Here is a 54,925-nt window from a genome sequence, read left to right on the forward strand (position 1 = left end):
CGGATCCTGGAGATCGGCAGCCCCGCCGATGTGCTCGACTCCCCGCGCCACGCGCGCACCAGGACGTTCCTGTCACGGGTCCTGTAGTCCCCTCCCGCGATCCCTGGCCAACGCCGGTCAGCGTGGCCCGCGTGTCACCCGCCCCGCCCTCATCTCCGCTCGTCCCCCTTAGGAGTGCCGCCATGTCCCGATTCGCCCGCGCCCTCAAGCCCCTGCCCCTGCTCGCGGTGGGCACCGTCCTGCTCGCCTCCGCCTGCGGCACCGGCGATGCCGCCAGTGACAAGGCCTCGAAGAACGGACTGCCCGCCGCCGTGGCCCAGTCCGGCACACTGCGGGTGGGCATGTCCCCGGACTTCCCGCCGATGGAGTACATCGACGAGAAGACCAAGAACGTCGTCGGCGTCGACGTGGAGCTCGTGAACGCACTTGCCAAGCAGCTCGGCGTGAAGGTTCAGATCGTCCAGCAGTCCTTCGACCAGCTGCTCAACTCCGTGCAGACCGGCCGGGTCGACCTTGTCATGTCGGGGCTGTCCGACACCGTCGAACGTCAGAAGACCGTCGACTTCATCGACTACTTCGGCTCCCAGGGCCGCTTCTACACCCTCCAGAGCAACACGGCCAAGTACACCCAGCCCTCCGACGCCTGCGGCAAGACACTGGCGGTCAGCAAGAAGACGGACTACTACCAGCAGGCACAGGACTTCGACAAGAAGAACTGTTCCGGCGCGGGCAAGGCCGCGATCGAGCTGCTGCCGACCGACTCGGGCTCCGCGGCCCGTCTCCAGCTGGAACAGGGACGAGCCGACCTCGCGATCCAGGGCGCCGAGAACCTGGCGTACTTCGAGAAGCAGGACCCCAGCAAGTACGAGCCGGTCCTGTCACCCCTGAAGTCGACGCCTTTCGGAATCGTCATGAAGAAGGGCGACTCCAACATGTCCGGCGCCGTCCTCAAGGCCATGAACGCCCTGGTGAAGAACGGCACTTACAAGCGGATCCTCACCACGAACGGCATGAAGTACGCCATCATCACCCCGGCCCTGAACGGGAGCAAGGGCTGACCGGACGACGCGGGGTTCCGTCACACGGGACCCCGCCGCGCCGCAGCCTCCCCGACCGTTCCCTCTTCCCCCCAGGACCACGTGTGACCACAACCGGCCCCGACGCCGCGGAGGGCTTCTGGCCCGCCAGCCACCAGAGCGCGGTCGCGCTCGCCTTCGACCTCGACGGGCCCACGGGCGACGCGATGCTCAACGGCTCCCTCTGGCGCAAGCCCAGCTACTTCGCACTGGGCGCCTACGGGCCGTACCGGGCGCTGCCCCGGATTCTGGACCTGCTCGACGAGGCCGGCGTCCCGGCGACGTTCTTCACCCCGGCATGGGTCGTCGAGACCTGGCCCGAGGCATGCCGCGCGGTGGTGGAACGCGGCCACGAGATGGCCCACCACGGCTATCAGCACGAGCGCTACTGGGACCTGGAGCCCGACCAGCAGGCCGAGGTGATCTCCCGCAGCCAGCAGATCTTCCGCGAGGTGCTCGGCGCCCCCGCGGTCGGCTTCCGTACGCCCTCCGGCGACTGGCATCCCGAAACGCCCCGGCTGCTGGTGGAGGCGGGGTTCGCCTACTCCAGCTCCATGCGCGGCGACGACCGCCCCTACCTGCACGAGATCGACGGTAGGGCCACTTCGCTGGTGGAGATCCCGGCCCGCTGGGACCTGGACGACTACGCCTCCCTCGCCTACACCCGCAACCCGGACTATCCGGCCGGTCAGGATCGCATCGCCAGCTACGAGTTGACGCTCGACAACTGGATGCGCGAGTTCGACGGCCACCACGCCGAGGGGCTGTGCATGACCACCCTGTTCCATCCGAAGGTCTCCGGGAAGCCCGGCCGTCTGCTGCTGCTCGAACGTCTCCTCGGGCACATGCGCTCCAGCGGCGACGTCTGGTTCGCCACCTGTGGCGAGGTGGCCGAGTGGTGGTCGCGCCCGGCCGTGTCCACCGCTCTGCAGGGGGCCGGTCGCGATGTCTGAACCGATGTCCCCGGCAGTCCGCTGGCCCGGCGGCGCCCGCTGCGCGGTCGTGGTCAGCGTCGACTTCGACGCCGAACTGCCCCTGCTCGCCTCGTCCCCGGACATCGCCCGGCGGGCCAAGACGCTCTCGGTGGGGCGTTACGGCGCCACGCGCGGCGTCGACCGGCTGCTGCGGACCTTCGGCGACCTGGGCGTACGCACCACCTGGTTCGTGCCCGGCCGCCAGGCCGAGAACCGGCCCGGCCTGGTCCGGCAGATCGCGCGAGCCGGTCATGAGATCGCCAACCACGGCCACGCTCACGAGAACTTCGACCTGCTCGACCTGGCGGGCCAGCGCGCGGTCATCGAGCGCGGCAGCGACGCCCTCGCCGAGGTTGTCGGGCACCGCCCCAGAGGATTCCGCATCCCCGAAGGCGAATGGGCCCCCGGGCTGCCCGACGCGCTCGTACAGATGGGCTTCACCTGGTCCTCCTCCCTGCGAGGGGACGACCTTCCCCATCTCCACCCGGCCGGAGCCGGAGCCTCGCGGCGGCTGGTCGAGATCCCGGTCCACCACGAGCTGGAGGACCACCCCTACTTCTTCTTCAACCTGGACCCGGCCTTCCCCGCCGGACAGTCGCGGATCGCCTCCTACCGCGAGGTACTGGGCAACTGGACCACCGAGTTCGCCGCCTACCGCCGCTTCGGCCTCTGCTACGTCCTGCGGCTGCAACCCGAAGTCACCGGCACCCCCGGACGGATCGCCCTGGTCCGCGAGCTGCTCACGCACATCCGCGGCCATGACGACGTATGGATCGCCACGGCGGGCGAGGTCGCCGACTGGTGGTCGGCCACCCACAAGGGCAACGAACCCGACCACCCCGCCGACGTGTTCGCACGCCTCACGCAAGGAACTTCATGACGGTCACGGCAGAAGCCAAGGACCCGCTCCGCGCGAGCGACGCTCTCGCCGCGCTGGCGCGCTTCACCACCACCACCCGGTTCGACGACCTGCCCGCAGCCGTCGTCGACAAGGCCAGGCATCACCTCCTGGACACGCTCGGGGCCGCCCTGGCCGGTGCGGACAGCACCGAGACCACTGCTCTGCTGCGCATGCTCACCGCCACCGAGTCCGGCGCCGACGCCTGCGTGTGGGGCACCGGGATCACGCTGTCCCCGCGTGGCGCGGCCCTGGTCAACGGTGTGTCCGCGCACGCCCTCGAACTGGACGACGCGGGCGGCTGCGACCACTCGGGCGCCGTCGTCGTGCCCGCCGCACTCGCGGCCCTCGCCGCCACACCCGCTCCGGTGTCCGGAGCGGACCTTCTCACCGCGGTCGTCGTCGGCTACGACGTGGCCCGCAGAGTGCTGGAAGCGTGCGGCGGCTACTGGCCGCACAACGAGGCGGGCTGGCACTCCACCGGGACCTGCGGACCGTTCGGCGCCGCCGCTGCCGCTTCCGCCGCCCTCGGTCTCGGGGTGGAGCAGACGGCGCACGCGCTCGCCCTGGCCGGCAGCTTCAGCGGCGGCATCTGGGCGTTCGTGCACGACGGCGCCATGAGCAAACGGCTGCACGCGGGACGGGCGGCCGAGGCCGGGGTCACCGCAGCCCTGCTCGCGGCGCACGGCGTCACCGGGCCCGCTCAGGTGTTCGGCGACGTCTGGGGCGGCTTCCTGCACACGCTTGCGCCCACCAGCGCCGACCCCGCCGCGCTCACTGCCGGCCTGGGCCGGGAATGGCGGATCTCCCGCTGCTCGCTGAAGCCTTACGCCTCCTGCCGCTCCACCCACTCCTCGATCGACGCCGTGGGCGAGATCCTCGACACCCACCGCCTCAGCGCCGACGACGTGGCCGGTATCCACGTGCGGCTCGATCCCGCCATCAACGGGATGTGCGGCGGCACCGACGTCGCGACGTTGCCCGCGGCGCAACTGAGCCTGCCGTACGCGATCGCGGCACGCATCGCACTCGGAGGCGCGGGCCTCGACGCCTACGACGCGGAGAACCGGCGCTCCCCACGCGTGAGTTCCGTTCTGGAACGGATCGTGCTGGAGGTCGATCCGTCGATGGGCCGCGACACGGAGCCCGTCGTCACCCTCACCACCCGGGCCGGGACGGTGCACCAGAAGCAGGTGACCGACCCCCGCGGCTCCGCGACCAATCCCCTCGACGGCCACGCCGTCACCGCCAAGTTCCACGAGCTCGCCTCCCGCACCCTGCCCTCGGCACGGACCGAGGCGGTGGCCGACGCCGTCGGCCGCCTCGAAAGGCTCGACGACACCCGCACACTGGTGGCCCTCCTCAGTCACCCGCGACCTCGAGAAGACCGGATATGACCTCGCACAGCCCCGACCGGACGCCCGCGGGCGCGCTGCCGCGCGTCGTACTTCTCGACTCGTTCGGCGATCTCAAGGACGTGGCCGAGGAACTGCACGGCCTGCCGGTGGAAGTGAGCCGGGCCGAGCGTGTGCCCAGCGGCCCCGGCATCGTCGCCCTGCTGCCGGGCCCGAAGACCGCTCTGACCGCACAGCAGGTGGCAGCCCTGCCCGACCTGCGGATCGTCGCGGTCACCGCGACCGGCTACGACCACATTCCCCTCGATGCGGTCACGGCCGCCGGAGCCTGGGTGACCACCAGCGCGGGCTACTGCACGGACGAGGTCGCCGAGCACACCGTGGCCTTCGTCCTCGGTCAACTGCGCCAGGTGACCGCGCTGGACCGCTCAGTACGGCGGGGGCACTGGGACGTGCTGAGGGCCCGGCCGCGCACCGCCGCCGGAAGCGTGCTCGGGCTCGTCGGGTTCGGGAGGATCGGACAGGCGGTGGCGGAACGTGCCGCGGCCTTGGGGATGCGGGTCGCGGCATACGATCCGACGGCATCCCCCGCCGCATTCGACAGGCAGGCCGTGACGCGCCACAACGATCTCGCGGAAGTGCTCGCCACCGCGGACGTGGTCAGCCTGCACCTGCCGCTGACGCCCGCCACCGAAGGGATCATCGATGCTCAGTCGTTGGCCGCGATGAAGCCCGGTGCGTACCTGGTCAACGTCTCACGCGGCGGTCTCGTCGACCACAAGGCCCTCGCCGCCGCGCTCGCGAGCGGGCGACTGGCGGGTGCGGCACTCGACGTACTCCCGACGGAGCCGCCGCCCGCCGACGACCCTCTGCTGGCTCACAACAACGTGATCATCAACCCCCACGCCGCGTGGTACTCGCCCCAGGCACGCACCCGCCCCTTTCGCATGGCCGCAGCCTACGTGGCCGACGTACTCGAAGGCCGCGAGCCGACGGGCGCCGTTGCCCGGCCACTCACGAACACGGCCTCCCCTCCCACCGCGAAGCTCACTCCTTCGGCGTCTCTCCCCACGTAGTCAAGGATTCCCAGTGACCGACACCATCACCGAAGAGGAACTGCTCCTCCGCCGCGAACTCGCCGCGGTCTACCGGCTCGTCGCGCACTTCCGAATGACCGACCTCATCTTCACGCACATCTCGCTGCGCCTGCCCGGGCCCGACCACCACTTCCTGATCAACCCCTACGGCCTGCTCTTCGAGGAGATCACCGCCTCGAACCTGGTCAAGATCGACCTCGACGGCAACGCCGTGGACCCGACGCCTCATCGCGTCAACCCCGCGGGGTTCGTCATCCACAGTGCCGTCCACAAAGCCCGGCCCGACGCCCAGTGCGTGCTGCACACCCACACCCGCTCAGGCTGCGCCGTCGCCGCACAGTCCGAGGGCCTGCTGCCGCTCAACCAGATCTCCATGGAGTTCTACAACCGCGTCGCGTACCACGACTACGAGGGGGTGGCGCTCAATCTCGACGAGCAGAAACGCCTCGTCGACGACCTCGGCACCCACCCCGTGATGATCCTGCGCAACCACGGCCTGCTCACCGTCGGCAGCAGCGCGGCGCAGGCGTTCCTGCGAATGTACTACCTCGACAAGGCCTGCCAGATCCAGGTCGAGGCCCAGGCGGGCGGCAGCGCCGTCGTCCTGCCCGATCCGGCGGTGTGCGACTACACGGCACGCCAGCTCAACGGAGAGACAGGAGGGTCGGACTACCAGGACGACGATGCCTACGATCTGGCCTGGGCCGCCCTTCTTCGCCTTTTGGAGCGCATGGCTCCCGACTACCGGGACTGAAGAACGGGCGGCGGCGCTGTCCCGCAGTGCCTTCGCTGAGCGGTTCCGGGCGGCGGCAGGTATGTCGCCGTTGAACCGGGAAGCGGCCCGTGCGGCGGACACGGCACGGCGGGCCGGTTGAGCACCGCACGTCACCCAGACAGGTGACCAACGGACCGATGCTCTCCTGATCAGATGGCACCGCCGTTGAGATAGATCACCTGACCGTTGGCCCAACGGCCGCTACCGGTGAGGAAGAGCACCGCTTCGGCGATGTCGTCCGGTGTGCCCAGGCGTTGGAGCGGTGACGCGGCCGCGATGGACTTCCGCAGTTCTCCGTCTGCGGGTGCCGATAAATCATCCGCGCAGGTGGGAGCCTGTTCACGGATCTTCGCCCTCCTTGAGATTCGCCTCAAGTGCCTTCACCCGCAAAGGGCCGGGGCGTGTGGCTGCCGGGAATTATGTCACCCGGGCTGACCTGCTGGTTCGGATCTGCCAGAGCTCAGCAGGCCGCGAGCCGTTCTGAAGCAGCATGCCGATCGTGGTGATACGGCTGATCTACCTGCTCGCCTGCCAGACCCTCCGATGGCTTGCCCTGCTCGCCCGCTCGGAGTCGTGTGGGGCTCGGTTGTTCATCGCTGCTGGTCAAACACGGCCCTGTGGGTGCGAAAGTCGTCGCCCAGGGCCCCACGAAACCGCATTTCGGGATGTATCGCCCGATTACGTCCGCGGCAATCCATCCGGCTTGGTCTGCCGCGTCGCGCTACGAGCCGGGACCTTCCCAGCCGCGCCGCGGTACCCGTGACCGGGCGCCGGCCGAGCGGGACCGGTAGACGATGTACGGCCGGAACAGATAGCCGACGGGCGCGGTGAAGGCGTGCACGAGGCGGGTGAACGGCCAGATGGCGAAGAGCGACATGCCCAGGAGCGTGTGCAGCCGGTAGGACGGCGGAGCGGCGGCCATGGCGCCGATGTCCGGCCGCAGCGTGAAGACGGAACGGAACCAGGGCGAGACGGTCTCCCGGTAGTTGTGCTCCTCGCCGACCACACCCGCGCCCAGCAGGGTGGTGGCGAGTCCTGCGACGATGGCCGCGACAAGGACGATGTACATCGCCTTGTCGTTCCGCGTCGTCGCCATGAACACCGGACCGCTCGTGCGTCGACGGTGGACCAGGATCGCCACGCCGACGAGCGTGGCGAAGCCGGCGACACCGCCGAGCACGAGCGCCTGCACGTGGTACATCCTCTCGGACAGGCCCGCCGCCGAGGTCCAGCTCTGCGGAATGACCAGCCCGATCACATGGCCGATGACCACCACGAGGATGCCGAAGTGGAAGAGCGGACTGCCGATGCGCAGCAGCCGCGACTCGTACAGCTCGGAGGAGCGCGTGGTCCAGCCGAACTGGTCGTACCGATACCGCCACACGGTGCCGCCGACGAGGACCACGAGGGAGACGTACGGCAGGACGCCCCACAGGAGGACGTCGAGACCCCTCATCGGCGTGCACCTCCCGACGGCGCCGGATCGTACGGTTCCAGGCCGACGCTCTCCTGAGGTGGTCCGGTCCGGGCCAGGCGCTGAGCGGCGGCCCGCTCCTGCGGGGAGGGTCCGGGCAGAGTTGCGCACACGGCCTCGATCACGGCGGCGTAGGGCGAGCGCACGTCCTGCAGCGCCAGCCGGAGGAGCTCGATCCCGGCCCGGTGCTCCTGCAGGAGCGCGAGCCCGTCCGACAGGTCGCCGGTCGCCGCGTACTCAAGAACGACCGGCAGGTAGTCGGGCAGCTCTTCGCTGCCGAGTTCGAGGCCGCCCTCCCGGTAGCGGTCCTTGAGCATGGCCAGGGCGTGGCCGCGGCGGCGGGTCTCGCCGTCGGTCCACCAGGTCAGGTAGAGGCAGCACCGGCGGCGCCGGTCGAAGGTGGCCACGTAGGTCTCGGCGAGGTCGCGCGGCGGTGTGGCTGCGAGGTGGTCGAGGAAGCGGGCGAGCGCCGTGTGTGCCGCGCCGGGAGGCAGGGCGGCCACGGCCTCGGTGACCAGCGGGATCCGGCCCAGCGTGGTTTTGTCGGGATACTGCAGCAGGATTGACGCTGCCTGGCAGATCACTGCGGAGTGGCGCTCGGCGATCATGGCTCCCCACCTTCGTTGCCGGGCTGCTGGCGCCCCGGCGGAAACAGGCCCTCTGGGCGGCCCTTGCCGTCCCAGTTGAGCAGGTTGATCCGCGCGCCTGGTCGCTGTGGGTCGGCGATGCCGCCGGTGGTCTGCCGTTCCTTGAGTGCGTGGAAGGTTTCGATGGACACGGGTACCGGTCGGCCCGACGCTTCGCCGAATGGCCCGCTGTCGTACATCCCGGGGCCGCCTTCGTAGTCGAGGCTGCAGCCGGGTTCTTCGAGCTGCCGGCCTTCTGCCTCGTAGGCGGTGGGGATGACGTAGCGGTCGTGATACTTGGCGATGGCGAGCAGCCGGTACAGCGCGGTGACCTGCTGTCCGGTCATCCCGGCTGCCGCGGCGATCCGTTCGTCGGGCGGGTCACCGAGGTTGATGGCCCGCATGTAGGACCGCATGGCCGACAGGCGCTGCAGTACCCGGCGCACGGGTGCGGTGTCGCCGGCGGTGAACAGTTCGGCGAGGTACTCGATCGGAATCCGCAGGGTATCGATGGCGCCGAAGAGGTTGTCGACGTCCTCGCCGTCGTGGCCCGTGGTAGTCAGTGCGTCAACGACCGGGGACAGCGGCGGGATGTACCAGACCATGGGCATCGTGCGGAATTCCGGGTGAAGAGGGAGCGCCACCCGGTAGTTCTTGGCCAGGGCGTAGACTGGAGAGCGCCGGGCCGCCTCCAGCCAGTCGTCGGGGATGCCGTCCCGGTGCGCTGCCGCGATCACCTGCGGGTCGGAGGGGTCGAGCATGAGACCCAGTTGGGCCTCGTACAGGTCCTTCTCCTCGGCGACCGCTGCGGCCGCCCCGACACGGTCGGCATCGTAGAGAAGCAGGCCGATGTAGCGCAGCCGTCCCACGCAGGTCTCGGAGCACACGGTGGGCAGCCCCACTTCGACGCGTGGGTAGCAGAAGGTGCATTTCTCGGCTTTGCCGGTGCGGTGGTTGAAGTAGACCTTCTTGTAAGGGCAGCCGGTCACGCACATCCGCCAGCCTCGGCAGCGGTCCTGGTCGACGAGCACGATGCCGTCCTCGGACCGCTTGTACAGCGCGCCCGAGGGGCAGGATGCGACGCACGAGGGGTTCAGGCAGTGCTCGCAGATGCGCGGCAGGTAGAACATGTACGCCTGCTCGTAGGCGAAGCGCACCTTTTCCTCCGCCTCGTGGCGGATGCGCTCGACGACGGGGTCGTGGTCCGCGGTCTCGGCCCCTCCGCCGAGGCTGTCGTCCCAGTTCGCGCTCCACTCGATGCGCATCGGCTCGCCGGAGATCAGCGACTTCGGCCGCGCCACGGGGAAGTCGGCCCCCAGGGGCGCGGTGGTGAGGTTCTCGTAGTCGTAGGTCCAGGGCTCGTAGTAGTCACGGATGTTGGGGAGCAGGGGGTTGGCGAAGATGGTGAGCAGCTTGCGCAACCGCCCGCCCGCCTTGAGCCGCAGGCGGCCGCCGCGGGTGCGGACCCAGCCGCCCCGCCACCTTTCCTGGTCCTCATAGCGTCGCGGGTAGCCCTGGCCGGGCCGGGTCTCGACGTTGTTGAACCAGACATACTCGACGCCGCTGCGATTGGTCCACGCCTGTTTGCAGGTGACCGAACAGGTATGGCAGCCGATGCACTTGTCCAGGTTCATCACCATGGCCAGCTGGGCCATGCAGCGCCCGATCGGCTCACGCGCGGGCATCAGTACGTCACCTCCTGGGAGCGGCGGCGGATCACCGTGACCTCATCGCGCTGGTTGCCAGTCGGGCCGAGATAGTTGAAGGCAAACGACAACTGCGCGTAGCCGCCGATGAGGTGGGTGGGCTTGATGAGGACGCGGGTCAGAGAGTTGTGGATCCCGCCGCGCCGTCCACTGGTCTCGGCGACGGGGACGTTGACGACCCTTTCCTGGGCGTGGTGGACGTACACGGTGCCGGTGGGCATGCGGTGCGAGACGATCGCGCGCAGCACCATCACGCCGTTGCGGTTGACTGCCTCGACCCAGTCGTTGTCGCGCACGCCGATCGCCGCGGCGTCGGCCGGGCTCATCCACACCGTCGGGCCGCCGCGGGAGAGCGAGAGCATGAAGAGGTTGTCCTGGTACTCCGAATGGATCGACCACTTCGAGTGCGGTGTCACGTAGCGGACCGTGACCTGCCGTGCGCCGTCCGGGCCGATCTCGGGCTCTCCGAAGAGCCGGTGCATATCCAGCGGCGGGCGGTAGATCGGCAACGTCTCGCCGAATTCGTGCATCCAGTCGTGATCGAGGAGGAAATGCATCCGGCCGGTGAGGGTGTGCCAGGGCTTGAGTTCCTCGACATTGGTGGTGAAGGCGGCATAGCGCCGCCCGCCGGTCTCGCTGCCCGACCACTCCGGGCTGGTCATGACCGGGACGGGCCGGGCCTGGGTGTCGGCGAAGGTGATCCGCCGCTCCTCGCTGCCCGCGGCGAGGTGGGCGAGCGGTCGCCCGGTGCGCTGTTCGATGGTGCTGAACCCCTGGACCGCGAGTCGTCCGTTGGTGGTGGCGGAAAGGGCGAGGATGGCGTCGGCCATCTTGGTGTCGGTGTCCAGGGCGGGCCGGCCGTCGCCCGCTCCGCCGAGCATCACCCCGTTGACCCGGGCAAGGTGCTCCACCTCCTCGTCGGTACGGAACGTCAGCCCTTTGGCTGTCAGCCCCAGTTGTTCCGCAAGCGGACCCAACGTGGCGAGTTTGTCGGCGACCGCTCCGTAGTCCCGCGTCACCTCGGTGAGCACCGGCATCGTCCGGCCGGGGGCAGGGGCGACGTCGCCGCCTCGCCAGTCGCGGACGGTGCCCATGGCCCCAGCGGTCTCGCCCGGGGTGTCGTGTTGCAGTGCGCCGGCCACGACGTCGCGCCGCACCCCGAGGTGTTCCCCTGCGAGCTCGCTGAACCGGCGCGCGATGGCGGTGAACGCGGCGAAGTCGGAGCGCGTCTCCCAGGGCGGGTCGATCGCGGGGTTGAACGCGTGGACGAAGGGGTGCATGTCCGTCGAGGAGAGGTCGTGTTTTTCGTACCACGTCGCGGCAGGCAGCACGACATCGGCGAGCAGCGTGGAGCTGGTCATCCGGAAGTCCATCGCCAGCAGCAGGTCGAGCTTTCCTTCCGGCGCTTCGTTGCGCCACGTCACATCCCGGGGACGACGGCCTGGCGGTGTCTCCTCCGCGCGCAGGCTGGAGTGCGTCCCGAGCAGGTGCTTGAGAAAGTACTCGTTGCCCTTGCCGGACGAGCCGAGCAGGTTGGTCCGCCACAGGGTCAGGCACCGGGGCCAGTTCTCCTTGGCGTCCGGGTCCTCGCAGGCCCAGCCCAGTTCGCCCGCCGCCAGTTTGCGGGCGACGTACTCCGTGGGAACCTCCCCCGCCGCGGCGGCCTCGTCCGCCACGTCGAGAGGGTTGCGGTCGAACTGCGGGTAGGAAGGCATCCAGCCCAGCCGCGCGGACAGCACAAGGGCATCGGCGGTGTGCATGCCCGCGAGGTCGCCGCGGGCCAGCGGTGAGGTGAGCGCGTCGGCGCGGTATCCGTCGTAGCGCCACTGGTCGGTGTGGGTGTACCAGTACGCCGTGCCGATCATCTGCCGGGGCGGACGCTGCCAGTCGGTGGCCATCGCCAGCGTGGACCAGCCGGTGAAGGGCCGGCACTTTTCCTGGCCGACGTAGTGGGCCCAGCCACCGCCGTTGCGGCCCATGGCTCCGGTGAGCATGAGCAGCGCGAGGATCGCCCGGTAGGTCGCGTCCCCGTGGAACCACTGACAGATCCCGGCCCCCATGATGATCATCGTGCGGCCTCCGGACCGCTCGGAGCTGCGCGCCATCTCCCGGGCCACCCGGATCACCGTCGCGGCCGGGACGGAGGTGTGCTCCTCCTGCCATGCGGGCGTATAGGGCTGCTCGGCGTCGTCGTAGCCGACGGGCCACTGGCCGGGCAAACCGTCACGCGGGACGCCGTACTGCGCGAGCATCAGATCGAAGACCGTCGTCACCAGCCGACCGCCGATGCGACGCGCCGGGACGCCGCGGCTCAGTACGGAACCGGTCTCCTCCGTCGTATCGAAACGTGGCAGCAGAACCTCGACGGACTGCGAAGCCTCCCCGAACAGCGTCAGCTGCGGACTGATGTCACCGAGGTCGAGATTCCAGCGGCCGACACCGGAGTCGGTCCACCGCTCGCCCAATGTCCCCATCGGGACGACCGGCTCACCGGTGCGGCCGTCGACAAGCACCGTCTTCCACTCCGCTCCCTCGGACACCTCGCCAAGGTCGGACGCGCGCAGGAACTTCCCCGGTACCAAGCTCCCCGCCCGTTCCTCCAGCGTCACCAGGAACGGCAGATCGGTGTAGCGCCGCACATAGTCCACGAAGAACGGCACCCGGCGCCCGACGAAGCACTCGGTGAGGATCACATGCCCCATCGCCATCGCCAGAGCGCCGTCCGTCCCCGGCTGGGCGTGCAGCCACTGATCGGCGAACTTGGTGTTGTCGGCGTAGTCCGGCGACACCACGACCACCTTCTGGCCGCGGTAGCGGGCCTCGGCCATCCAGTGCGCATCAGGCGTACGGGTGACCGGGACATTCGAGCCCCACATGATCAGGTACGCGGCGTTCCACCAGTCGCCGGACTCCGGCACGTCGGTCTGGTCCCCGAACACCTGCGGGGAGGCGACCGGCAGATCGGCGTACCAGTCGTAGAACGACGTCATGCACCCGCCGATCAGCTCGATGAACCTCGACCCGATCGCATGCGAGACCATCGACATCGCCGGGATCGGCGAGAAGCCCGCGATCCGGTCCGGGCCCCACCGTTTGATCGTGTGCACATGCGCGGCGGCCACCATCTCGACCGCCTCGCCCCACGACACCCGAACATGGCCGCCCTTGCCGCGAGCCCGCTGATACCGACGGCGCCGCTCCGGGTCACCCACCACATCGGCCCACGCCAGCACCGGGTCGCCCAGCCGTGCCTTGGCCTCCCGGTACATCTCGGCCAGCACCCCGCGCGCATACGGGAAACGCACCCGCGTCGGCGAGTAGGTGTACCAGGAGAACGCCGCCCCTCGCGGGCAGCCACGCGGTTCGTACTCCGGTGAATCCGGGCCGACCGACGGATAGTCCGTCTGCTGACTCTCCCACGTGATGATCCCGTCCTTGACGTAGACCTTCCACGAGCACGATCCAGTGCAGTTCACACCGTGCGTCGACCGTACGACCTTGTCGTGGCTCCACCGGTCCCGGTAGAAGACGTCGCCCTCCCGTCCGCCCTTCAGAAAAACCGCCCGTCGGTCGGGTGAGACCTCGCGCCGTGTGAAGAAGCGGCCGGCACGCAGCAGGGCGTCTGAAGCCGTGCCGTCGTACGAGTGCCCGCTACCACCGACGGACATTCGAGGGGTATTGCTGTCTGCCACGATCGTCACCTCGCCTGGGTGCGTGCCATGGGACACCTGGCCGTCCAAGTTACCCATTCATTCCGTTTTCGTACGATTCCGGCTCGACAGCGACTTCACGGGCCGCCTCAATGTGCTGGACAGCTTCACCCTCAGCTGCGGGCGCGTCGCACGGATGGTCGGGTGGTCACGCACCAGCATCGGGAGCGATGCCTAAGCACGGGGCAATCCGTTGCGGGAAGGAGAAGTTCCCTTGAGCCGCGCGTCAGCACCACAGCCAGGTGAGAAGGCGGCATCCTCGGGGTCCACGCGGATGCTCGCCCTGGCCACGGTGGGGTTCATGCTGTGCTTCTGGGCGTGGGCGCTGCTGGCGCCACTCGGCCCGACTCTCCGGGACGACCTGGACCTGACCTCTTTTCAGCAGTCCCTCGTCGTCGCGGTACCCGTGATCGTCGGGTCGCTCGGCCGGATCCCCGTGGGCGCTCTTACCGACCGGGTCGGCGCCCGTCGGATGTTCCCGCTCGTCGCGGGCCTCACCGTGCTGCCTGTTCTCTACCTCGGCCATCTGGCCGGCTCGCTGGCCGAAGTGCTCATCGGCGGGTTCTTTCTCGGTCTGGGCGGCACGGCGTTCGCGGTCGGGGTGCCCTTCGTCAATGCCTGGTACCCGCCGGAGCGGCGCGGACTGGCGCTGGGGATCTTCGGCGTCGGCACCGGCGGCACCGCCCTGTCCTCCTTCACCACCGTGCAGCTGGCCGACGCCGTCGGGCGCGCCTTCCCCTTCGACCTGGTCGCCGGCCTCCTGGCTGTATACGCCCTCGCGGCCCGCCTTCTCCTTCGTGACAAGCCCCACCGTGCCGTGGCGGCCGGCTCAATGCTCACGCGCACCACAGCGACCCTGCGGATGGCCGCTACCAGGCAGCTGGCTTTCCTCTACGCCGTAGCCTTTGGCGGGTTCGTCGCCTTCAGCGTCTATCTGCCCACGTACCTCACCACCGCATACGGCCTCGGCCGGTCCGACGCGGCCCTGCGCACCGCGGGATTCGTCGTCCTCGCGGTCGCCATGCGCCCGGTCGGCGGATGGCTCTCCGACCGGCTGCACCCCGTTCCCGTACTCATCGCCGCGTACGCGGCCGTGGGCGCACTCGCCCTCCTGGCTTCCTTCGAGCTGCCGCTGATCCCGGTCGGAACGCTCGCCTTCCTCGGTATGGCGGCCGCTCTTGGCGCGGGGTCGGGAGCCGTGTTCGCGCTCATCGCCCGCCTCGTGCCTCCGGAGAGCGTCGGCTCGGTCACCGGTGTCGTCGGGGCAGCCGGGGGGCTGGGCGGCTTCTTCCCTCCCCTGGTCATGGGCGCCATCTATGGAGCCACGGACGACTACACATGGGGATACGTGCTGCTGGCGGCCACAGCCGGGGGCACTGCGGCGTTCACCACCACTGCCGTGCGCCGCCAAGCCCGGTGAAGCACGGCGATTGGCGTATTCAGGCGTGGTGTCGGCAAGCCGTTCGACATGGCCGTCCCGAGCCGGAGCGGTTCATGATCGGGCCCCGACCGGGGCCTTGGCCCCGCTGGTGTGTGCTGCCGAGGAGGCCAGCGGTGGGGTAGGCATGCCCGCGTCTGCACGCAGGCCGGCCAGCCAGCCACTCCCGCATCGCCTCCCGGACTGTGTACGGGGGCGTCCAGCGGGGGCCGATGACTCCGGCGCCCGCTGGCCGACATCGCTCGCCCCACCGCTGCGCCGGTGCCGCGGCTCAGACTGGGGCGACCTGGATGTGCCGCGGTTCGGCCGCGTGGGCCTTGGAGAGGGTAACGGTCAGCACCCCGTCGGCCAGCGTCGCGCCCCCGTCCCCACTCCGACACGCCTCTCCCCGTCGCCGCCCGAAACGCGTAGACAGTGCGGGGGCTCCCCAAGGGGCGGACAGTGGAGAAGGGACCTGTGCCGCGAGCCCCGCGGAGGGAGACATGCTGCATCAAATGGTCGGAGACCTCATGACCACGGCCGTTGTGAGTGTGCGGCGGAACACAGGCTTCAAGGACATCGTCCAGCACCTCGCGGAACACAGCATCACCGCGGTACCGGTCGTCGATGACCAATGCCGACCGATCGGCGTAGTGTCCGAGGCGGACCTGCTGCGCAAACAGGAAAGCCAGGCGGATCCAGGCGGACATCTGCCCACCGCGCAGCTGCTGCCCGTGGAACGCGCCAAGGCCCACGCGCTGACCGCCGAGGGGCTGATGACCAGCCCGGCCGTCACGGCGCGCCCGCAGTGGTCGGTCGTGGAGGCAGCCCGCGCCATGGCCCTCCACCACGTCAAACGGCTGCCCGTCGTAGACGACGTCGGTCGGCTGGTGGGCATCGTCAGCCGTGGTGACTTGCTCCACGTCTTCCTGCGGCGGGACCCGGCGATCCGCGAGGAGATCACGACAGATGTCCTGACCCGTACCCTCGGCCTGGCCCCGGGCGCGGTCACCGTCCAGGTCACCGACGGACGGGTGACGCTCAGCGGCACCGTGCCGCAGGACAGCCTCATCCCCATCGCGCTGCGCCTGTCCGAGAGCGTCGACGGCGTCGTCGATGTCACGAGCCACCTCCGCACCGAGCCCGACGACCCAGCCGGTACACCACGGCAGTGACAGGCATCCATGCCGCGGACACTGACGCGATCACTGTCGGCGCTCGGCCTGGGCACCCTGTTGGTGGCCGGGATGGTCACCGTCAGCGCGCGGGCGTCTGGGACGCATACCACCTGAACTCGATCGACGAGGGGCCCGACGGCCAGGTGCTGATCTCGTCCCGCAACATGTGGGCGATCTATGACGTCTCCAGGAGCAACGGGAAGATCCGCTGGGGAACGAATTACCATGAGCCGCCGCTGTATTCGGCGTCCCAGGGGAACACCCAGGCGCTCCCCAACGGGAACGAATTCATCGGCTGGGGCCAGAATTCGTACTACTCGGAATACGCGGACGCCGGGAACTCCGAGAACCACGGCTCGAAGAACCTCCTCTACGACGCGAAGATGCCCGGCTCCGACATCTCCTACCGCGCGTACCGGAACACCTGGACCGGGACGCCGTGCTATCCGCCGAGCGCGGCGGCACGGACCGAGGGCGGGCATACCGTCGTCTACGCGTCCTGGAACGGCTCAACGCCGACGAGGGCATGGCAGGTGCTCGCCGGACCGGACGCCGATTCGCTGTCGGTGGTCGTCGAGCACGCCATGCGGTCCGGGTTCGAGACGACAACCCCGACCACAAACCGAGGGCCCTACTTCCAGGTGCGGGCGCTGGACGCGGCCGGGAAGGTCCTGCGCGTCTCCAAGGTCGTGAAGCTCGGCAGCGTCGATACCGGTGTCGCCCGTCGAGACCACTCGTGCTGCCGGGGGACTGCCTCGGGTCCCCGAACGAAGGAATCAGCCACGCGTCGAAGAGACCTCGCAGGCAGCTCGATACAGCCCGGCAGCCTCTGCGCTGGTCACGCCGCAAGGCGGACAATTCAGCGTTCCCGGTAACCGGAGATAACGCGGCTCCGGTGGGTTCTGGTGACCTTGGACCGGCTGGGCGAGTGCCTGTGGAGCGGAGGGCAGCCGTCATGGCGAAGGAAGCCATGGCGACATGGCCACCGCGATGGAGCGGCTGCCTCTCGCAGAACCCAGAGCAGCAGTGAACAGGACTGATGCACCGCATGTAGTCAAGGAGTCGATCGTTTACGTCATTGCCGACGCCGGCTTGCCCACGCTGGAGGCCGACGACGACACCTTCCGTGACGCTCTTGAGATGGACTCGCTGGACTTCCTCAGCTTCATCGAGCCCCTTGGCGAACGCACGGTATCCGCAGCGACGACGAGGACGCGCCGCAGCTCACCACGCTGTCCGGCTGTGCCGACCTGTTACTGCGCACCTGACATGGGATCCCCGGCCCGGCCGCCCGCGTACGGAAGAGCACTCCGGGCTGCGGACACGCCACCGGGCGCGGAGCCGCCACACGCCCGCGCCCAGCCCCCACGTATCGCCGCGGCGGGGGTCGATGGGCTCGATGCGTGGCGGTGGTCAGTCCTTGGCGGCCGTGTCGTCGATGGTGTAGTCGATCAGCGGCCTGACGGTGACCACCCCGTCCACGCCCTTTGACAACCGTTCGGCGATTTGGGCGGTGCTGCGGTTCTCGACCTCACCACGGAGGGTGACGACGCCATCGTGAACCTGGACCTGCACCTCCTCTCCGCTCAGCCGCAGTATCGCTGTGAGTACTTCGTTGCGTATCTCCTCGCGTATCTCCTCGTCGGGGCGCAGGAAAACGCGCAGCAGGTCCGGGCGGCTGACGATGCCGATGATGTGGTCCGTCTCGTCCACGACCACCAGTCGCTTGACGTGGTGGCGGTCCATCTCACGGGCCGCCCGGGCGACCGGCCAGTCGGCGTGAGCTGTGGCCACCGGGGTGGTCATCAGCCCGGCGGCGTTCTCCGCGCGCGCCTTGGCCTTCTCGTGCGGCCACCCGGGGGGTGCTGCCCGCTCCCCGTACTTTTCGGGCTGTTCGGCTTGCTTGCGGAGCAGATCGGCTTCGGACACCAGCCCCATCGGCCCACCATGCTCGTCGGCCACGGGCACGGCACTGATGCCGTGGCTGGACAGGACGGATGTGATCTCCTTGAACGGGGTGTCCGGTCGGACGGTAACGACATCTCGTGTCATCACCTCACTGACGGTGCTGTGCTGGGCGGTCATCGTCGCGCCTCCTTCCTGCCTACGCGTCTCGCGGTGGACGCCGGCTCACCTCCGCCTCCCCGCTGCTTCTTTACTTGTGCGGTCGCGCCGGGGCCGATGGCGCGAGGGAAGCGGAGAGAAACCGTGCATCGCCTGATTCGGGCCCGCAGAATCGGGTGGTCCTCCTCTCTCGTATGCGCCTTTGTATGCGCCGATGCGTTTGCGCGCGGGCCGCCAGGTCCGCCAGTTCCTGCGTCAGCTGCCAAAACAGGTCGTCGAAGGAGATCATGCCGATAAGGCGCCCTTCGGCCACCACGGGAAGGTGACGCGCGCACCAACGCTGGCATCGGCCATGTGCCGCGCCGCATCCTCGACAGACTCCGTCGCAAGTACGCCGACCCGCGGCGTGTTCATTACATGCTGGATCTGCAACCTTGATCCCTGCTCTCGGCAGCATCTGCCTCCGCGCCCGGGCAGCGGCCCGGTCAGGCGGTCGGCTGGACGAGCAAAGCGAGGATGTCGTGCGGGAGTTGTTCCAGTGCCGCCTCCAGGTGCCCGGGCGAGCCGTGCTCGTGTGCGACGGTGGTGACCGCGGCGACCATCCGAGGGACGTCCTCGGCGGTGACCTTGCCTTCCTGGACGAAGGGGTTCACATAGCCTTCGCGGTCGTACTTGACCGGTACCACGCTGGGGTCCCAGCCGTCGTAGCAGGCGCCTCGCAGCAGCTCGGGGAGCTGCGCGGCGAGGTGGGCGGCCACGTCGACGGTGAGCCTGTCGCGCAACGTGTGCGGCCAGGTGCGCAGGATCCGGTGGGCGACGTGGCGGTCCTCGGTTTCCAGAGCTTCCGACACCGCCTTGAGCCAGATGTTGGCACTGTCGATGGCGTGCTCGAAGTCCGGTGGGTGTGTGGTGGGCATGGATTTTCCCTTCCAGTCTGTCCTGGCGTTCCTGCGCTTCGCCGGATGCGGCGCCTCCGCGCGGGCGGTACGCGCCCACTGAGAAGGTCGCCTTGTTCAGAGGCGGCGGCTGGCGGCACCGGCCCGGCGGCGTCTCACATGCACACCAAAGGATGGACGCGATGGCCTCTTGCCCAGGTTCCATGCTAGAGCGGGCGGAACCGGTTGGCAGCCGCACCACCCGCAACATCACGGGCGCCATGCACTGAGGACCACGGGGCTGGTCGGGGAGGTGCGCCGCTGGGGGAACGACCAGTTCCTCGGTCAGGCGCTGGTGAAGTTTGGCGTCCCGGCGTCCCTCGATCCTCAGGCGGGCCGCTTTGGTATGAAGGTAGGTGGAGTAGTTGCCGTCGTACGCGTGGACGTGCCCTCGGCCGACCTCCACGATCCTCTGCGCGAAATGGTCGAGGAAGTACCGGCCGTGGGTGACCACCGCGACCGCGCCGCGGAAGGCGATGAGGTGCTGCTCCAGCCACGCCACCGACTCGGCGTCGAGGTGATTGGTGGGCTCGTCCAGCAACAGCAGATCGGGCTGGGAGAACAGCAGCCTGCACAGCGCCACCCTGCGGCGCTCGCCGCCCGACAGGGCTCACCGGGTCGACGAAGTCGCCACGGCTGTACAGACGAGCCGACCGCGGCGGCGTCGAGTATCCGAGGTCGTCGCCGCGTGCTACGCGGGGCGTCCCACCGTGCCCGGTGCTGCCCGTGCACATGGAGGCTATGCGCGATAAGTGTGGAAAGTGACATTCCCTGGCGTGAGGAGGGTTGCCATGAAGCGATCGGCACGACAGCAGGCTCCTGAGATCCAGGTGGAGACCCAGGGGCAGATGCCGCCCGGCGTCATCGCATACGCGCAGGAGAAGGTACGGGCGCTCACCGGCCGGACACGGGAACCGGTCCTCTTCGCCCGTGTCAAGTTGACCCACATGGCGAACCCCGCCATGGAACGACCGGCGCTCGCCCAGGCCAACCTGGACGTCAACGGGCGCCCTGCACGGGCACACGTCGCCGCCACAACCGTCCTCGAGGCCGTCGACCTGCTGCAGGACCGGCTCGCTGCACGGCTGGAGCGGCTGGAGGATCACTGGGAGGCCCGTCGAGGCCGCAGACCAGCGCCGGGCCCGCACGAGTGGCGGCACGGCAGCGAGCCCGCCCACCGCCCCGACTACTTCCCCCGCCCGGCTGAGGAACGCCAGGTCGTACGGCACAAGTCCTTCTCCCTGGCCCGCGAGTCACCCGACGAGGCGGCCTTCGAAATGGAGATGATGGACTACGGCTTCCACCTGTTCACCGACATCGGCACCGGCGAGGACAGCGTGCTGTACCGGTCCGGCCCGACCGGCTACCGCCTCGCCCAGGTGCACCCCCACCCCCACCTCGTCGGCCCTGTGGCTGTGCCGCTCACCGTCAGCGACCTCCCCGCGCCCCGGATGAACCTGGCCGAGGCGGAGCAGCGGCTGGCCATCACCGGATTGGCGTTCGTGTTCTTCGCCGACGACACCACCGGGCGGGGAAACGTCCTGTACCACCGCTACGACGGCCACTACGGCCTGATCTCCCCCTCCGAGTAACGGCCCGTCTCGCCACCTCGCACCATCGCGCCGGAAGAGAGGAAGTCGGCCGCCATGGCCGACGCTACTGATCAGCGCAGGGCCGACGGGTCGGTCGTAGAACAACTTGGGAGTCGGCGATGACGCATACAGAAGGACCTACCCCGATCGTGGTCGGCCTCGACCCCGATCCTGGCAAACGCATGGCGCTCGCCTGGTGAAGGATGCGGTGGCCTTCATCGAGTCGCGGCACCCCCGGGTGCAGATGTCCGGGCTGCTGGCGGAGGGGCATCCACCTTGGCGTGCTGCGCCTGCCCAAGACCCAATGCCGTGACTCTGTTGGTGATGGGTGGGAGTGGTGTCGTTGCGGCCGAGGAGTTACCAGCGGATTCCGCGAGGACCGTGCGCACGGCGTGGGCGGCGTGCCATGCCCGAGGGGACACCGGCGATGCTGCTGTGCGACCGCCTCGATGTGCTGCTGTTCGAGGATGAGGAGTTCGCGGACCTGCTTCCGTCCGATGGCCGTCCGGGGTTCTCGCCGGGGCAGCTGGCGCTGGTACCATCCTCACCTGCGGAAACGCAGCCCCGTCCGGGTTACGGGCACTGCCCGGACGGCCGAACTCCTGTCCGTTCGCCCGGCTGTCGGCTACATCCCGGCATGTGCCGTCCACCGCCGCAAGCGCAGGCCCCGGCAGAACGCACCCGACGTCAACCCATGGGACGGCGGCCGGCGTCTCGACGTTGTTCACCACGGTCGGGGCGTCCCACAGCCCCCGCGCTGGGTCGGATGCGGCCGACGTGGCCGGGCACAACCTCGGCCGCCCTCCAGACCGGCGATCAGGGCGGTCTCCTCACCGGCGACATACGATCCGGCGCCCCAAACCACCTGGACGCCCAAGGTGGTGTCGGTGCCGTGCACCCGAGAGCCGAGGTGTCCAGCGGCATAAGCGCTCGAGACCGCTTCCCTCATCCGCATCAGCGCGCGGATATTCCGAGCACACCAACACCACCCCCCTGGCGGCTCCGCTCGCGAAGCAGGCCAGCGCCAGCCCTTCCACCACCCGGTCCGGGTCGGCTTCCATCAGCAGCCGGTCGGCGAAGGAGCCGGGGTCACCCTCGTCCCCGTTGGCCACGACCACGGTGTCCGGACCGCGTCCTGCCGCGGCCCATTTGGCGGCCACGTGGAACCCCGCGCCGCCACGTCCGCGCAGCCCGGAGGCGGCCACCTCCCGATGGACGTCGTCGGGCCGACGCGTGGCGACCACGCGCGGCCACACCTGCCACGGGTTCTCGCCCGACACCACACCGCCCAGCAGCACCGGATCACAGGTGTCGTCCGCCACGGGGATCTCCGGCGCCGCTCGTGCTGGCACCCGGCCGGTCAGGTCCGGACCCGTGCGGGGCGTGTCACCATCCAGGGCGGCGGGCCTCGCGTAGCAGTACCCGAGGCAGTGAACGGCCTGCAGCGAGATCTCCCGTCCGGCGCGGGGCTCCCCGCAGTGACACCAAGACCAGCTTCCACCTCGGCGACGTGGTGCCCGGCGCCGGCCGCGAAGCAGGCGCCGCCGCGCATACCCGGACATGGCGGCGGCCGTGCGGCACGACGAAGTCCGTGGAGTACGAGGCCGGGCCGAGCGCCGCGGCGGACGGCAGCCCCGCCCGGACGCCCTCCTCGGGCGCCCACGCCTCTGGGCGGTCCACCGTCACGGCGCGAGCGCGGGCCAGGGCTTCCAGCAGACAGTTCTCCGGCCGCCCTCGCCGGGCGGCCAAGGCCTGGAAGGCATCGAAGCGGTCGGCGGGGCGAGGGGCCGTCATGCCTTCATCGTGGAGTCGGTCCCGCCCGGCCGCATCCGCTGCTCCGCTCCCCCGGCCCTGGTCGGCCACCCGCACCACCACGTGGCGTGCGGCGCCGGACGCTGTGTCCGAAGGGCCGAGCCGCTCGTCCCGAGTGGGCCGCACGCGGTGTCACGGTGACCATAGAAGTACCTGGACCGGAACGGTCACGGGAAACGAGTCAGTCACAGGAGAGGCGGTGGGAAGGATGTCGCTCTCGCTGGTCGTGGGTGTCGACGGTTCAGAGTCGAGTCTGCAGGCGGTGGACTGGGCCGTGGACGAAGCGGCACGTCATCGTCTGCCCGTGCGTCTCGTCCATGCCTCTCGTTGGGAGCGGTACGAGGGGGGCTTCCCCATCTTCGCCACCGGCCGCACCTCCGGTGAGATCCTGGCCGAACGCATCGTGGCGTCCGCCACGGAACGTGCGACACTGCGCAACCCGGACGTCAAGGCATGTGGTGAAGCACTGGCCGAAGACACCGTGACGGCGCTGCTGGCGGCGGGCCGCGAGGCGTTCGCCGTGGTCACGGGCTCCCGCGGCAGAGGCGAGCTCGCCGGTTCGCTCCTGGGGTCGGTCAGCCTGGCGGTGGCGGCGCGTGCCGTGTGTCCGGTGGTGGTGGTCCGTGGCGGGGAGCGGAACCGCGAGGGTGCCTTCGGGCGCGTCGTCCTCGCGGTCGGCGACCCCGCGGAGGGCTCGGCGGCGGCGCGGTTCGCCTTCCATGAGGCACGGGCGCGGAACGCCGAAGTGCAGGCCGTACGGACCTGGCTGTGCCCGGCGGAGCGGCACGCGGGCCGGACGCTGTGCGCGCATGAGGCCACCACCCTGCTCTACGAGGAGCAGGCGACGCGCATCCTCAACGAGGTGCTGGACCCGATCGAGCGCGAAGACGACGCGATCACATGCCACCGCGCTGTGGTCGAGGGGCGCGCCTACCAGGTTCTGCTGGACATGTCGGAGCGTGCCGATCTGCTGGTGGTCGGAGCCCTCCGCCGCCCTGACCACACCGGTCTGCAGCTCGGCCGGGTCAGCCACGCCGTACTGCACCACTGCGCATGTCCGGTCGCCGTCGTGCCGGAGCGGCTGTGAGACGACGAGTGGCCAAGACCGGCCCGGGCCAGGTCAGGTGGCCCTGAGGTGATCGGCTGCCGTGTCGTCACGGACGAGTGTCCGCAGCCAGGTCCGCGCGCGTCACCACGCCGACGAGCCGACCGCGGTAGTCGGTCACGGGCAGTCGCTTGAGACGGGAACGTGCGGCGGTCCAGGCGGCGTGGGCTATTTGGTCCGCCGGGGGCGACGTCCAGGAACTCCATATCACCGGGGACCGAGGCGGCGGGCGTCTCCATCACGTCGCACACCCGCGGGACAGCGGGGTGGGCGGGAGGCCGGCGACTCATGTCAGGAGGCGAGGCCACGACCGGTCACCCATGTGGCCGGTTCCGCACCGATCGGGCGGCCACGTCGCCGGGTCAGGGGCCCGTGGACGGTCCAGTCCGGCGCGACAGGGACGCTCCGACTGCGGACACTTGGGTCAAGGGGCCGAACCATGACCATGGGGAGAGCTCGTGGCCGGATTCCGGGATTTCCTGCTGCGGTTCCGTCCGGTGGGCTCGCCGGGCCGGGCGGCGCCCGGGGGTGTCCCGGCGGACCGCGCCGCCGAGCTGGCCGCCGAGCTGGCGCCGCCGCTGTCCCTGCTGGAGGAGGTCGAGGCCGAGGCGCGGCGCATCCGTGAAGAGGCCGCCCGCGTGGCGGCGGACAGACGGCGGGAGGCCGAGCGGCAGGCCGACACGATCGTGGGGCGGGCACGGGCGCGCGCCGACGAGGTGCGGGCAAAGTCCGCGGCCCGGGGCCGCCGCGCCGCGGAGGCCGAGGCGGCGGAGTTTCTCGCCACCGCGGAGCGGAACGAGGCCGAGATGCGTTCCCGGGCCCAGGCGCGGATGCCGGGGCTCCTGGACCGGGTGGCGCGGCCGGTGATCGAAGACATCGAAACACCCGCGACGCCCCGGGCGCCCAGCAACCGGAGCGCGAGCAGGAGGACGTCGCCTGACGTGCCGGACTCAGGGCCGCCGGAGCGAGGTCCCTGATGGGCGCCGGATGGGTGGCGGGGGTGACGCGGGCCAAGGCCATGCTCTCCCGCGCTATCGGTGCGGAACGAGCCCACGTTAGCCGCCGCCCTGGGGCACCACATCCCTCATAACCCCGGGTGGCGACGACGCTCTCCCCCGGTAGCAGGGTGTGAGCGACCCTGCCGAGCTGCAGACCGAAGTGGCCGTGCCGCCTCGGAGCGCCGACGACGATCAAGTCGGCACCGGCCGATGTCTCCGCGAGGACCTTGTGGGCGGGGCCTTCGACCAGCCTGCGATGTACATCGACCCGAGGATGCTCCCTCACCGCCTCGCGCAGTGCGTCGGTGAGATCGGCCGCGGCCCGTTCAGTGCGCAGCCGCGGGCCAGGACACCTGCCTTATGGCCCTCGCGCGGCAGCGCGGAAACGGCATCGTCGGGCATGACCTCGCCCGACACCTTCGCCTCTGGATTGCGAAGCGCGGCCCGTTCCGCTGCCCAGTCCACTGCCTCCGGGCTGGAATCCGACCCGTCGACGCCCACGACCATCGAGGTTTCCGTACTCCCTGCCGCCTTCCGTCCCGGCAGCTGAGCACCCCCCGTAAATACCGTCGCACCGCTCAGGGGCCGTCGCGACACACGGACTGGCTCTCACAGGCCATCAGTGGGCAGCCCGTGGCCACTCACCGGTCGGCCGGGCTGATGCGGCGGCCCGTGAGGCGAGCGAGCCGGATCGACACCCACATCTCGCGTTCGCCCCCCGGCCATGGTGTGGTGTGAGCGCGACCGGCCAGCCGCCGCACGGCGTCGGGCTCTGTGACAGCCCGCGCGGGGCCGACGACGAGCACGCTCCAGCCCTGGCTCATGGCCTCGTCCACATGGTCGACCTCGAAGGCGACGTCCGTCCCCACAGCCGCCGCGGGCACCGAGTCAGACGCGGTCCGGAAGGCGATCGCGTCTTCGACGACCTCGTAATTCACCGGGACGACCGCGGGGCCGTCGGGCGTCGACACCGCGACGCGTCCCACACCGTGCGTGGAGAGGCGAGCGCGGCACTCATCCGGGCTGAGGTCCCGCAACTGAGGGTGCAGGAGCGCCTGGCCCCGGCCGGGCGGCAGATCGATGCCGCCGCCGCGCAGCGCCGCGACGCTGGTCCCCAGCGCGGCGGCCAGCCTGATGAGACTCGCCAGGCTCGGGTCAGCCGGCCGCTCCTCGATGTACTCCAGGTAGTCGGGCGCCATTCTGGCACGGCGGGCGGCTTCCACCCGGGTGAGCCCCTGTCGTTTGCGTTCAATAGCCACACGTCGGCCGATGTCGCCGGGGTTGGCCTCCTCATCCAGCGGGATCGTTACGGACACGGCACCCGGCTCATCCGTGTCCCGCGCGGAAGGCTCCTGGGTCTTCCCGGGCCTGTCCTCGAGATGGCGGATGTGCGCGTCGGGCCCGGGGAACACCAGCGTCACCTCGTCCGTGTCAGACCAGCGCACGTCATAAGGAGGTGTTCCATCCGCATGATGAAGCCCGACAATTTCGCCGTCTCGCCTGGTAGTCCCGGTCTTCGGGCTTTCGATGACGAGTTGATCGCCGATGTGAGCTCGCATGATCGTCGCCTTTCCCCCACGATGTCGTCGTATCCAACGTGCCACGCTCGGCGCCCCGCCGCATGGGACGGCGAACCCGAATCAGTGGCCGACACCGTCATCGCCGGTCTTTGCCGGGTATGGGTGGTCAAGGCTTGCGATTTCGTGTTCCTGGTGCGGTGGTTCGGTATTCGATTCGCCTCGTGAGGTGGGGGCGCGCAGCATGGAAATGACCTGCATGCCGTCGTTTCGCGGAGGTGAACCGCGATGACTCTGCCCGTACACCACCGGCCCGGCCGACTCCTGGAACAGACGCTCCCCGCTCTGAGCTGGGGTGAGCCGATTACCGCCGAGTTCGGCGACCTCTTCGAGCGGATGAACCGCTTCCTGGAAGCCGCCAGTACCGCGCCCGCCCTCGGGGCTTTCTCGCCCATGGCCGATCTGCGGGAGACGGACGACGCTTACGTGGTTGAGGCGGAACTGCCCGGGATCAAGCGGGAGGACATCGACGTCGAGATCAGCGAGCGGGAACTGCGCATCTCCGGCGAGTACAAAGAACGCGAGCGTGAGGGAGTCCTTCGGCGCAGCACCCGGCGCACCGGACGCTGCGAGTACCGGGCACTGCTGCCGGCCGACGTCAAAGCCGACGAGATCAGGGCAACGCTGACCGACGGGGTGCTGACCGTCACCGTGCCCAAGGCCCAGGCGGCCAAACCGAGGCACATCGAGATCACGGACTGAGCCGCGTCACCGCAACGCGGTGGGGCGGGTGACATCACCCGCTCCACCGCGTTGCGGGACACCACATCGCAGCCGGCCGTCATGACTGGGAACGGTGAAGAGCCCAAGCAGCCACCTGTTCTCAGGCTGCGCCTGGGCACCGAGTTGAAGCGGATCGCCGAACGGCTCAGGTCGGCGGGCCCCGCCCAGGACGAGCGCCGCGATTTGGTCGGCTTCCCGCCCGGCCATCCCCGGATCTTGATCGGGGCTGCAAGCGAGGGTGCGCTGTGCGCATTCGGCCGATCACGGTCGTGTCGGGGCCGGATTCCCGGGCTCATGACGGAATGTGTACGCGTATGGAGTCAGGGCCGACCGATGACCGAGGTGAGCGGTGATGACTACGTCAGACTACGTCGCCGGTTTCCTCGGCCGAGGGAGCCGTGATCGGCAAGGACGGCTTGGCCGCTCTGGTCGATGTGCTGCGGGCGCGCGGATACGAGGTGATCGGCCCGACGGTACGGGATGGTGCCATCGTGCTGGACGAACTGGAGTCAGCGGATCAGCTGCCGTACGGATGGGGTGTGGAGCTCGAAGCCGGACGGTACCGGCTGCGGTCGCGGATGGACGGTGCGGCCTTCGCCAACGCGGCTGGTCCGCAGTCGTGGAAGACGTTTCTGCACCCTGCCCGGGTACGCCAGTGGAGGGCCGAGCGGGCAGCCGGTGAACTGGTCATCGAGGCGGACGACACCACGCCTGCCCGCTATGCCTTCCTCGGTGTCCGCTCCTGTGATCTGCGGGCCATCGCCGTCCAGGACCGGGTGCTCACGGCCGGCCCGCACTCCGACCCGGTCTACCGGGGCCGGCGGTCCGGGGCGTTTGTGGTGGCGGTCGAGTGCACCGAGCCCGGCGGCACATGCTTCTGCGTGTCGATGGGCACCGGGCCGGCGGCCGGCCCCGGGTACGACCTGGTGCTGACCGAGCTGGCCGATGCCGGAGGCCATAGGTTCTGGATCCGCGACGGCACACCGGAGGGTGCCGAGATCCTGGCGCAACTGCCCAGCGCCACGGCGTCGACGGCCATCCGTGAGGCCGCCGAGGCCGCCGTCGCGTCCGCCGCCGACCGGATGGGCCGCACGATGCCGGAGACCGACCTTCAGCGGCTGATGGCGGAAACATTGGACGCGCCTCGCTGGGACGACGTCGCCTCCCGGTGCCTGACCTGTGGCAACTGCACGATGGTGTGCCCCACGTGCTTCTGCACCACCACCGAGGACATCACCGATCTGACCGGGGACCACGCCGAGCGCTGGCGGGTCTGGGACAACTGCTTCGACCTGGACTTCTCGTACTTGCCCGGCGGGCCGGTACGCACCTCCTCGCGCAGCCGCTACCGGCAGTGGCTCACCCACAAACTCGGCACCTGGTACGACCAATTCGGATCGTCGGGGTGCGTCGGCTGCGGCCGTTGCATCGTCTGGTGTCCGGTCGCCATCGACATCACCGAGGAGGCCGCGGCCCTGCACGACTGGACCATGCGCACGGAGGACGAGTCGTCATGACCACGTGGCCACTCTTGCTCGAGACCCTCCCGCGAGTCCAGCGAGAGCGGCTGTTCGCCCTCGCCGCCGAACGGGACTTCCCCGCGGGCTGCAGACTCTTCGACGAGGGAGGCATCGCCGACCGCTTCTGGCTGATCCGCTCGGGTGAGGTCGCCCTCGACGTGTACGTCCCCGGCCGTCAGGCACAGGTGGTGGAGACCCTGGGGCCACGGCAGCAGCTCGGATGGTCGTGGATCTTCCCGCCGTACCGCTGGCACCTGGGCGCCCGGGCCGTGGGGCCGGTGCGGACCTGGGAATTCCGCGCGGCCGAGGTGCGCGAGCTGTGCGCGGACGATCCGGCGTTCGGCTACGAGCTGATGCTGCGCTGCGCCGCGTTGATCGCCGACCGGCTGCAGGCCACCCGGCTCCGGCTGCTCGACCTGTACGCGCCGTACGGAAGCGGCCGTTCATGACCACCGTGCCTGTGCCGTACGCCGATCTCGGTCAGCGCGATCCGCGGCCGCCACCGACTGGTGCACACCGTGCGCGCGATCGGCGCGGTCACCGGCGCGCTGCGCCGCCTCGGACCGGGTGACACATTGGGCCTGCGCGGCCCCTACGGCATCGGCTGGGACCTCGACCGGGCGGCCGGGTCCGACGTCCTGGTGGTCGCCGGGGGCATCGGGCTCGCCCCGCTGCGACCGGTGGTGCACCATGTGCTCAACCACCCCGCGCGCTACGGCCGCCTTCATGTGCTGATCGGGGCACGCCCCCCCAGGACCTCCTGTACCGGGAGGAACTGGAACAGTGGCGGCGTGCCTCGGCGCGGGTGGAGGTGACGGTGGACCGGCCCGGCCCGGGCTGGCGGGGCGACGTAGGCACGGTCACCACCCTGTTGGCCCGCGCCGAACCGGGCCCGGACCGGACCACCGCGCTGGTCTGCGGACCCTAGGTGATGATCCGGCACACGGCCCTGGCGTTGCTCACTCGTGGCCTGCCACCGCATCGCGTCCAGGTCTCGCTGGAGCGGAACATGCGCTGCGGCACCGGCCACTGCGGCCACTGCCAGCTCGGACCGCTGCTGCTGTGCCGGGACGGCCCGGTGATCGGCTACGACCGTGCCCGGTCCGTGCTCGCCGTGAGGGAGCTGTGAGATGGAATCCGACACCCGCCCCGCCCTCGCGGTCTGGAAGTTCGCCTCCTGCGACGGCTGCCAGCTGACCCTGCTCGACTGCGAGGACGAACTGCTGCCACTCGCCGACCGGGAGCAGCACCTCGCCGCCCCAGATCGCGCCGTCGTCCCCGTAGCCGGTGCCGTCGAAGGCGATCCCGAGCACCGGCTCGTCCAGCGCATCGGCGCACTGGACGAGGAGTTCGGCGCTGCCTGGGCACGCGCGGAGGCCGAGGCGGGAAGGGCACCTGAGGAGGAGAACCGGTGAAGTACCTCGACGAGTTCCAGGATCCGGAGCTGGCCCGACGACTCCTGGACGACATCGCCCGGACGGTCACCCGGCCGTGGGCCATGATGGAGGTCTGCGGCGGCCAGACCCACTCGATCATCCGCTACGGCATCGACCAGTTGCTGCCCGAGAACATCGAGCTGATCCACGGACCGGGCTGTCCGGTCTGCGTCACTCCGCTGGAGGTGATCGACAAGGCACTGGAGATCGCCTCCCGCCCCGACGTGGTCTTCTGCTCGTTCGGCGACATGCTCCGGGTGCCGGGAAGCGACCGCGACCTGTTCCGGGTCAAGAGCGACGGCGGCGACGTCCGTGTCGTGTACTCACCGCTGGACGCGCTGCGGATCGCCCAGCAGACGTCGGACAAGCAGGTGGTGTTCTTCGGCGTCGGATTCGAGACCACCGCGCCCGCCAACGCCATGACGGTCCACCAGGCCAAACGCCTCGGCGTCCGGAACTTCAGCCTGCTGGTCTCGCACGTCCGGGTGCCACCTGCCATCGAAGCGATCATGCGATCCCCCGACTGCCGCGTACAAGCCTTCCTCGCCGCCGGACACGTATGCAGCGTGATGGGCACCGGCGAGTACCCCGGCCTCGCCGACACCTACAAGGTGCCCATCGTGGTCACCGGATTCGAACCGCTGGACATCCTGGAAGGCATCCGACGGGCGGTCCGTCAACTCGAACGAGGCCAACACCACGTCGAGAACGCCTACCCACGCGCCGTGCGCGCCCAGGGCAACCCGGTCGCCTTGAGCGTGCTGCGAGAGGTGTTCACCACCACCGATCGTGCCTGGCGCGGCATCGGTACCATCCCGGACAGCGGCTGGCGACTGTCGGACGCCTACCGCGACCACGACGCCGAGCACCGGTTCGACGTCACCGGCCCGGCCGTCGACGAGCCCGCCCTGTACCGCAGCGGCGAGGTGCTTCAGGGCCTGATCAAGCCGCATGAGTGCGCTGCCTTCGGTACCACCTGCACGCCCCGCACACCGCTCGGCGCCACCATGGTCTCCAGCGAGGGCGCCTGCGCCGCCTACTACCTGTACCGCCGCCTGGCCACGCCCCGCATGAAGGAGGAGACGACTTCAGTTGACTGACATCACCGATATCACCGACACCACCGGAGCCACCGGGTGGTCCTGTCCGGCCCCGCTGCGCGACCACCCGGTGGTGGTGATGGGCCACGGTGGCGGAGGAGCCCTCTCGGCGGAACTGACCCAGCACCTCTTCCTCCCGGCCTACGGAAGTCAGGCGCTGGGAGAACTCACCGACTCGGCCGCCCTCACCCTCGGCGGGGCCCGGCTGGCCTTCTCGACCGACTCGTATGTCGTCCGCCCGCTGTTCTTTCCCGGCGGCGGCATCGGGGATCTCGCCGTCAACGGCACCGTCAACGACCTCGCCATGAGCGGAGCCGTTCCCGCGTACCTGTCCTGCGCGTTCATCCTCGAGGAGGGGACGGAACTGGCCACCGTCGGCCGGGTCGCCCAGGCGATCGGCGCGGCCGCTCGAGCGGCAAGCGTCACCGTGGTCACCGGTGACACCAAAGTGGTCGACTCCGGCCACGGTGATGGTGTGTACATCACCACGGCCGGTGTCGGGCTGATCCACGATGGCGTGGACATCCGTCCGCAGCGTGCCCGGCCCGGCGACGTGGTGATCGTCAGCGGCCCGGTCGGCCGGCACGGCATCGCCATCCTCAGCGTCCGCGAAGGGCTGGCGTTCGGTACCGAGGTGGCCAGCGACACCGCGCCGCTGACCGGACTGGTCCAGGCGATGCTCGCCGTCACCCCCGAGATCCACGTTCTGCGCGACCCCACCCGAGGCGGTCTGGCTGCCGCCCTCAATGAGATCGCGGCGGCCTCGAACACCGGCGTCGTCCTGGACGAACGAGCGGTGCCCGTTCCGGAGGCGGTGGCTACCGCTTGCGCCCTTCTGGGCCTGGACCCGATGTACGTGGCCAATGAGGGCAGCCTGGTGGCCTTCGTACCCAGGCAACACGCGGACGCGGTATTGGAAGCGATGCACGCACACCCGCTGGGACGCGAGGCGGCGGTGATCGGCGAATGCGTGGCCGAACACCCCGAGACGATCGTGGCACGCACTGGCCTCGGCGGCACCCGGATCGTGGACCTGCCGCTCGGCGAGCAACTGCCCAGGATCTGTTGAAACGGCCCTACCCGGTTACGCCCGTGCCGTCCTGCTCCACCTGTGGCGGCAGCGTGCCACGCCCGGATCGGCAACGGCGCCGACAGCCCCGAGCACGCGCGTTGGTTGCGCGTTTCCTGACCATCGCCGCCGAGTCGGGCACACGGGCGGCGGCGCAGTTCGCGTTCGGTGAGGCCCGGGCGCGCACCGCCGGGGCGCAGGCCGTACGGACCTGCCACCGCGCTGTGGTCGAGGGACGCGCGTACCAGGTCTGCTGGACATGTCGGAGCGCGCCGATCCGGTGGTCGGAGCCCTCCGCCGCCCTGACCACTACAGCTCGGCCGAGTCAGCCACGCCGTACTGCACCACTGCGCATGTCCGGTCGCCCTTCGCACCGGAGCATCTGTGACGACGAGTGGCCTGACCTGGCCGGGTCAGGTGGCCCCGGTGAGGTGGTCGACCACCTCGTCCACGTCCTCCATGGACCGGATCGAGTCGAGCAATCGGGGAGCGAGTGCCATGTCGACCTTCCCCGCCAGGGTCATCGACGTCACTCACGGCGACCTCCCCGAGATTGCGGCCCGTCACCCCCTTGCAGCCAGTTTCGCACCGATCGGGCGGCACGCGCCGCCGGGTCAAGGGTGTCGTGGACGGGTCCACTCCGGCGCGACAGGGGCGCGGCGGAGCTGCTCACCACCGCGGAGCGGGACGAGGCCGAGGTGCGTTCCCGGGCCCGGGCGCGCTCGCCCTCCACTGGCCCATGGTCCTGACCACTTCCTTGAACGACGCATCGCGCCCGACAGCGACGACCGTGCGCGTCATCACGTCACTCACCTGGTGCGGAGTCTCGGACACGGGAACCTCCTCATTCCGCCTCTGCCTCACCGAACACTCGACGTACCGGCCACCCCGCCGCCTCGCTCCCTCATGTGCGGATGCGGGACGGTGAAGACCGGGCACCGCGCGTGGTGAAGGACACCCTGACTCACCGAACCCAGCAGCATCCCCGCGAACCCGCCATGCCCCCGCGTCCCTACCACCAGGCCGACCGCGTGGGCGGCCGCCTCGGTCAGTACCTCCACCGGGTGGCCCTTGACGACCTCGTGGTGTAGTTCCACCTCCGGGTGGGTCGCAGTACGGCCGGCGACCGTCTCGGAGAGCACACGGCGGCATTCCTGCAGCGCCGCGTGCTCGTCCAGGGCGCCCAGCAGCGGAGTGTGCCAGACATAGATCGCCCGCAGGTCGGCACCGTGCAAGGCGGCCTCTTCGAACGCGAAGTCGACCGCCGCGGCGGAGTGAGCGCTGCCGTCCACACCGACCACCATGTACAGCGGGCGTTGTGTGGTGTGTTCCGGTTCCGGCACCACGATGACCGGGCAGGGCGCATGGGCGATGACCGGCAACGCCACCGAGGCGGAAGTGAACAGTTCCTGCCTGGTGCTCAGGTGCCACGAGCCGAGCACGACCGCCGTGGCGTCCCCCGCCTGTTCGCGCAGGACCCACGCCGGGTCCCCCTCCGCCAGCAGCGTGGACACCTCCACCTCGGGACGCCGGGATTCGGCGAAGGTGACCGCTTCCCTGAGTACCTGGTCACCCGCCGCGTGCAGCGCCTGGTTCCACTCCTCCCAGGACGGCCGCACCTCCCTCGACCGGTATCCCCCGGTCGGAACGCCCTGGGCATGCACCAGCCGCAGCGGCAACCGGCGCCGGGCCGCCTCGTCCACGGCCCAGGCAAGCGCCATCCGCCTGGCGGGGTCGGGATCGACGCCCACCACGACCGGCCGACGCCCCTGCGGACTCGTCATCGCGGTCTCCCGAATTCACTCCTGCCCCGTCCATCTCCCACCATCCAGCCTGACCCCGTCTGCCGCCGCTCACCATCCGGCCGCAGGGCCACCGGGCTGTGCTCCATCGGCGCGGGACCGAGCCGCCGCCCAGCGTCCGGACCGGACCGCAGACTGTCGACCTCAGGTCCCGCTCCGTCGGGGCCGTCGCGGGGGCGCACCGGAATTGCGTAGCAGGTCCGCCTCCGACACCACGCTGATCGGTCGGCCTTCGCCGTTCAGCGTCGGCCCGGAACTGTCACGCTGTCGGCCTGTCGGCCTCGGTACAGCCGGTGGAGGTCGACGAGCACCACATCTCCGTCGGCTTCGGCCGCGCGCAGCGCGGGAGTGAAGCCGAGGGCGCTGTAGCAGGCGGGCCGGGTGTGGGTGACGTCCTCGCCGCGGGCGGCGAGCAGTGCGAGGAGGTGACGGAGTTGTTCCAGGTGGTGCAGGTCCATGACCTCGTCCCACCGCGCCACTCCCACCGACAGCAGGGCCCTGGAACGGCTGCCGACCCCGCCGCGTACGACCACTTCGGCCTCCATGTCCGGGCCGGCACGGCGTGCCGGATCGGGGAGTGAGCCGTGGGCCACGGTCACAGGGCGCGCACCGAAGACGTCCGGGCCTGCGAAGTCCATGGCCCAGTCCCGGCAGATCTGGGCGAAATGGGGACCGGCCACGGCGGAGTCGAAGACGGGACGTATGTGCCGCCAGACTTCGACGGCGTCCCGTTGCTCCAGCGCCGAGCGGCAGGGCCAGACGGTCGCGTGTTCGAAGGCCAGCAGCGGCTCCGCGATCCGCAGCCGGATCAGGTTCGGCCGGAAGGCGTCGTGGTCGCTGTACAGCAGACCGTTTTCCCGCAGGAGCGTCAGACAGCGTGAGGCGTCGGTCAGCGGAGTGCCGAGGCATTCTGCGATCTTGCCCTGTGTCGCGCAGCCCGAGGCGATGGCGGCGAGCGCGGAGTGGCACAGCGCGCGGTCCCAGTGGTCGGTCTCCTCCTGCAGCAGGTGATGTGCCTCCAGGAACAGCGGCGTCCGGGGGTTGAGGACGGTCCTGCACACCCAGGCGTCGAAGTTGTCCGGCCCGCTCAGTGCGTGGTCTCCGGCATAGCGTCGGTATGCGGGGGTTCCGCCCACGACGGCGTGGACCAGCAGAGCGAGGGCGGGGTCGTCGATGCCCCAGAACCGTGCGGCCTGACGGAAGTCCAGCGGACGAAGGGTGAGCTCCAGATCGGCCAGCCCGTGCAGCGGTGAGGCCGCGCTGAACAGCCGGCGCATCACCGGCAGGGTACTGCCGCTCAGCAGCAGGCGAGCACGGTTGTCCCGTCCCGTGGTGCGCAGCCGCCGGTAGGCGCTGTGGATGAGGGAGGGCAGCGCGGGGCTCTGTCGTACGAGGTCGGGGAACTCGTCGACGACGACCAGCGCGGGCCGCCGGTCGCCCAGCGCGAGCAGGGCGTCGACGGCGTCCTCCCAGCCGCGCCAGTGGTTCGGCGGCGATACGCCCGTGAACTGGGCGAACTCGTCGCCGAGTCGGCGCAGCGACTCGGCCTGAGCCGCTGGCTGCACCCCGAAACAGAAGCCGTCCAGGGCTGCGGTGAGTGCCTTCAAAAGGTACGTCTTGCCCTGCCGCAGCCGTCCCGACACCACACCGAGACCGGCTCCGGGCCGGGTGTCACAGGCGAACGTGACAAGCGCCTCCCACTCGGCGTCGCGGTCGAAAACCACCTCCGGCTTCGCGGGACGTGAAACGTCAGACGGCGACACGGCTGCTCCCATCTCTCGGCAGCGCTCCTGCCACCAGTACAACGTCAAACGCCGGACGTCGCGACACGCGCGGCCACGCATGGCCAGACAGGCCCGTCCGGGCCAGGCACGCGGGCGCCGCGGTCCCCTGCTGCCCCTTCGCCCTCCTGCGATCGCAGCCCATCGGTCCGTGGCCATGGCCTGGCGGCACGCGTGCCATGCGCCGCGCTCCGCACCCCCTGAGCAGTCCGCGGCGGTGCCCTGTCCGGCGTGCAAAGGCACGCCTGTGCCTGTCTGGACACCTCGCGTGACGTCCACGACCCGGTGCAGCGATCAGGCTGCGGCGCCGACGTCTGCGCGAGGATCGCCTTGATCCGCGCACTGGTCCGCACCGGTGCGAAGCTGGTGGTCGTGGAGCAGGAGAAACGGCCTCTGGAGGACGAGGTGGGGGTGCTCCTGCGGTACACCGACCCAGGGTGCCGCAGTGACCCGTCGCCCGGCCGGGGCTGTGGCTGCGGGTCCCACGCGGTGCTGGGATGAGCTGGTGGCTGTGTCTGACGGGCCGGTGGTGAGGATTGCGGCGGGATACGGTCGGGGTGACGCTAGGACTGTGGCCCAACGTGCACCTGTGGTCGTGCATCCGCCGGGGCCGGATGGCGGGAGGCGGGTGACGATTCGCGGTGAGCTGGTAGGTACGGCCTATCACTTGCTCGATGTTGTGGAGTTTCTGCGTCGTAGTGGCCTGCCGGAAGTGGACACGGGGATCGATGATCCGGATCTGATCGAGTGGCGTGGCGGCGGGTCCGGAATGTGGTGCGAGGAGCCGTAGGAGTGTTGTCCATACCGGCCATACCTGCGATCGGCGCACGGAGAGGCCGGTTTCCGGTCCGGAGTCGGAGCACTTGCGGGTCAGCCCGCCTCGTCGGTCTTGTCCCAGGTCACAGCATCGGCTCCAGCTCATGGGCTTGGCTTTGTACGCGGCCTCGGCCGAGACGGCCACACCGCAGAACACGAGAGGTGAGGAGTGGGGTTCTCTGCCAGGGTTGTGTGCGGAGGCCGCGGTTCGGATCAAGGTCACCGCCCAGGCCATCGGCCTCAGGAGGCTCCCGCCCCCACGTACGCCCTCGGGCAGGTTGGCCACCGCACAGCGACCACAGTCGGCCGGCCGACAGCCGCTGGCGGCAGTGGGAGCGCGCAGAGGCCGGAACCGCAGGCGGTGCGGCCTGTGCCGCCCGTCATCGGAAGGGGACGAGGGATGATGACCATCGGCATCGGCCTCAGGAGGTCGAACTCGGCGGCGACGGTGATTCAAGGTGAGCGGCGGCCAGGTCAAGACGGTCGACATCGACGACAAGGGCGCCATCAAGGGAACCGTCAAGAACGGCACGAAATTCACCACGGGGATACCCACCGCCCTGAACAACAGCCGCCTCGAACAGCAGCTTCAGTCCAAGCACGTGGCGATCACCGCGTCCCGGAGCAGCAGCGGCAGCCCTCTTGGGATACTGCTGGCACTGTTCTTGCCGCTGCTGTTCATCGCCGCCCTGTTCGTGTGGGCCCGCCGCCAGGCAACCCGGACGCTGAGCGGGGGGTTCGGCGCCATCGGACGGTCCCGCGCCAAGATCATCGAGACCGAGCGCCCAACCACTCGCTTCGAGGACATCGCCGGTGTCGCGGGTACCGTGATGATCGACGGCGTGACGCGCCGAAGACGCCGCTCGCTGACACGGCCCGACAAGCGGGCCCCGCCGGGCACCCGACAGGTCGGGGCCGAGGCAACCTGGGACCCGGCCGCAATCATGGACAGCGACCGCGGAAGCGCATACGCCTCCGATGAATTCCGCCACGGAACGAGGGGGTTGGTTCTTCGCCAGAGCACTGGCCGGCCCCGATCTCCAAGGTGCCACCGCGAGGGCCGAGGACCGCGAAGCGGTCATGTGCGAGCACCCGCATGAGCGGTGCCGAGGCCGCGGACCTCGTCAACCCGGCAACGAATGCCGGCAGGGAAGCCCTGGAAGCCCTTCGTCCCCGAGTGGGCGTCATGTCTGCTCCGATCCGCCGGGAGAATCAGTTTGTCGGCAGCACGAGCGCGCAGGTCTCTCCTTGAGCGACCGTGACGGCCCGGTCGGGAAGGACCACGCGGATCGGTGACTCCTCCGAGTCGGGCACTCGGATGCACAGTTCTCCACTGCGCAGCCGTGCGCTGACCCCCCAATGACCGCGATAGCGTAGCGAGAACCCGTACTCGGACAGCTCCGGCAGCGGGACCGGGTCCAGCCACAAGGCGTCCTGGCGGGTTTCCAGACCGGTCAGGCCGCGCTGTACCAGGTCGAGGGTGCCGGCCATGGCGCCGAGGTGGATGCCTTCGCCCGTCGTGCCGCCCTGTAGGTCGGCGATGTCCCCTTCCAGCGCTTCCTGGCAGTACCGCCATGCCTCGGCCCTCCGGGCCCGTGCGAGGACCCAGCCGTGGACGAGACCGCTGAGGGTGGAGCCGTGGCTGGTGCGCCGAAGGTAGTAGTCGACGGTTCTGCGCCAGATCTCGTCGTCCAGGAGGTATCCCAGGCGGCGGAACAGGCCGTGCAGCTCGGCGGGTGAGAAGAGGTAACCGAGCATGAGGACGTCGGCTTGTTTGGAGGCCTGGTAGCGGTTGACCATGTCGCCCTCGGCCTCCAGGATCCGGTCCAGCCGTCTCATGTCGCCGTACCGGGCTCGGTAGGCGTCCCAGTCCAGTTCGGCGAGATCGCCGTATCCCTCGAACTGGCTGATGACACCCTGGTGGTAGGGCACCCGCAACCGTCGCGAGACCTCTTCCCACCTGGGCAGTTCGTCGTCGTCCAGTTCGACGCGCTCCAGCAGCTCCTGACGACGCCAGGCGGGCAGGCGCTTCAGCAGGTCCAGGGTCCTTGTGAGGACCCAGGCAGCGGTGACATTGGTGTACGCGTTGTCGTCCACGCCGGGCCGCGCGGCGTCCGGGTAGCCGTCGTGGTACTCATCGGGTCCGACGACACCGCGGATGCGGTAGCGGCCGGAGCCGGTGTCGAGGACCGAGATGTCCGCCCAGAACCGGGCTATCTGAACCAGCATCTCGGCGCCCTTGGTGTGCAGGAACTCGGTGTCGCCGGTGGCCTCCCAGTACTGCCACACGTTGTAGGCCACCGCCGAGCCGACATGGTGCTGGAGCCGGGAGTGATCCGGCAGCCAGCGTCCCGAGCGGGGGTTGAGGTGCCACTGCGGCGTCTCCTCGCGGCCGTCGCTGCCGCTCTGCCATGGGTACATCGCTCCCGCACGTCCCACTCCCGCGGCCGCTCGGCACGCCTGCGGCAGGCGTCGGTGGCGGTAGTTCAGCATGGCCCGGGAGACCTCCGGGAGGTGGAGGTTCAGATACGGCAGGATGAACAGCTCGTCCCAGAAGACATGCCCCCGGTACGCCTCGCCGTGCAGTCCCCGGGCCGGTACGCCCACATCCAGATCGGCGGTGTGCGGTGACAGCGTCTGCAGGACATGGAACAGATGCAGGCGCAGGACCCGGCCGGCCTGGCCCGGCACCTGGATGTCGGTGCGGCGCCACAGTCGTCCCCATGCGGCGCTGTGGGAAGCCAGCAGGGCCGGGAAGTCCGCAGCCGCGGTCACCCGGTCGACCGCGGCCGAGAGCGGGTTGCTGATCGCCGTGTCGTGTGAGGTGTGCAGTGCCACGCTCTTGTCCACAACGGCCGGCGTTCCGGCAGTGATCGGGATCACCAGACGGTGGACGGCACGGTAACGTCCGCGGTGCAGGCCGGAGGAAACCGGAGACCGCCCGGTGACGGCGGTCCGGGCCGCCAAGGCGATGCCGATGTCGGAGGTGCTGGTGCGGCAGTGCAGCGACACCGTGTCGGGCCCCTGGGTGCCGGTCCGGACATGGGTCAGGTGGCTGCGGTTGAGGGACCGGTAACGGTGCACGTTGCTGTTGATCGTGTCCCCGTCGATCGACGACTCGAGCTCTATCTCTCCCGACCAGTCCTCGGCCGTGAAGACGGTCCGCAGCGCGCCCAGATGCGGGTCCCCCATGTGCACCAGGCGGATCTGCTCCACACCCAGCACACCGGCCTCATCGTCCCTGTAGCGGAACGAGCGGGTGAGCGTGCCGCGGCGCAGATCCAGGGCGTGCCGGTAGTCCAGGAAGGCGCAGGTGTCCGGGGAGAGCCACGGGCCCCATGATCCGTGGGCGGAACGGCAACGGAACCGCAGGAGCAGCCAGTTGGGGAGGTTGACCAGGTCCTCGTTCACCACTTGTCGCCCGGCCACGGTCGACTCCAGGCGGTTGTAGCACCCGGCGGCGTAGGTTCCCGGGTAGTGCACCAGACCGGCCCTGCACTCGGGCACCGCGCCTCGCGTGGCGAAGTATCCGTTGCCGAGTGTGCACAGCGATTCACGCAACCGCTCCGCATCGGGGTCGTAGCCCTCGTACTCCCACGTCCACTCCGACATCCCCCGCCTTCACCCCCTCTCCCTCCGCGAGGTGCACAGGAGCGCGGCCCCTGTGCCGGAGCTGGGGCTCCTTGAGGAATTGACTGCGACCGGGCACGCGGAGTGATGCAGCAGGGCGTGGGGTCTCACGTTGCGCGTCGGTGAGGTGGGGCGAGGCCCGTTCCCCGCGCACACGGGCGGCGTCATCCGCGAGGAGGAGACACCCCTCGGACGGAGTCCGGGGCAGCCACCGGCTCATGGGCTGGGCTGCGCCAGGCCTGCCCAGCGACCTCGCCACGGCCGCGGGAGTTCGTGACTGGGGAAAGTGCCTCATGCCCCGCCCTCAGCAGCGCGGACACCGCATCGTCCGGCAGGACCGCCTCCCTCGCAGCGTTCCCGCAGGGACGCATGGACGAGGCGCGGCGGCAGCCTGCGGCGTGCTGCTCGGGCCATCGCCCGGTCCACCGCCTGCAGGCTGGAATCCGATCCGTCGACGCCCACGACCAGCGGGAATTCCATTTCGCCACCGCCTGCCTGTCCATCCGCCGAGAGGCCTTCTGTGACTACCGTCGCACCGCACCGGAACGGCCGCGACAGCAGACCGGCTCGCCGGCCCGAGGCTGCGACCGGGTTGCACTGCCCCGGTTTGCGGCGATGGTGGAGTCATAAGGCCGAGAGGAACAGACCCGCCGGTAGCCGTCGGCGGAAACGGACGCTGCTCGGCCGACGAGGTCCGGCGCCTTCCACGTGCTGAGGTGCCCGCGGCCGGAAAGCAACGGCATCCTCCACGTTCGAGGCCAGGTGAGGGGAAGACCTGACATGTGCAGTCCCAGGACTTACTTGACGTGGGAGTCACTGGACTCGGTTGGCGGTCGTAGGAGATCTTCAATGACCGCTCACATCGGCCGCACACGACACCGTCGCGCGTGCCGGTCGACGTCGAACTCGCCATATGCCAGCTGCGGCAGACCTGCCCGAAGTGGGGCCCGACGCGACGAACGTGCGCATCGGGCCCTGGGAACACGAGGGTCACCTCACCCGTGCCCGACCAGCGGATGCCATAGCGACGATCTCGCCGTCGCGACGCCGGAGGACCTGGCTCGTCATATCTGCGGAACGACCGCGATCGGACACGGCGCATGGTGCAGGACCGCGTGGTTGACCAGGCCCAGTTGCAGGCCGCTGCGCCCCCGTCGCCTGCGGGCTCCGACGACAAGCAGGTCGGCGCCGGCAGCCGCCTCCAGGAGCGCCTGACGCGCCACCCCCTCGACCACATGGCGGCTCACCTGGGTGTTCGGATAACGCTCGGCAGGGTCGCGCAGCGCGTCGTCGAGCACCTGATCCGGCGGGCGCCGATGGGCCTCACTGGCGTGCCGGGACAGGGGCGGAGGCTTGGAGCGCGCTCCGAACGGCGCGCTCCAGGCGTGCACCGCCACAAGCCGACAGCACCGCACGTGGGCCTCGCGGAACGCGAACTGCACCGCTGTGCCGCTGCCCTCCCCGTCCTCGATGCCGACGACGACGTTCCCGAACCGAGTGCCCCGGTACTCCGCTGTGCCGCGCACCACGACGATCGGGCAATCGGCGTGGGCGGCCACGGCCAGGCTGACCGACCCCAGGAGCAGCCCGGCGAGATCTCCGAGCCCTCTGGACCCGAGCACCAGAGCGAAGGCGTTGCGCCCCTTGCCCACCAGGGCGGACGCCGCGTCCTCATGCAGTACTTCGCTCGACAGCCGCGCTGTGGGAGCCACTTTCCTGGCCCGTTCCAAGGCAGCGGCGATCACGTCGGACGCGTCGTGCTCCGGCACCGCCGCATGCAGGAGGTGCAACGGCACCTTGTGCCGCACCGCTTCGTCGGCAGCCCAGTCCACGGCCTCCAAGCTCGCCTCGGACCCGTCGATGCCGATTACCAGAGGAATCGTCACGGCGCATGTCTCCTCTCGTGACGGACTCCACGTTCCCGAGCCCCGCCCGCCCCGCCCTACAAGGGTCCGCATGCGCGGCAGGAAGGTCTGGGGTGCTCCTCGGATCAGAAGGAGCCATGCCCAGCGTGCCGGCGCTGTGGACGGGAGGACTCGGCCACTGTCACTCCAGCTTCGTACGAGAAGGAGGCAGCCGCCAGGGAGCCAGTCGTGACCGCGGGCCTCGACACTCGCCCGAAAGCCTCACCACCGCCCGCTGGGTCGCCAGCGAAGCACTCGACGCTCGCATCCACCCGCTGTGCTCCGGCGAGCCCGTCGTAGCGGCAGATGGCGGCGGCGAGTCCGAGAAATTCCAGGTAGTTGTGGGAATGGCGCTCGTGCGGGGGCTGGGTCTGCATAGCCCGACAGCCACGAGACGGCCCGCTCGATCATCCATCTGCGGACGCCGAGCTGTTCGCCCGACTCGATGGCCGGGGCGGCTTCATGATCGGGCGCCGACCCTGACCTTGGCCTCACCGGCGCGTCCGTGAGGAGCCAGGGGTGGGGTGGGCATTCCCGCGTCTTCTCGGAGGCCGGCCAGCAACTCCCGCATCGCCTGCTGGACGGTGTACCGGGGCGTCCATTCCAGTTCCCGCCGTGCCCGCGACGTGTCCATGATCGGGAAGTGCATGAGGGCGTCGAACAGGGACGGGGGCGTACGCAGCAGATGCGTCCGCCATGCGGCGGAGACCGCGGCCCGAACCGGCCAGCCCGGCATCGGGAAGGTCCGTGCGCCGAACATCTCTGCCAGCATGGCCGCGTCCACAACCGGTTCAGCGGCCAGGTTGAACGCTCCGTGCACCGCGCGCACGGTGGCCTGCAGGAAAGCCTCGGCCGCGTCGCCGGTGTGCAGAGCCTGGTATCGCATGCCGGGGATGGCCGGGATCGCAGGCATGCGCTCCGGGCGGGGCACGCGCTTGGGCACCAGCGGACCGCGGAACAAGCGGTGCTGCTCGCACGCGGCTTCCCGCTTGAACATGAAGCCGGGCCGCATCCGCACCACCCGGATCTCGGGGTGCTGGGGTTCGAAGGCGTCCAGGATACGCTCGACGTAGGCCTTCTCCCGGCAGAGCGCCGCCTCCGGCCAGCCGTCGGTCGGCCACGATTCGTCCACGGCCCGGTCCTTGGGCCCAGGCGAGTAGGCTCCGACGAAGGACGCGTAGATCAGCACGGGAACACCCGCCGCGGCCGCGGCGTCGAAGACCCGGGTGCTGCCCTGCACGTTCGTCCGCCAGGTCGTCGCCGGGTGGTGCGTGGGCTGGAACAGCCATGCCAGGTGGACGACGGCGTCGGCGCCGGAGAAGTAACCGGCCAGGTCGGTGCCGTCGTCTGCGATGTCCACGCACGCCCATCGGGTCTTCGCCGGTGACCACCGCGGAAGGCGGCGGGCCAGCCCCAGGATCAAGTCGATCCGCTGGTCAGCGCCGAGCGCCTGGACAACGCTGGTGCCGACGTTTCCGGTGGCCCCGACGACCACCACCCGCATGCCAGGAGATGCCATGGATCCCGCCTGCCCTTCCGGCGCTGAAGTGCGTTGTGAGTACCCCCCGACACAGCCGTGAAACGACCGCATCGGCTCACCGCACACGCGAGTGCCGGATCAGGAAGGAGCTCCCCGCGGCCCGTCGGCCCGCCTGCCCCGCGCCCGTCCAAGCTGTGACGACACAGCCAACACTCTTGCCGGGTTGCGTGGCGTCGGCATGGCGTCCGCCGACCCGTCGGCCGGCCGGCAGGGGGACGGCCCGCGTGCCGCGGCGCGGCATGCACGATCATCCCCCGGCGCGGCCCGAGGGCACCGCCGGTCCCGTGCCGCGGGACGGGCACCCGAACCAGCAGCTGGATCATCGGGATCATCCGCCCGCGCGGGCCGTCGGCGTTCCCGGTTATTCACCGTCGCGTGCCGCCGGTCCGGCCTCGTCGTTCCGTCACCACTGATCTTTGCCCACCGGTACCCGCAAGGAGTAGGTGCGGCCCTCGACACCCCACTCCCCCGCCTCCGGCTTCGCCCCGGCCTCGATCGCACGCAGGGCGGGCCGCCCGATATGCGCGTGGACCAGCGGCCGGTTCCACCCCGCGGCCTCTGCGAACATCAGGTCGGCCCCCGCGGCCCACTCCGGGAACTCCCAGAACTCCGGCGCCCACACCACCAGCCCCTGGGCCTCGATACGGTAGCCGTAGGCGGGATGCGAGGTGTGCGCCACCGGACGGCACCGCACCCGCACAGCGCCGAGCTCCAGGTCCCCGGCCCGCGCCCGGACACCGTGCGCGGCCGCGAGCTTACGCAACCGGGACCGCAGCTCCGACTGCTCGTCGGTGACCAGCCAGGCGTCGAGCCGACCGGGCGGCGGCTCGGCCCCGGGCCCGCCGTCGAAGGCCGCACGGTGCCCGGCGTACCGCAGCAGCAGACCGGCGGGAGCGAACCGGGGCGAGTTCATCGCTCCCATACGCAACAACGTCAGCCGCAACGAACGGTTCACGAGCTACGCCCCCCGGCTTTCCCCCTCATGCCGATCCCAGGATTCAGCCCCCAGCCGTCCGTGCCGCCTACTCGCTGAGCGGGCTGGGTCAGTCGGCGGTACGGACGATGACGACCGGGCAGTGGGCGTGGGTGGCGACGCGCTGGCTGACCGAGCCGAGCAGCGTGCCGACAAAGCCGCCGTGTCCGTGAGAACCCACGACGACCATGGCCGCCCCCTCGGATGCCTTGATCAGGGCAGCGGCGGCATGGCCTTTGACGAGCCTGGTGTTCGTGCCAGGCGGGCGTTCCCGGGCGGGCAGGCGGTCCACGGCGGCATCGAGAACGGCCTTCGCGTGGCGTTCGAACTCCGCGTCGGGCGGAACGACCTGGCCCACCACTCCCTCCCACGCATGGATGACCTCCAGAGGGGCATTGTGGACACGGGCCTCCCGCGCCGCCCAGCGCAGTGCCGCGTCAGCAGAGAGGGAGCCGTCGGTTCCGACGACGATGGAGGTCTTTCCGTTGCTGGGAAGCGTGGTCATGACGTCCTCCGACGCAGTAGATGGGACGATGTTGCCCGACAACGGGGAACAGCAGCACGGCGCAGCGCAGCCTTCGCCCCTTCCGGCGATGTGCCGCGTGCAGGGCCGGCACGAGCAACATTCGAGACCGGGCAGTCATCGCGCGCAACTTGGACCAGATCGGTGACCTTCTCCAGAGCACCGGACTCCTCGAACAGGTGGGTCGTGCCGGGGACGACCGTCAGTCGGTTCTCAGGCGCAACCGGACCGGTCACGGCAACGGCGGACATGGACGCCAAGCAGGTGGACGAGCCACTACCGAAGGACGAACCCGAGGAGGCATCACACGGGCGGAAGGCAGGCCGGCGCCGATGCGATCCGCCGGGAAGTGAGCCACGGTGGATCTGTGCAAGGTACTCGTCGGAGCGCCGAGCAACGTCAGAAGCAGGCAGGGAAGCAGCCAGGAGTGGACAAGGATGCAAGCGCAGGTAGGCGACGTGTTGCGGTTCACCGGCAGAACCGTGGGAACCCCGGAACACCATGCCACCGTTGTGGAAGTACTCGGCCGGAACGGGGAACCGCCCTACCGGGTGCGCTACGACGACGGCCACGAGACGGAGATCTATCCCGGTCCCGGATGCGTGATCGAGCCCCGTCCGGCACGCGGTACCCCGCCCGGGCACCCGAGCCTGGAGGAGCGGTGACCGACCACCCCCGAGCCGGGAAGAGGGCTGAGGAGTCCGCGTGCGGTGCGAGACTCCCGTTGCACCGGGTGGAGCACGATGCCGTCGCAGCTGGGGCGGAAAGCAGTAGGGGGCGCGGGAGCGGGCGGCATGCCCCGAGCGGATGGCTGTTGCCGCCCAGGACCGGGCGGCGACGCGTCGACACCCTGCGGGTGCGTCGCCTGTTCGGCTGATGCCGACGGCGCGGTGGACGTACATACTGGCTACCGCGGAAAGGGCAGACGTGGCGGCCTACGGTCCGTCAGCCCCACCGGGGCCGCGCCCGGTCGGCACAGCCGCAGACGGTGACGGCCGGCGTCGAGAACGTACCGCCCCTCCCTCCATGGCACAACGTGCGGCCACCGGGCGAGCCGACGTCGTCCGTGACACGCGGTACCGACGGAGCGGCAACACCTCCCCCACGTCCAGACACCGGGGGTGGTGGTTCGGGCTCGGGCGCCACCGAATCCCTGGCCGCCGCCCCAGTGCCGGCAAGAGGCGCCTACAGGATGCCTGGGCCGGCCTCGTGCCCCGGTGGACCGGGAGGCTCTTCCAGCACGCTCCAGGCGATGGGACCGCCGAGTAGATCGGCCATCCGGCGGAAGACGTCCATAAGCATGTCGTCGACGGTCAGGACCCCAACGACCTGCCGTTCGTCAAGGACAGGCAGGCGGCGCACGCCGCAGTACCACGCCCTCCTTCCCACCGACGTCAAGGCCGGCGAAGTCGGTGCAACCCTCAGCGACGGCGTGCTGACCGTCACGGTGCCCAAGGCGCAGGCCGCCAAGCCCCAGCACGTCGAAATCACCGGATCCTGACGGTCCTGGTCCGGCGTGTCTCACGCCGCCATCGCGGCGGCCGTTCCACCGGCGCAGGTCGCCACCACGCCGGGCACATACCGGTACGCGTGCTCCGCCGCCGTCAGCGTGGGAACGCGGTCGTTCTCGTCCGGGGCGTAGACGGCGTACTCGGGAGTGACCATGAGACTTTCGTTTCTCGAGCCCCTGTACAAGCAGCCCGGTCCCTTCGCGTCGGTGTATCTGGACACGTCTCGCGACAGTGCCATCGAGGATCCCGACGCGGCCATAGAACTGCGCTGGCGCCACCTGCGCGACGCCCTGCTGTCAGAGGAGCGGCTCGACCAGGTCCTCACCGACACCGGGACACTCAACACCCGGATCAAGGACATCCTCGACCGCCTCACGCAGCAGTGGGCGTGTATGTGCTGCTGGTGGAGTTGAAGGACATCGAGCTCCCGGCCGCCAGACCATGCAACGGGCCGCGTCCCGCCAGGCCGAGGCCGAGCGCTCGGGCCGCGGGGACAGAGCTTCCGGAACGACCCGTACGGACTGGCATGAGCCAGATGGCTGCGGGAGCCTGGCCGTAAGCCCCCGGCATTTCGAGTGAGCGGAGAGGCGGGACGATGACCGATATCCAAGGCTTGCTGGGTGACGAGGCCGATGAACTGCTGGCCTACACCACCCGGCGGATTCCCAAGGAAGACCTGGTACTACCAGGTCATGACTTCGTCGACCGGACCGTGGCCGGGACCGACCGATCACCCCGAGTGCTGCGCAACCTGCAGTCCCTCTTCGACCACGGCCGTCTGGCCGGAACGGGGTACGTGTCCATCCTTCCGGTTGACCAGGGCATCGAGCACTCCGCAGCGTCGGCGTTCGCCGCGAACCCCCGCTACCTCGACCCCAGGAACATCATCGAGCTCGCCACCGAGGGTGGCTGCAACGCGGTCGCCAGCACGCTCGGTGTACTCGGATCCGTGTCACGACGCTACGCGCACAAGATCCCCTTCATCGTGAAGCTCAACCACAACGAGCTGCTGACCTACCCGAACCGGTACGACCAGATCATGTTCGGGAACGTCGAGCAGTGCTTCGACCTGGGGGCGGTCGGGGTCGGCGCCACGGTCTACTTCGGCTCGGAACAGTCGGACCGTCAGTTGCAGGAAGTCAGCGACGCCTTCGCACACGCCCACGAACTGGGCATGTTCACCGTACTGTGGTGCTACCTGCGCAACTCGGCCTTCAAGAAGGACGGCTTGGACTACTCGGTGTCGGCCGATCTCACCGGTCAGGCCAACCACCTCGGAGCGACCATCGAGGCCGATATCGTCAAGCAGAAGCAGCCGGAGAACAACGGCGGCTACCGTGCGCTGGACTTCGGCAGGACCGACAAGCTCCTGTACGACAGGCTCACCACCGATCACCCGATCGACCTCACCCGCTGGCAGGTGGCCAACTGCTACATGGGCCGGGTCGGACTGATCAACAGCGGCGGCGCATCAGCTGGCCAGGGCGACCTCGCGCAGGCCGTACGGACCGCGGTGATCAACAAGCGGGCCGGCGGCACCGGCCTCATCACCGGCCGGAAGGCCTTCCAGCGGCCCACCACCGAGGGCATCGAGGTCCTCCACGCCGTCCAGGACGTCTACCTCGACGACGACATCACCGTGGCCTGACGACGACACGGCCCGACACCTTCGACGTCGGGGCTCAGCGCGCCGAGCCTGCGGACGACCGCCGACGCGGTCTTCGAATCGGAGAGTGTCAAGGTGCCGCCACATAGCGCAGGCCCTCCACCGGGAGGAGCGCGCCTGTCGCAGTGCCGGCGTGCCCTGATGATGTGCTGACGGGGACAGTGATTCTGGCTGGAGGAGTGCCGTGGACAGCGTCCTTCCCCGGGCTCCGGAAGGGGCCGACACCGTCGAGGGGCAGCCCCGGCAAGCGGCCCGGGCGGCCTGCACCGCCTGTGGGCTGCCGGCTCCTCGACGCCGTGCGGTCCTGACGCGGTGCTGTCCCTCGGCGGTGACGACCGGTGTCTGAGCGGCCAGAATCCGCGGCAGCCCACCGGGAGGGCTGGGAGGCGGGCCGTCTCATGCGGCCGGGGCCGGTGTGGTGGCTCGGCGCTGGCCTGCTGGTGGGGGCCGCGGTCGTGGTGGCTGTCTGGCGGCGGCACGAGCTTGCGCAGGCATTCGGCCTCATCTCTCGGGTGCGGGTGCCGCAGCTGGCGGTTGCCGTGGGGTGCGAGGCGCTGTCGGTGGTGTGCTTCGCCGCTGTGCCCCGTCGGCTGCTGCTGGCGGGCGGGGTGCGGTGGAGTCTGCGGCGGATGACCGCGATCACGGTGGCGGCCAACGCGGTGGCCGGCGCGCTGCCGGGCGGGGCAGCCTTCGCCACCGCATGGGTGTACCGGCAGCTGAACCGTCGGGGCGTGGAACCAGTCCTGGCCGCCGCCGTGCTGATGGTCGCCGGGGCGCTCTCAGCGCTCGGCTTGGCGATTCTGACCGTACTGGGGATGTTCACGGTCGGTGCGGCCGGTGCCGCTGCCGTGGTGCGTCCGCTTGCCGGGGCGCTGGTGCTGGCGCTGGTGACCGGCCTGGTGGTGTTCAGTCTCTCCCGCTTCGCGGGCTTCCGCGCAGCGGTGCGGCGGGCCTGGTTCACCGCAGGCGGGCGGTCCGGGCGGGTACGGCAGGCCCAGCTGCTGCTGGCGCGCGTGGTGGAGCAGGCCAGGAGCCTGCAGCCCGGCTTCCGGCCGTGGCTGGGACCGGCCGCGTACGCCCTGATGAACTGGGTCTTCGACGCTGCCTGCCTGGTAGCCTGCCTGTGGGCGCTGGGCATCGGCGTGCCCTGGCGCGGGATCTTGCTCGCGTACGCGCTCACGCAGATCCCCGGCAGCCTGCGTCTGACGCCCGGCAGCATCGGGGTGGTCGAGGCGAGCCTGTCCGCATTGCTGGTGCTGTACGGCCTGCCTCCCGGACCGGCGATCGCTGGGACGCTGCTGTACCGGGCCATCAGCTATTGGGCACTGCAGCCGGTCGGCTGGGCGAACTGGATCGGCGTGACCTTCCAGACCGGTGGGCCCTCCTGGCGTCCTGGGTTGCGGACAGACCGCGACACCCACCGGCCGGGCCGGCCGCCTCCGCGTGAGCCAGGGACCTGACCGGCTGTCACCGTGCCGCGAGGTCGCCGGCGAGTGACACTCGCCGGGTCGGGCACGCCCTTCCGTTATGGGCGTGTCCGACCCGGCGGTGAAGATCCCTGGACCCGGTGAACCCCGGACCGGTAGCGGCGGCCTGTCGCCACCGGTCCGGGGTTCACCACGAAAGCCCGTCCGGCTCTGACTCGGCCCTGGAAAGGACCGGTACCTGAGCGTCTGGGACACCATGGGAGACGGTACGTCTCTCAGGACCGGCACAGGCGAAGCGGCAGGGACCGCAGATGCCTGACGCTGAGGTCACGCTGGTAGGCGAGCCGCTCCGGTGGGACCGCCGGCTCGAAGCGTCGCACCGTGCCAAGCAGCACCTCCAGAGCGATGCGCATTTCGAGGCGGCGAGGGCGTGCCCCGGACACGTGTGCGCTCCCCGGCCGAACGCGAGGTGCGCATGGGGCGAGACACGATCGAGGTCCAGCCCGTCGGGTCGTTCGACCAGCTTCGCGTCACGGTTGCCGGCTCCGAAACTCTGCCCTTGCCAGAAACCTCATCCGCCCTGGTAGGGGCCGGTGCATCGGGTTTCCCGAAATCTGGCCGCGGTCGTCTGAGCCGGCGCTCTCGCGCAGCTGCCGTCAGCACGTCGTGATGATCGATCGTGCTGCTTTGGGCAACGGGCCGTGCTGGCAGCCAAGTTCGAGGCGATTCTGCCGCACCTCGACGTGCGGGTGCCGAAAAGTCCATCCGCGCAGGTGGAAGAACTGCCAGCATCATGGTCCTCAACGGATTGCCCCGGGCGGAAGATGCACGTCGCACACTTCTCGGAGAGCAGCCGCACCTCATCGGTGGCGACGGGCCCCGATGCCGTACCTGCGGTCCTTGTCGAGGAGGAGGCTGCCGTCAACGGCGCGAGCGCCGCCGCGGTTTCTCCTCCTCTTCGGCCTCATCCTCCACGTCCTCAGGCTCCTCTTCCTCCTCGGCTTCCTCGGCTTCTTCTTCCTCGTCCTCGCCCCCTTCCTCCTCCTCTTCTTCCTCTTCTTCCTCTTCTTCTTCCTCTTCTTCCTTGCCTTCGGGCTCTTCTTCCTCCTCCACGACCTCACCCTCGTGCACCGTGCCCCGCCAGCCCTCGATCTCGTCGGGTTCAAGCAGCACCTCGGTCATGAGATGGCGACGGAAGTGTTTGAGTTCAAGACGCGCGCGGCGGCCCTGGGCCCGCCAGATGTTTCCGGTGCGCTCGAACAAGCCCTGGGGGTAGTACTGGAGGACCACCAGGATCCGGGTGAGATCTGGAGCTATCTCATGGAAAGTCACCGCCCCGTTCACATGGCCCTTCTCAGCCCGCGACTGCCAGATGATCCGCTTGTCCGGCACCTGCTCGAGGATCTCGGAGCGCCACTTGCGATGGGACCAGAAAACCTGGGCCTTCCACTCCATTTCCGTGTCGGACTCCTGTTGGACGTCCTCGACCTTCTTCATGTAGCTGGGAAAGTCCTCGAACTGGGTCCACAGGTCGTAGGTGAGAGACACGGGGGCACCGACGTCGATCTGTTCGACGATGTTGGTGACCTTCAGCTTCTTGTCCTTGCCACCACCACCGCCGCCGAGGCCCGGTATAGCCTCCTTGGCTTTGTCCATGACCTTGTCCTTGGCCTTGCCCAACCCGGCCTTCACCATGGGTTTCACTACGGCACCGAGTCCGCCTCCGGAGCTGCCGTCCCCGCCGATACGGCTCACCGATGACAGGGCTTTCTCACCCAGTGCGGTGAGGAGATTCTGCGCTTCCTGCTTCAGACGGTCGGTGGGCAGCTGCTTGGCGAGGGTGCCGACCCCGCCCGTGTGCTGGTTGTCCGGTTTCTCAGCCATACCCCATCACCCTCGGCTCCGTCCGGACCCTCCGGCCTCGGTCTTCTTTTCGTGCTCGGCCGGATGGTCAGCTGACTTCTTCGATATGCCGGCTCGGGACCGCCCCTCATCCTCGGGTCCCTTCTGCGATTCGGCTTCATCCCCCCGTGCGCGGTCCCCCTGTGACGACGGCTCATCCGGCTCCTGGCCATTCGGGCCGGGGCGCAACGCCAAGGCCCACTCCCCCAGGGCGTCACTCATGGAATCCATTCGATTACTCATTGTCGATATGGCCGCCGAGCGCCCCGCAGTCATCAACTCACTGCGAAGCTGCTGGCCGAGCCGGCCGAGCCCGGGGGGCTTCGCCTGCCCCCCATCGGCCACATCGCCGCCGGACAGGAGGCGTCTCCCGGCCATCAGTCCTGCGAGGGTGATAGCCCAGCGCATCTTGTGCGTGCGTCCGACGAGGTAACCGCCGGTGAAAACCAGGGCAGCCTGGATGTTCTCCATGCTCGCTCCTCCTCTCGCCACAAAGGCGAGGCTGTTAATCAGGCCATATAGGCAAGTATGGTGCATATCGCTCGAATGCGTAACGTGGCCATGCCTCGGGAGCCATGGATGCACCACGCCGCTGCCGGATCCGAGGCCGTCACGCTCAGGCCGCAAGCGTCAAGGACGGCACCACGTCGCTATGTGCGTGATGCGCCGCCCGACTCTCGAAGGGTCAGCAGTGCGCCTGTCAGCGGAGTTCAGGATCGGAGGACGGATACAGCTCTGGGATCACAGCAATTCCGAGTGGCCGCACCGTGCCGACGATCGCGGCCTCCTCATGACTGGGTCACACGCTCACAATCGTGCTGGGCGACCGGGAAGATGTCGGCCGCATGAGATCGGTCTCGAACTCATCGCCCTGGCTGGGCCGGCTACCGGCAGCTGACGTTCGCGTGGCGCACCGCGTCTGTGGAAGCGGTGACGTCTATCAGCAAGCCCTCGGCGCGGGAGCCAAGATCCGTGCCACAGCGAAACGGTGAACTTCCCACCATGCCTCCAAAGGACCCACTCCGCGACCAGACTGACAATGAGTCGGACAATGGCGGTCGAGGGCCCTTGAAAATATGACGTGCAAACACGCGGCCAAAGCCCCGTTCGCTGACCGGCGCTGTCGGCTCCGGTGGCGGGGTGTAACCGTCAGCAGGGAGAACAGCGACCGCTGCACGACAGATCATGACACCGTGCGTCGAGTGCGCAAGCGCGCCCAACGCAGGGCACGGCCCAAGGCGAGGTCGTGGTGGCCAGGCTGGTGATGAAGCCGAGGGGATCGCTGCGCCCAGCCGCCACATGAGCCGGCTCCTCCCCCCGTCCTCGACGAAGACGACCCGCGGGCACGTCAGCCCTGGCCGGCGCCGCTCGCGCGCCAGCGGGCTCCCACAGCGGGGACCTGCTGGAAGCGTTGCCGACTGAGAACACGGCATCCCCGTGACGTCCCGGCCTTGCCCCCAGACCGGCACACGCCCCGGGAACTCGTTCGTTTCGTTCTCGAGGGCGCCCCTGATCGTTTCGCTCGCCCCGCGTCACTCGCCACGGAGGGGGAACCCGGAGGTGAGCCCCGAGGGGGGAACACCCTAAGGAACTACTGTCATGATCAAGAAGCTGCACGACATGGGCCTGCGCAGCGAGCACGCCTACATCGCCGCCGTCGCCTCCATCGGACTCTCCGTGCTCACCTGGGCCGCCTCCCTGCGCGCCGAACCCGGCGCGGGACTCGACCGTGCCGACCGCTGGGGCATCTTCGTCGGCGAGTGGGCGCCCACATTCTTCGGCCTCGGCCTCGCCCTGTCGCACTACGAGCAGGAAGAAGGCTCGTTGATGGGGAAGGCACACACGGATGGAGAGCGAAAGCGGCAGATGACAGGCGCTGCTCAGCAGGACCCCTCGGCCACACCAAAACCGAGGCGGTAGGGGGCCGGTCGCCGCGGCGCCATGTGGGCCGACTCGAACGGGCGACCTCGGACTCACCGGACGCGCTGCCTTGACCGGCTGGCGGACGGGCACGCTGCGGCGCTACGGCTGGGTACGGCGCTAGCGTTGTGGGAGTGCCCCGCCGCGGGAAAACGCCAAGTGTTTTGCCGCGACTTGAGCTTGCGTCGATACGCCAACCCAGGCAGCCAGGCAGGGGCTCACCGTATCTTTCGCCGAATGGCGGGCGAGGGCAGCCGTCGAGTCTCTGCCCCATCTGACGCGCTTGGCGCCGCTGCGGGTGATGCTGCCGGCGGCTGCGGCACGAGCAGGGTGCGGGAGTGCCGGGCCCGCGCGTGCCAAGGATGTGGCTACAACGCGGAAGCCCGCTGATCGCCGACAGCCAGCCGCTTCCGTATCCGGAGGTCAACCACCGGCGCCCGCCGTACCCTGGGATGGACGTGCACTGCCCCCTTTCCGGACCCGGCAGGGAGTTGACACATGGCTGTACGGCACCAGCTGATCCGCCGCAGTCCCGAAGCGGTGTGGGCGGTGCTGGCGGACGGTACCCGCTACGGTGACTGGGTCGTCGGTACCTCGCGGACCCATCCCACCGACGCAACATGGCCCCGGACCGGATCACGCATCGTCTATACAGTGGAACTCGGCCCGTGGAAGGGCAACGGAGAGACCATCGCCCGGCGCAGCGAACCACCGCACGTCCTGGAGCTGGAGGCCATCAGCGGATGGCTCGGCACTGCCAGGATCGCCCTCGAACTGCGCCCCTGGGGCGAGAACACCATGGTGATCTGCGACGAGCATCTGCTGCGCGGGATCGCCGGGAAGCTACACAACGCGGTGGTGGACGCTCTGATGCAACTACGCCACCGCAGCATGCTCAGTCGGCTCGCCGAAGTGGTCGAACGTCACGAGCCTCCCGGACAGTGTGAACGCGGCCACGACACATGCCACCCTACGGAGCGGTAGCCGGTCGGCCGGGAGCAGCCGAATCGCTGGTAGACGCCAGTGGGCGGCAAGGCTCTGGCGCAAACCGTCCGTGGAAGGCCTGGCTCACCTGGGCGTCAACGGTGGCTGGCCCGCACAGGTGCGCGCACGGCCGTCAGCCGAGCCGCTCATGCGGAACTGCTCGCACCCTCCGTGGAGGCGCGCCACCCAACAGCGAACCCAAGCTCCGCGAGCTCTTGGACAAGCTCCAGTCCAACCACGGCACCGTGCTCGTGGTGGTCGACCAGCCCGCCTCCATCGGCGCCCTGCCCCTCACGGTCGCCCGTGACACACGCTGCCAGGTGGCCTAT

Annotated in this window: 50 protein-coding genes and 7 pseudogenes (2 of these 57 only partly in view); 31 read left to right on the forward strand and 26 right to left on the reverse strand. The window is 69.6% G+C overall.

The features are described from left to right. The 7 genes from ACH4U7_RS23125 to ACH4U7_RS23155 form a co-directional block, all read left to right on the forward strand. Positions 1-87, forward strand: partial view of an amino acid ABC transporter ATP-binding protein gene (locus ACH4U7_RS23125; RefSeq protein WP_398529735.1) — the final stretch only. 717 nt of this gene lie to the left of the window's left edge; the window shows 87 of its 804 coding nt (coding positions 718-804); the start codon falls outside the window, past its left edge; it ends in the stop codon at positions 85-87. 95 nt (positions 88-182) lie between these two features. Continuing rightward, positions 183-1,058 carry an ABC transporter substrate-binding protein gene (locus tag ACH4U7_RS23130; protein ID WP_398529736.1) on the forward strand — a complete coding sequence of 292 codons (876 nt, stop codon included), beginning with the start codon at positions 183-185 and terminating at the stop codon, positions 1,056-1,058. Between the two features lie 83 nt (positions 1,059-1,141). Beyond that, a complete protein-coding gene (locus ACH4U7_RS23135; RefSeq protein WP_398529737.1) occupies positions 1,142-2,029 on the forward strand; it encodes a polysaccharide deacetylase in 888 nt (295 codons plus the stop codon). Next, positions 2,022-2,930 (forward strand): polysaccharide deacetylase, encoded by a 909-nt coding sequence (locus ACH4U7_RS23140; RefSeq protein WP_398529738.1) that lies wholly within the window; start codon positions 2,022-2,024, stop codon positions 2,928-2,930. The genes ACH4U7_RS23135 and ACH4U7_RS23140 overlap by 8 nt, the downstream gene beginning before the upstream one ends. Beyond that, entirely contained in the window at positions 2,927-4,345 is a 1,419-nt protein-coding gene (locus tag ACH4U7_RS23145; RefSeq protein ID WP_398529739.1) for an MmgE/PrpD family protein, read from the forward strand. The genes ACH4U7_RS23140 and ACH4U7_RS23145 overlap by 4 nt, the downstream gene beginning before the upstream one ends. Next, on the forward strand, positions 4,342-5,379 hold the full coding sequence (locus tag ACH4U7_RS23150; RefSeq protein WP_398529740.1) for a C-terminal binding protein: 1,038 nt from the start codon (positions 4,342-4,344) through the stop codon (positions 5,377-5,379). The genes ACH4U7_RS23145 and ACH4U7_RS23150 overlap by 4 nt, the downstream gene beginning before the upstream one ends. Before the next feature lie 13 nt (positions 5,380-5,392). Next, positions 5,393-6,154, forward strand: coding sequence for a class II aldolase/adducin family protein (locus ACH4U7_RS23155; RefSeq protein WP_398529741.1), 762 nt, complete (start codon positions 5,393-5,395; stop codon positions 6,152-6,154). A gap of 170 nt (positions 6,155-6,324) precedes the next feature. On the opposite strand, the pseudogene ACH4U7_RS23160 reads toward ACH4U7_RS23155, so the two are convergent. From ACH4U7_RS23160 to ACH4U7_RS23180, 5 genes and pseudogenes are all read right to left on the reverse strand, one after another. Beyond that, positions 6,325-6,468, reverse strand: a pseudogene (locus tag ACH4U7_RS23160) (SDR family oxidoreductase); the annotation flags it as partial. A 428-nt stretch (positions 6,469-6,896) separates the two neighbouring features. Beyond that, positions 6,897-7,631, reverse strand: coding sequence for a respiratory nitrate reductase subunit gamma (narI, locus tag ACH4U7_RS23165; RefSeq protein WP_398529742.1), 735 nt, complete (start codon positions 7,629-7,631; stop codon positions 6,897-6,899). Beyond that, positions 7,628-8,257: a nitrate reductase molybdenum cofactor assembly chaperone gene (narJ, locus tag ACH4U7_RS23170; RefSeq protein ID WP_398529743.1), complete on the reverse strand. Its 630-nt coding sequence runs from the start codon at positions 8,255-8,257 to the stop codon at positions 7,628-7,630. Before narJ ends, narI begins: the two co-directional genes overlap by 4 nt. Further along, on the reverse strand, positions 8,254-9,960 hold the full coding sequence (gene narH / locus ACH4U7_RS23175) for a nitrate reductase subunit beta (RefSeq protein ID WP_398529744.1): 1,707 nt from the start codon (positions 9,958-9,960) through the stop codon (positions 8,254-8,256). The genes narJ and narH overlap by 4 nt, the downstream gene beginning before the upstream one ends. Then, entirely contained in the window at positions 9,960-13,649 is a 3,690-nt protein-coding gene (locus ACH4U7_RS23180) for a nitrate reductase subunit alpha (RefSeq protein ID WP_398529822.1), read from the reverse strand. The genes narH and ACH4U7_RS23180 overlap by 1 nt, the downstream gene beginning before the upstream one ends. A 316-nt stretch (positions 13,650-13,965) precedes the next feature. Here ACH4U7_RS23180 and ACH4U7_RS23185 point away from each other — a divergent pair, with 316 nt between their 5' ends. The 3 genes from ACH4U7_RS23185 (at position 13,966) to ACH4U7_RS23195 (ending at position 17,161) form a co-directional block, all read left to right on the forward strand. Then, complete coding sequence (locus ACH4U7_RS23185; RefSeq protein WP_398529823.1) at positions 13,966-15,111, forward strand: MFS transporter; 1,146 nt, start codon at positions 13,966-13,968, stop codon at positions 15,109-15,111. A 500-nt stretch (positions 15,112-15,611) separates the two neighbouring features. Beyond that, positions 15,612-16,283 (forward strand): CBS domain-containing protein, encoded by a 672-nt coding sequence (locus ACH4U7_RS23190; RefSeq protein WP_398529745.1) that lies wholly within the window; start codon positions 15,612-15,614, stop codon positions 16,281-16,283. Next, positions 16,280-17,161, forward strand: a complete 882-nt coding sequence (locus ACH4U7_RS23195) for an arylsulfotransferase family protein (protein WP_398529746.1) — start codon at positions 16,280-16,282, stop codon at positions 17,159-17,161. The genes ACH4U7_RS23190 and ACH4U7_RS23195 overlap by 4 nt, the downstream gene beginning before the upstream one ends. A 538-nt stretch (positions 17,162-17,699) precedes the next feature. On the opposite strand, the gene ACH4U7_RS23200 is transcribed toward ACH4U7_RS23195, so the two are convergent. The 3 genes and pseudogenes from ACH4U7_RS23200 to ACH4U7_RS23210 form a co-directional block, all read right to left on the reverse strand. After that, positions 17,700-18,371: a CBS domain-containing protein gene (locus tag ACH4U7_RS23200; protein WP_398529747.1), complete on the reverse strand. Its 672-nt coding sequence runs from the start codon at positions 18,369-18,371 to the stop codon at positions 17,700-17,702. A gap of 464 nt (positions 18,372-18,835) precedes the next feature. Continuing rightward, positions 18,836-19,267 (reverse strand): DUF2267 domain-containing protein, encoded by a 432-nt coding sequence (locus ACH4U7_RS23205; protein ID WP_398529748.1) that lies wholly within the window; start codon positions 19,265-19,267, stop codon positions 18,836-18,838. A gap of 292 nt (positions 19,268-19,559) precedes the next feature. Continuing rightward, a pseudogene (locus tag ACH4U7_RS23210) lies at positions 19,560-19,892 on the reverse strand (ATP-binding cassette domain-containing protein); the annotation flags it as partial. A 184-nt stretch (positions 19,893-20,076) separates the two neighbouring features. Between ACH4U7_RS23210 and ACH4U7_RS23215 the strand changes: the two are divergent. Continuing rightward, positions 20,077-20,877 (forward strand): HPF/RaiA family ribosome-associated protein, encoded by an 801-nt coding sequence (locus tag ACH4U7_RS23215; protein WP_398529749.1) that lies wholly within the window; start codon positions 20,077-20,079, stop codon positions 20,875-20,877. Between the two features lie 830 nt (positions 20,878-21,707). On the opposite strand, the gene ACH4U7_RS23220 is transcribed toward ACH4U7_RS23215, so the two are convergent. After that, on the reverse strand, positions 21,708-22,199 hold the full coding sequence (locus ACH4U7_RS23220) for a hypothetical protein (protein ID WP_398529750.1): 492 nt from the start codon (positions 22,197-22,199) through the stop codon (positions 21,708-21,710). A gap of 64 nt (positions 22,200-22,263) precedes the next feature. Beyond that, complete coding sequence (locus tag ACH4U7_RS23225) at positions 22,264-22,671, reverse strand: hypothetical protein (RefSeq protein WP_398529751.1); 408 nt, start codon at positions 22,669-22,671, stop codon at positions 22,264-22,266. 226 nt (positions 22,672-22,897) lie between these two features. Between ACH4U7_RS23225 and ACH4U7_RS23230 the strand changes: the two genes are divergently transcribed. Next, complete coding sequence (locus tag ACH4U7_RS23230; RefSeq protein WP_398529824.1) at positions 22,898-23,776, forward strand: universal stress protein; 879 nt, start codon at positions 22,898-22,900, stop codon at positions 23,774-23,776. Positions 23,777-23,843: 67 nt separating this feature from the next. On the opposite strand, the gene ACH4U7_RS23235 is transcribed toward ACH4U7_RS23230, so the two are convergent. Next, positions 23,844-24,005 (reverse strand): CBS domain-containing protein, encoded by a 162-nt coding sequence (locus tag ACH4U7_RS23235; protein WP_398529752.1) that lies wholly within the window; start codon positions 24,003-24,005, stop codon positions 23,844-23,846. 247 nt (positions 24,006-24,252) lie between these two features. Here ACH4U7_RS23235 and ACH4U7_RS23240 point away from each other — a divergent pair, with 247 nt between their 5' ends. Continuing rightward, a complete protein-coding gene (locus ACH4U7_RS23240; protein WP_398529753.1) occupies positions 24,253-24,771 on the forward strand; it encodes a hypothetical protein in 519 nt (172 codons plus the stop codon). 202 nt (positions 24,772-24,973) lie between these two features. On the opposite strand, the pseudogene ACH4U7_RS23245 reads toward ACH4U7_RS23240, so the two are convergent. Beyond that, positions 24,974-25,078 (reverse strand): annotated as a pseudogene (locus ACH4U7_RS23245) (universal stress protein); the annotation flags it as partial. A gap of 355 nt (positions 25,079-25,433) precedes the next feature. After that, positions 25,434-26,351 (reverse strand): DUF1918 domain-containing protein, encoded by a 918-nt coding sequence (locus ACH4U7_RS23250; protein WP_398529754.1) that lies wholly within the window; start codon positions 26,349-26,351, stop codon positions 25,434-25,436. Between ACH4U7_RS23250 and ACH4U7_RS23255 the strand changes: the two genes are divergently transcribed. From ACH4U7_RS23255 to ACH4U7_RS23280, 6 genes and pseudogenes are all read left to right on the forward strand, one after another. After that, positions 26,262-26,537 carry a hypothetical protein gene (locus tag ACH4U7_RS23255; protein WP_398529831.1) on the forward strand — a complete coding sequence of 92 codons (276 nt, stop codon included), beginning with the start codon at positions 26,262-26,264 and terminating at the stop codon, positions 26,535-26,537. The genes ACH4U7_RS23250 and ACH4U7_RS23255 overlap by 90 nt on opposite strands. Positions 26,538-26,597: 60 nt before the next feature. Continuing rightward, a complete protein-coding gene (locus tag ACH4U7_RS23260) occupies positions 26,598-27,071 on the forward strand; it encodes an Hsp20/alpha crystallin family protein (protein ID WP_398529755.1) in 474 nt (157 codons plus the stop codon). A 419-nt stretch (positions 27,072-27,490) separates the two neighbouring features. Continuing rightward, a complete protein-coding gene (locus ACH4U7_RS23265; protein WP_398529756.1) occupies positions 27,491-28,609 on the forward strand; it encodes a 4Fe-4S dicluster domain-containing protein in 1,119 nt (372 codons plus the stop codon). Next, on the forward strand, positions 28,606-29,061 hold the full coding sequence (locus ACH4U7_RS23270; protein WP_398529757.1) for a cyclic nucleotide-binding domain-containing protein: 456 nt from the start codon (positions 28,606-28,608) through the stop codon (positions 29,059-29,061). The genes ACH4U7_RS23265 and ACH4U7_RS23270 overlap by 4 nt, the downstream gene beginning before the upstream one ends. 21 nt (positions 29,062-29,082) lie before the next feature. After that, positions 29,083-29,741, forward strand: a pseudogene (locus ACH4U7_RS23275) (FAD/NAD(P)-binding protein); the annotation flags it as partial. A 1-nt stretch (position 29,742) separates the two neighbouring features. Continuing rightward, a pseudogene (locus tag ACH4U7_RS23280) lies at positions 29,743-29,853 on the forward strand (oxidoreductase); the annotation flags it as partial. Here ACH4U7_RS23280 and ACH4U7_RS23285 read toward each other — a convergent pair. Then, positions 29,854-29,931 (reverse strand): annotated as a pseudogene (locus tag ACH4U7_RS23285) (hypothetical protein); the annotation flags it as partial. A 92-nt stretch (positions 29,932-30,023) separates the two neighbouring features. On the opposite strand from ACH4U7_RS23285, the gene hypD reads away from it, so the two are divergent. After that, the gene (hypD, locus tag ACH4U7_RS23290) at positions 30,024-31,148 is read left to right on the forward strand and encodes a hydrogenase formation protein HypD (protein WP_398529758.1); all 1,125 of its coding nucleotides are present in this window, start codon (positions 30,024-30,026) and stop codon (positions 31,146-31,148) included. 79 nt (positions 31,149-31,227) lie between these two features. Then, positions 31,228-32,217 (forward strand): hydrogenase expression/formation protein HypE, encoded by a 990-nt coding sequence (gene hypE, locus ACH4U7_RS23295; RefSeq protein WP_398529825.1) that lies wholly within the window; start codon positions 31,228-31,230, stop codon positions 32,215-32,217. A gap of 860 nt (positions 32,218-33,077) precedes the next feature. On the opposite strand, the gene ACH4U7_RS23300 is transcribed toward hypE, so the two are convergent. Beyond that, positions 33,078-34,001 (reverse strand): universal stress protein, encoded by a 924-nt coding sequence (locus ACH4U7_RS23300; RefSeq protein ID WP_398529759.1) that lies wholly within the window; start codon positions 33,999-34,001, stop codon positions 33,078-33,080. Between the two features lie 257 nt (positions 34,002-34,258). Beyond that, entirely contained in the window at positions 34,259-35,743 is a 1,485-nt protein-coding gene (locus ACH4U7_RS23305) for an ATP-binding protein (RefSeq protein WP_398529760.1), read from the reverse strand. A gap of 288 nt (positions 35,744-36,031) precedes the next feature. Here ACH4U7_RS23305 and ACH4U7_RS23310 point away from each other — a divergent pair, with 288 nt between their 5' ends. Together ACH4U7_RS23310 and ACH4U7_RS23315 are read left to right on the forward strand one after the other, a co-directional pair. Beyond that, the gene (locus ACH4U7_RS23310; RefSeq protein WP_398529761.1) at positions 36,032-36,301 is read left to right on the forward strand and encodes a hypothetical protein; all 270 of its coding nucleotides are present in this window, start codon (positions 36,032-36,034) and stop codon (positions 36,299-36,301) included. Between the two features lie 773 nt (positions 36,302-37,074). Beyond that, the gene (locus ACH4U7_RS23315) at positions 37,075-37,716 is read left to right on the forward strand and encodes a hypothetical protein (RefSeq protein WP_398529762.1); all 642 of its coding nucleotides are present in this window, start codon (positions 37,075-37,077) and stop codon (positions 37,714-37,716) included. 112 nt (positions 37,717-37,828) lie between these two features. Here ACH4U7_RS23315 and ACH4U7_RS23320 read toward each other — a convergent pair whose 3' ends face one another. The 6 genes from ACH4U7_RS23320 to ACH4U7_RS23345 all read right to left on the reverse strand — a co-directional run bounded on the left by ACH4U7_RS23320 (position 37,829) and on the right by ACH4U7_RS23345 (position 45,168). Further along, positions 37,829-40,228 carry a glycoside hydrolase family 65 protein gene (locus ACH4U7_RS23320; RefSeq protein ID WP_398529763.1) on the reverse strand — a complete coding sequence of 800 codons (2,400 nt, stop codon included), beginning with the start codon at positions 40,226-40,228 and terminating at the stop codon, positions 37,829-37,831. 322 nt (positions 40,229-40,550) lie between these two features. Further along, a complete protein-coding gene (locus ACH4U7_RS23325) occupies positions 40,551-41,348 on the reverse strand; it encodes a DUF1918 domain-containing protein (protein ID WP_398529764.1) in 798 nt (265 codons plus the stop codon). After that, positions 41,311-42,132: a universal stress protein gene (locus tag ACH4U7_RS23330; protein WP_398529765.1), complete on the reverse strand. Its 822-nt coding sequence runs from the start codon at positions 42,130-42,132 to the stop codon at positions 41,311-41,313. Before ACH4U7_RS23330 ends, ACH4U7_RS23325 begins: the two co-directional genes overlap by 38 nt. 478 nt (positions 42,133-42,610) lie before the next feature. Beyond that, a complete protein-coding gene (locus tag ACH4U7_RS23335) occupies positions 42,611-43,669 on the reverse strand; it encodes an NAD-dependent epimerase/dehydratase family protein (protein ID WP_398529766.1) in 1,059 nt (352 codons plus the stop codon). Between the two features lie 424 nt (positions 43,670-44,093). Then, entirely contained in the window at positions 44,094-44,612 is a 519-nt protein-coding gene (locus ACH4U7_RS23340; RefSeq protein WP_398529767.1) for a hypothetical protein, read from the reverse strand. A gap of 121 nt (positions 44,613-44,733) precedes the next feature. Then, entirely contained in the window at positions 44,734-45,168 is a 435-nt protein-coding gene (locus tag ACH4U7_RS23345) for a universal stress protein (protein WP_398529768.1), read from the reverse strand. Between the two features lie 455 nt (positions 45,169-45,623). Between ACH4U7_RS23345 and ACH4U7_RS23350 the strand changes: the two genes are divergently transcribed. Next, complete coding sequence (locus ACH4U7_RS23350; protein ID WP_398529769.1) at positions 45,624-45,851, forward strand: DUF1918 domain-containing protein; 228 nt, start codon at positions 45,624-45,626, stop codon at positions 45,849-45,851. A 635-nt stretch (positions 45,852-46,486) separates the two neighbouring features. Beyond that, positions 46,487-46,687, forward strand: a complete 201-nt coding sequence (locus tag ACH4U7_RS23355; RefSeq protein ID WP_398529770.1) for an Hsp20/alpha crystallin family protein — start codon at positions 46,487-46,489, stop codon at positions 46,685-46,687. 20 nt (positions 46,688-46,707) lie between these two features. Here ACH4U7_RS23355 and ACH4U7_RS23360 read toward each other — a convergent pair whose 3' ends face one another. Continuing rightward, a complete protein-coding gene (locus ACH4U7_RS23360) occupies positions 46,708-46,851 on the reverse strand; it encodes a hypothetical protein (RefSeq protein WP_398529771.1) in 144 nt (47 codons plus the stop codon). On the opposite strand from ACH4U7_RS23360, the gene ACH4U7_RS23365 reads away from it, so the two are divergent. The 3 genes from ACH4U7_RS23365 to ACH4U7_RS23375 all read left to right on the forward strand — a co-directional run bounded on the left by ACH4U7_RS23365 (position 46,850) and on the right by ACH4U7_RS23375 (position 49,823). Further along, positions 46,850-47,110, forward strand: a complete 261-nt coding sequence (locus ACH4U7_RS23365; RefSeq protein WP_398529772.1) for a hypothetical protein — start codon at positions 46,850-46,852, stop codon at positions 47,108-47,110. The two genes, ACH4U7_RS23360 and ACH4U7_RS23365, sit on opposite strands and share 2 nt — an antisense overlap. Before the next feature lie 182 nt (positions 47,111-47,292). Then, positions 47,293-48,345, forward strand: coding sequence for a class I fructose-bisphosphate aldolase (locus tag ACH4U7_RS23370; protein WP_398529773.1), 1,053 nt, complete (start codon positions 47,293-47,295; stop codon positions 48,343-48,345). A gap of 356 nt (positions 48,346-48,701) precedes the next feature. Beyond that, a complete protein-coding gene (locus tag ACH4U7_RS23375) occupies positions 48,702-49,823 on the forward strand; it encodes a YbhN family protein (RefSeq protein WP_398529774.1) in 1,122 nt (373 codons plus the stop codon). Positions 49,824-50,065: 242 nt separating this feature from the next. Here the strand turns inward: ACH4U7_RS23375 and ACH4U7_RS23380 are convergent, their stop codons facing one another. The 3 genes from ACH4U7_RS23380 to ACH4U7_RS23390 form a co-directional block, all read right to left on the reverse strand. After that, complete coding sequence (locus tag ACH4U7_RS23380) at positions 50,066-50,233, reverse strand: hypothetical protein (protein ID WP_398529775.1); 168 nt, start codon at positions 50,231-50,233, stop codon at positions 50,066-50,068. 478 nt (positions 50,234-50,711) lie between these two features. Next, positions 50,712-51,674 (reverse strand): SRPBCC family protein, encoded by a 963-nt coding sequence (locus tag ACH4U7_RS23385; RefSeq protein ID WP_398529776.1) that lies wholly within the window; start codon positions 51,672-51,674, stop codon positions 50,712-50,714. Between the two features lie 6 nt (positions 51,675-51,680). Further along, entirely contained in the window at positions 51,681-52,163 is a 483-nt protein-coding gene (locus tag ACH4U7_RS23390) for a hypothetical protein (protein WP_398529777.1), read from the reverse strand. A 1,128-nt stretch (positions 52,164-53,291) separates the two neighbouring features. Between ACH4U7_RS23390 and ACH4U7_RS23395 the strand changes: the two genes are divergently transcribed. The 3 genes and pseudogenes from ACH4U7_RS23395 to ACH4U7_RS23405 form a co-directional block, all read left to right on the forward strand. After that, positions 53,292-53,612 carry a hypothetical protein gene (locus tag ACH4U7_RS23395; RefSeq protein ID WP_398529778.1) on the forward strand — a complete coding sequence of 107 codons (321 nt, stop codon included), beginning with the start codon at positions 53,292-53,294 and terminating at the stop codon, positions 53,610-53,612. Positions 53,613-54,110: 498 nt separating this feature from the next. Continuing rightward, on the forward strand, positions 54,111-54,596 hold the full coding sequence (locus ACH4U7_RS23400) for an SRPBCC family protein (RefSeq protein ID WP_398529779.1): 486 nt from the start codon (positions 54,111-54,113) through the stop codon (positions 54,594-54,596). Positions 54,597-54,697: 101 nt separating this feature from the next. After that, positions 54,698-54,925: pseudogene (locus ACH4U7_RS23405) on the forward strand (transposase) (its annotated part continues 137 nt past the right edge of the window); the annotation flags it as partial.

It is taken from the genome of Streptomyces sp. NPDC020845, from assembly GCF_044334165.1.
In the GTDB taxonomy this organism is placed as follows: domain Bacteria; phylum Actinomycetota; class Actinomycetes; order Streptomycetales; family Streptomycetaceae; genus Streptomyces.

Excerpts from the sequence above, each read along its gene's own strand:
- ACH4U7_RS23130 (WP_398529736.1), top strand. The coding sequence starts at position 183 with ATGTCCCGATTCGCCCGCGCCCTCAAGCCCCTGCCCCTGCTCGCGGTG.
- ACH4U7_RS23390 (WP_398529777.1), bottom strand. The coding sequence starts at position 52,163 with ATGGAGAACATCCAGGCTGCCCTGGTTTTCACCGGCGGTTACCTCGTC.
- ACH4U7_RS23325 (WP_398529764.1), bottom strand. The coding sequence starts at position 41,348 with ATGCGCCGTGTCCGATCGCGGTCGTTCCGCAGATATGACGAGCCAGGT.
- ACH4U7_RS23145 (WP_398529739.1), top strand. The coding sequence starts at position 2,927 with ATGACGGTCACGGCAGAAGCCAAGGACCCGCTCCGCGCGAGCGACGCT.
- narH (WP_398529744.1), bottom strand. The coding sequence starts at position 9,960 with ATGCCCGCGCGTGAGCCGATCGGGCGCTGCATGGCCCAGCTGGCCATG.
- ACH4U7_RS23340 (WP_398529767.1), bottom strand. The coding sequence starts at position 44,612 with ATGGGAGCGATGAACTCGCCCCGGTTCGCTCCCGCCGGTCTGCTGCTG.
- ACH4U7_RS23400 (WP_398529779.1), top strand. The coding sequence starts at position 54,111 with ATGGCTGTACGGCACCAGCTGATCCGCCGCAGTCCCGAAGCGGTGTGG.
- ACH4U7_RS23260 (WP_398529755.1), top strand. The coding sequence starts at position 26,598 with ATGACTCTGCCCGTACACCACCGGCCCGGCCGACTCCTGGAACAGACG.
- ACH4U7_RS23270 (WP_398529757.1), top strand. The coding sequence starts at position 28,606 with ATGACCACGTGGCCACTCTTGCTCGAGACCCTCCCGCGAGTCCAGCGA.
- ACH4U7_RS23230 (WP_398529824.1), top strand. The coding sequence starts at position 22,898 with ATGTCGCTCTCGCTGGTCGTGGGTGTCGACGGTTCAGAGTCGAGTCTG.
- narJ (WP_398529743.1), bottom strand. The coding sequence starts at position 8,257 with ATGATCGCCGAGCGCCACTCCGCAGTGATCTGCCAGGCAGCGTCAATC.
- ACH4U7_RS23350 (WP_398529769.1), top strand. The coding sequence starts at position 45,624 with ATGCAAGCGCAGGTAGGCGACGTGTTGCGGTTCACCGGCAGAACCGTG.
- ACH4U7_RS23355 (WP_398529770.1), top strand. The coding sequence starts at position 46,487 with ATGTCGTCGACGGTCAGGACCCCAACGACCTGCCGTTCGTCAAGGACA.
- ACH4U7_RS23180 (WP_398529822.1), bottom strand. The coding sequence starts at position 13,649 with ATGTCCGTCGGTGGTAGCGGGCACTCGTACGACGGCACGGCTTCAGAC.
- ACH4U7_RS23320 (WP_398529763.1), bottom strand. The coding sequence starts at position 40,228 with ATGTCGGAGTGGACGTGGGAGTACGAGGGCTACGACCCCGATGCGGAG.
- ACH4U7_RS23360 (WP_398529771.1), bottom strand. The coding sequence starts at position 46,851 with ATGGTCACTCCCGAGTACGCCGTCTACGCCCCGGACGAGAACGACCGC.
- ACH4U7_RS23250 (WP_398529754.1), bottom strand. The coding sequence starts at position 26,351 with ATGCGAGCTCACATCGGCGATCAACTCGTCATCGAAAGCCCGAAGACC.
- ACH4U7_RS23385 (WP_398529776.1), bottom strand. The coding sequence starts at position 51,674 with ATGGCTGAGAAACCGGACAACCAGCACACGGGCGGGGTCGGCACCCTC.
- ACH4U7_RS23395 (WP_398529778.1), top strand. The coding sequence starts at position 53,292 with ATGATCAAGAAGCTGCACGACATGGGCCTGCGCAGCGAGCACGCCTAC.
- hypE (WP_398529825.1), top strand. The coding sequence starts at position 31,228 with ATGGGCCACGGTGGCGGAGGAGCCCTCTCGGCGGAACTGACCCAGCAC.
- ACH4U7_RS23365 (WP_398529772.1), top strand. The coding sequence starts at position 46,850 with ATGAGACTTTCGTTTCTCGAGCCCCTGTACAAGCAGCCCGGTCCCTTC.
- narI (WP_398529742.1), bottom strand. The coding sequence starts at position 7,631 with ATGAGGGGTCTCGACGTCCTCCTGTGGGGCGTCCTGCCGTACGTCTCC.
- ACH4U7_RS23215 (WP_398529749.1), top strand. The coding sequence starts at position 20,077 with ATGAAGCGATCGGCACGACAGCAGGCTCCTGAGATCCAGGTGGAGACC.
- ACH4U7_RS23255 (WP_398529831.1), top strand. The coding sequence starts at position 26,262 with ATGATGAAGCCCGACAATTTCGCCGTCTCGCCTGGTAGTCCCGGTCTT.
- ACH4U7_RS23370 (WP_398529773.1), top strand. The coding sequence starts at position 47,293 with ATGACCGATATCCAAGGCTTGCTGGGTGACGAGGCCGATGAACTGCTG.
- ACH4U7_RS23225 (WP_398529751.1), bottom strand. The coding sequence starts at position 22,671 with ATGACGGCCCCTCGCCCCGCCGACCGCTTCGATGCCTTCCAGGCCTTG.
- ACH4U7_RS23150 (WP_398529740.1), top strand. The coding sequence starts at position 4,342 with ATGACCTCGCACAGCCCCGACCGGACGCCCGCGGGCGCGCTGCCGCGC.
- ACH4U7_RS23300 (WP_398529759.1), bottom strand. The coding sequence starts at position 34,001 with ATGACGAGTCCGCAGGGGCGTCGGCCGGTCGTGGTGGGCGTCGATCCC.
- ACH4U7_RS23335 (WP_398529766.1), bottom strand. The coding sequence starts at position 43,669 with ATGGCATCTCCTGGCATGCGGGTGGTGGTCGTCGGGGCCACCGGAAAC.
- ACH4U7_RS23140 (WP_398529738.1), top strand. The coding sequence starts at position 2,022 with ATGTCTGAACCGATGTCCCCGGCAGTCCGCTGGCCCGGCGGCGCCCGC.
- ACH4U7_RS23200 (WP_398529747.1), bottom strand. The coding sequence starts at position 18,371 with ATGACCGCCCAGCACAGCACCGTCAGTGAGGTGATGACACGAGATGTC.
- ACH4U7_RS23190 (WP_398529745.1), top strand. The coding sequence starts at position 15,612 with ATGCTGCATCAAATGGTCGGAGACCTCATGACCACGGCCGTTGTGAGT.
- ACH4U7_RS23345 (WP_398529768.1), bottom strand. The coding sequence starts at position 45,168 with ATGACCACGCTTCCCAGCAACGGAAAGACCTCCATCGTCGTCGGAACC.
- ACH4U7_RS23185 (WP_398529823.1), top strand. The coding sequence starts at position 13,966 with ATGCTCGCCCTGGCCACGGTGGGGTTCATGCTGTGCTTCTGGGCGTGG.
- ACH4U7_RS23205 (WP_398529748.1), bottom strand. The coding sequence starts at position 19,267 with ATGCCCACCACACACCCACCGGACTTCGAGCACGCCATCGACAGTGCC.